The following is a 43,253-nucleotide window of genomic DNA, read 5'->3' as shown; positions in this document are numbered from 1 at the left end:
ATCAATCATTATGTAGGGAAGGCCCCCTGTGGCCTTCCGTTTATCGCGGAGAAATAACATAACGGAACGGCACAGGGGCCGCTCCCTACGATTATGTCGTATCCTTTATTCATACCGTCATAAAAATAAGAAGAGCACTCTAAAAAGCGCTCTTCCTTTAAAAAAATTATTTTAATTTTAAAACATCTTTCACGGCTTCCACAATATGGCCTGCCGTTAACCCATATTTCTTCATCAAGTCATTCGGCTTTCCAGATTCACCAAAAGTGTCCTGGGTACCGACTCGTTTCATAGGCACTGGTGTATTTTCCACCAATACTTCTGCCACAGCAGAGCCTAATCCGCCAATGATATTATGCTCTTCAGCGGTAACTATAGCTCCTGTTTCCTTTGCGGCCTTGATAATAATTTCCTGATCAATAGGCTTAATGGTATGCATATCGATGACTCTAGCTTGAATGCCTTCCAGCGCTAATATTTCTTTCGCTTCGAGGGCCTCTGCCACCATAATGCCAGTACCTATGATGGTTACATGTGTTCCATCCCCATGTTGAATTCCTTTTCCAATCTCAAACTTAAAAGTATTCTCATCATATATCACAGGAACAGCAGCTCTTCCAAATCTCATATATACTGGTCCATAATGCTCTGCTCCTGCGAAAACAGCCTGTTCTGCTGAAACTGCATCTGAAGGGTTGATGACCACCATATTTGGAATTGCTCTCATGCATGCCAGATCCTCTAAAGCTTGATGAGATGCCCCATCCTCTCCAACAGTAATTCCTGCATGGGTAGCACAAACTTTCACATTCATTTTTGGATAACAAATGGAATTTCTAATAATCTCAAAGGCTCTTCCAGTAGCAAACATTGCAAAAGTGCTTGCAAAAGGCACTTTACCTGCCGCTGCAAAACCTGCAGCCGTTCCCATTAAATTTTGTTCTGCAATCCCCATATTGAAGAATCGCTCTGGAAATACTTTTTGGAAATCCGCAGTTTTTGTAGATTTTGATAAGTCGGCATCCAAAACAACGACCTTGTCATTTATTTTTCCCAGCTTCGCCAGGGCTTTTCCATAGGCTTCCCTAGTTGCAATCTTCTCTGCCATTATCTTGCACCTCCTAGTTCTTCAAGGGCTTTTTCTGCGTCTTCTTTCTTTGGTGCATTACCATGCCAGCCCACTTGATTTTCCATAAAGGAGACCCCTTTTCCTTTAATCGTTTTCGCAATAATCATGGTTGGTTTTCCTTTTGTAGCCTCTGCCTCATCCAAGGCATTGACGATTTCTTCATAGTTATGGCCGTCAATCACAACAACATGCCAGCGGAAGCTCTCCCATTTGTCTGCAATAGGATTGATACACATAACATCATCGGTACATCCGTCAATTTGCAAACCGTTAAAATCCATAATCGCTGTAAGATTGTCTAATTTATAATGGGCTGCTGCCATAGCTGCTTCCCAAACAATTCCTTCTTGTACTTCTCCATCCCCTAACAATACATAAACACGGTTATTTTTCTGATCCAGCTTAGAGGCCAAAGCCATTCCTATGCTGGTAGAAAAACCTTGCCCTAATGAACCTGTGGACATTTCTACACCTGGTGTCCCTTTCATATCTGGGTGCCCTTGAAGCATTGCATCCACATGTCTCAGCTTTAAAAGCTCCTCTTTAGGGAAAAAACCTTTTTCCGCCAAAGTTGCATACAGCACTGGTGCGCCATGCCCTTTCGAAAGTACAAAGCGGTCTCGATCCTCCCATTTAGGATTCTGTGGATCCACCTTCATTTTATGGAAATATAAAGTTGCCAAGATATCTGCTGCCGATAAGGAACCCCCTGGATGCCCAGATCCTGCTGCATGAACAGAGCGAATAATATCCTTACGTATTTCCGTGGCAACTTGTTTTAGTTTTTCATAATCTACCTTTGCCAAACAAATCCCTCCTCATTATTTTTTCATAAATCCTTCTCCTAGGACTTCATGGACCGTTGTTACCATTACAAAAGCATTTTCATCAATCTTGCGAACAATGTCTTTTAGCTTTGTCATTTGACTTCTATTGATCACACACAGCAGCACTTCTTTTTCACTGCCCGTATACATCCCTTGGGCCTTTAATACTGTGACACCCCTATTTAAGGTCTTAAGAATCTCGCTACCGATTTCATGGGGATTATCGGAGATAATATAAAACGCCTTGGCATAGTTCAAATCTTCCACGATGAAATCAGCTATTTTTACCGTAATATAGAGGGCAATGATGGAATAGAGGGATGTTTCTATCTTTCTATTAACAATTCCTGCTGCTGCTACGATCATGAGGTCAAACCCCATCATCAGCTTTGGAATACTGATACTTGGTATGTATTTGTTTAATATGGCACCAGCTAAGTCAGTTCCGCCGGTAGTACCGCCAGCCTTAAATACGAATCCTATGCCTGCACCCACCAATACCCCGCCATATAAAGCCGAGAGCAGCATGTCTTCCACCCCAACATAACCTGGCCCTACGATATTCATAAAAAATCTTATAAATACAGACAAAATAAGGGTACCATAGGCTGTCTTTATTCCAAAATACTTACCTAAGGTAGCTAAACCTAAGATAAACAAGGGGATATTGATGGCTAAATTGGTTATATCGATAGGAATCCCAGAAATCTTCTGTATTATAATAGCCAAACCAGTCACCCCTCCAGGTGCTATGGTGTTTGGTTCTAAAAAAAACACCAGCCCGAAAGCCAATAAGGCAGACCCCACTGTGATTAACATGTACTCAAGAAATACAGAAGATACAAATCGTTCTCTCATGATTTCACCTCAATTATTATACCATAGTTACACATGATATCAATTTTCTTTTTATCTATACCCAAAGTCACTTACTTATCTATACCCATTATCAATTTAAATAAAATATCTACAAACTAGCATATCCTTATTCCTATTAAACCATGCTGCTTCAATAAATTTAACTACACAGAATCTGCCCTCAAAAAAATACCACTGAGTTTTATTTTTCACTCAGCAGTACCTTGATCATAAATTTTGGCAGGGCCATCATCCTCTTGTATCTCCAAGGTTCTTTCATCAATCGATAGAACCATTCCAACCCTAGCTTTTGATAAATCTCCGGCGCCCTTTTTGCGGTACCTGCCCAGATGTCGATGCCGCCCCCAACGCCCATGGCTACCTTTGTTTTTAACACCTGCCGATATTGATGCATCAATTTTTCTTGCTTAGGTGCCCCTAAGGCCACAAACAAGATATCCGCACCGCTGGCATTAATCTCTTCAAGAATCTCAGGTTCTTCTTCAGCTTTGAAGTAGCCGTCTCTAACCCCTACGACGTTGATATTTGAAAACTTATTAGAAATGTTTTCTCCTGCCATTGCTGCAACGCCAGGTTTTCCGCCAAAAAGAAATATCCTTTTTTGATGCTGGTTACAATAATTCAAAATTTTTAGCATCAAATCTACACCCGTCACCCGTTCTGTTAATCCTGTTCGTTGTATCTTAGAGGCATAAATTAAACCAATGCCATCGGGTATCACCAAATCAGCATCTTCGATAACCGTCAATAGTGAAGCATCCTTCTGGGCTTCCATGACAATTTCCGTATTCGGTGTAACGATGATACGACAGTCCTTTCCTTCGATAAATCCTTGAAAGACATTGCAGGCATCCTCAAGGGTTACCTGATCTATGGGCACACCCATAATTCTTACTTGTTTCCTCATCGAATCACCTCTCCAGCCAAAAGATCACGAACTAATTTTTCATTTAATGCTAACTTATCCTTTAGTTGAATCACACACTTTTTAAGAATCTCTTTTTCTCCTTGAAGATTGGCCCACTTTGCTTCTATATCAATCAATAAATCTTCTAGGGCAAGTTCTTCGACCTCACATAGGCATTTTTGTTCTAGTGATGCCATAAAGCTATCGTTTTTAGGATCATAGGATATACCAATCATTGGTACATTCATAATTGCTGCAAAAATAAGGGAGTGCAGCCTTACCCCTATCAGAAGATCAAAGTTCCCTGTAATCCCCAGCATCTCCTGCACATCGTATTTGTGCTTCACAAAAACTGCTTTTTGATTCATTTCTTCTTCTATTTCTTCCATAAAGCGAATATCTTCACCATAATGGAAGGGTACAAATACCACCTGTACATCAAGCTTCTCGATGAGTCGATCAGCAGTTTTTGCCAATACTGACTTTAGCCTGTCATTCTTCTTCCAGCCCCTAATGGCAAAACCAATGATTGGCTTACCGTTGTCTGCCTCTAAACCTTCCTTGATCAGTTGTGTCCTACCTAATTCCAAAGGCACCTTGTCCAATCCAATAACAGGATCGGCAGTAATAAAGACAGGGGGAATATTTACGCCTATATTTAACAACTCATCCTTTGATTTTTCATCTCGAACCGTAATACAATCCACTTTATTGAGCACGTATTTTACTAGCATTCGGTTATAACTCCTATTGACAGGCCCAATCCCTTGGCTGTAAATCATAACCCTTTTTTTCATCATAAGTCCCATCATAATAACACCGAGATAATAGCTGATACTCTTCCCGCTGGTTACATCCTGAAGAAGACTGCCGCCTCCGCTAATTAATAGATCACAATTCTTGATTTCCTGAAGGATCTGCATAGCATTTTTACGATTGATTGCCTTCACACCATGTTTCTTCTCTGTACTTTGAGGATTCACCGATAAAACTGTGATATCCACATTTGGAATAGCCTGCTTGAGGTTATTAACAATAGATGTCAAAATGGACTCATCTCCGATGTTATTGAATCCATAATAACCAGAAATTACAATCTTAGCCATGCAGTTTTTCACCTCTCACAAGTCTTATTAATCTCATGCTGATTTCTAGAACAACTACATAACCAATTCCTAAAACAATACCAAATCCTAAAGCATACACTGTACGGATCAAAGAAAGATACATAGGCGTTCTTAGGTGACTAAATGTATTTACAATAGATGTCTGCCCAATAATCCCTGCCAATCCCGCTAAGAATAAAAGGGTCTTGTACCGATGACGCGCTGCATAAACCGCAACAATAATTGCTGGGAAAGCAATCAAGAATTCCTTTGTCCTTGGTCGAGCCAATAGCTTAACCTCCAGTAGATTCCTTGTGATCATTTCAAATGTAGAAGGCTGAATATTTGTTTCGTGGCCTGTTCGAGCAATATAAATGTAACCAGCCGCCAATACAACGGCTGCTGCAGCCACATAAATGATCTTAATATTATCGAACAATAAACGTTTCATGTCGTCTATAGGCAATTGAGGCTGTCTCTTCGTATCTTGTTTTCTCTTATATCCAAAATACATCATATAGATCACACCAAATACAACGATAGGCAAGAGCTGCGCCGCCTTAACCCCTCTGAAAATGTCCATTTCTAACAAATACTCAATGTCCGAAAGGGCACTGGCTACAAAAAGGGCACCCATGAATGATATAGCGGAGGTTACCAATAGATCCCTTATGCCCAGTAGTATGCTATTGGCTAGACTTCGATCTTTTTTCTTATTGTCATAGTATTGTCTGCTCATGTTAAATAGATACACCATACTTAAGGATGGAAATACAATGGCTGCAGTTAAAGCCAATATCTTATCGGCCCATGACGGAAGTACATAACACATCCCGGTGACACCTATAATTCCAACGACTAACAATCCATATTTAAATTTATCATTCAATGTTATAAAGTAAGAAACGAGTAGTACCACGGCAGCTGCGATTCCCCAGCCCATCACGATCTTTTTCCATATATCTAAGTGATTCGCTGCCATGACGCTGGCTTCGCCGAAGGTCATGCCATGTTCAGCAATTCTTCCCTTTAGCTGATCAAATGTCTTTTTGTATTCTTCGACATCGGTAACATATACCCGATCATCTTTCATGAAAGGTCTAAAATAAATCATACGGATATTACGCTCAGTAATTCCCCGATAAAGGGTATTTTCGATTTCTTCTGCACCTTCATAATTATAGAATTTAAACCTTTTTTGAATATATGGGGGCACAGAAAAAATTCTAATACTATTATACTCAAGGCTCCTCGCTAATTCTTCCAATCCATCCTGCTTAATATGCTCTCTCTGAACAGTGCTCTCTATAAGGCCAAGTTTTATATCATTTTTCTTTATATAGGATTCTGTGATTTCCACAGCATCAGGATATCCAAGAACCTGCTTTCCGCCAAAAATCATATACTTTGGATTTACACCAAGTCTCTCATAATCCCCCAATACAGCTTTCACATAATGATCACCTGACCAATCTTGGTAATTATATGGTCTTGGCAGTACTTCTAAACCACTTTCCTTTACAATGTCTACTTTTTCTGTATCTAACCCAAGGGAAAGACGCATAAGCTGCGATCCAAATAATAGGGTTTCTTCTTTATAAGGCTTACTCTCTTGATCAATCAACGTTCTTTTCTGGGTATAAAGGGCATCTTTGATGTCTCCGTCAAGAACAAAAACATAACGATTATCCTCTGCAAATATCTTTATTTTTTTAGGATCATATCGCAGTTCTAGTGCATTTTTTATAAATTGAAACAACCCTTGGTCATTTGTTGTTACCACAAAATCATAATGATCTATATCTCCAGTAGACAAATAATCAGCCACATGCTTCGGATACTTATCCTGCCAGTCTAACTCTTCAAGGATATTTCCCACAACATCGAAGTGAATAGGTTTCTTTTCTGCCGATAGGGTTTCAAAGCTTTCCTCATTTAAAGCCACGGAGCTGATCCCCATATCCTTAAACTGTCCAAGCCACCATTTTACATCCTGATCTGATTGCTTTGCAAGCTTTTCAACCTCCAGATAGTCTACCGTTATATCTACGGTCTTATTTTGCCCTTCTACAGCGACCCTTTCAAAAGCAGACAAGGAAGACACGATCAAACCTAGTACAAGGATCATAAGAATAATACTATTTTTCTTCATTTTGTCACACCCTTCATTTATCTTATATCAAGGATTTTCTTCTAATCTTGTTTATTATAGGATGAATAAATGTATTGGCTATGTACACTGCTTCTTCTATCTTTAGTTTCAAGGTAACCAATGCATAGCTTAAAACCCCTACAAAACTTGGAATGCCTACTCTTAATATCTTAATACTTAAACCTGCTCCTGTAAAGTAGGTATCCAGCAGCTTACCCGTTAATATTACCATAAATGCCATGACAAGACATCCAAATGCAACCTTCATTAAACTCTGTAATAATTTCCTTCCCCCAAAGGTTCCGACTTTTCCCTTAAAAGCGATCATCAATCCAACCGCACCTAATGTTATGGCAATGGTCGTAGCAAGGGCAATTCCTGCCACATCATAGGCTTTAGCCAATACACCGTTTAAAAGGAAATTGAGTCCCATCATGAATATTGAAAAGATGACTGGAATCTTTGTATCCTGTAAGGCATAAAGCGCTTTGTTGATTACGTCCAGTATTGCATACCCCATCATGCCAAGGGCATAAAGGGACAGGGCCATACCTGTTAGCATAGCCGCTTCACTGTCAAATGCTCCCCGCTCAAAGATTAAGCGGATAAGAGGTTTACTCAATAGTCCTATGCCCACAGTCATGGGAAGCATCACAAAAATCAACATTTTTATAATTGAAGTCACGAATAGTCCATACTGCCGTTTCTCCATTTTCACAGCATTTTCAGCAAACTTTGGGAACATTACCGCACTGATACCGTAGACCATAATACTGGCGATCGCTAAATACAACATCCCAGCATAATAAAGGGCAGAAACCTTACCATGATGCAGATTGGATGCTTGCATCTCATCTAACAGCATATTGATCTGGTTTACTGATGCCACAGCCGTAACTGGAATAATAATCTTAAAGAATCTCCTTAGTAATTCATCCTTAAAATTAAATGTTAACTTATATCGAAATCCTGCCTTATGCAAAAATGGTATCTGAATGGCAAATTGAAGTATCCAGCCTATTAAAGTCACATAGGCCAGTCCTTTTACCCCATAGTCTTTAGCATAGAAAAATAAAAAACCAATTGCGATGATATTTGCAGGCACACTAATAAAAGAGGTAATACCAAATATGCCAAGAGACTGAAGTATTGATACAAAAATATAAGTAATACAGATACATATTAGGGCAGGAAGCATGATTCTCGCTAAGTTTGTTGTCAATATCAACTTTTCACCCTCAAAACCCTTGGCTAGAAAACCCATGATCTGTTCTGCATAAATAAAGCCAAACCCTATGAGTCCCAGAGCCAGCAGTGAAACCACATTTAACAGCTGATTGGAAAGGGCAAAAGCCTCCTTCTTTCCTTTTAAAGTCAACCTCTCTACAATAATGGGTATTGCAGCAATGGTAATCGCTGTCCCAATACTGATAAAATTACTGATGGTTGTATAGAACGCCATGATGTAGGCATCCGAGGCCATATCCGCACCGATGCGACTTCCAAGAAGGGCTTCTCGAAAAAAACCAATAAACTTTGCTAGAAAGGTTAGTGCAACGACAATGATAATTGTATTGGCAGTCTTTTTTCGTTCTTCCATTTTCGCCTCCAATAATTCCAGTGTTTATACTATAAAAAAAGCGCCGGAGCGCTTTTAAATTTATCTTATCTCATAACCGCCTTTGATTAGAATGAACGTTTTATCCCAGGTAATGTTAAGACCTCTGCCGTCATCTCTAGGTATTAAAATAAGATGGTTCAATGGGACATTTTCATCTGACTGCAAGTCTTTTCCTGAGGTTAAGTTCGACAATCCTCCTGATTGGCTTGCAATGGCCTTTGCTGTTCCAGACCGCAGGATCATTTCTGTTCCACCCTTTCCAATAACCCTTTGTCCTTTGTTTACTTCGATTACTTGGAAGGTAGCTGCTTCCTGGGACCCATTGGACGGTAACGAAGTACTGCCTATCTCAGAAATTTTTTGATCTATGTAGTATTTTAACTGTTCATTTCTTTTCTCCACATAACTTTGCGTAACAATAGGATCTTCAGATGTACCAGGATTTAGATAACCAGCTTTTGTTACTTGTGTTGATACGGTGAATAAAATCGCTGCGCCCAGTAGAGCTACATAAATTTTACTATTTCTAACTTTTTTCCACATAGGTTGTCCTCCTTTGTCTATTTCCTGGGAAATAAGAAAGTTTTTATCATTCCTTATATAAATATGACGAAACTCATCTATATTTTATCACAAATCCCCGTCAAAAGCTTTCTGAATCTGTGAAAGGTTTATTAATTTTTTATTACATCTATTCTTCGTAGGGAAGGCCCCCTGTGGCCTTCCGCTAATAATCATACCAGGCGGAACGGCACAGGGGCACGTCCCCTACAGTTCTTGACTTAAATATTCTATCTCCCTACATTAAAAACACCCATTTAAAAAGGTGGTTGTATATCAACCACCTAGAATTCCACCAATCCTAAACTAATCAAAAGAGCCTCATTTACCTTATTCATCTTATCTTCATCAAAATGACCAATTTTTTCCCTTAAGCGTCTTTTATCAATGGTTCTTACCTGCTCTAACAACACAACAGAGTCCTTCGTCAGCCCATATTCTGAGGCACTTATTTCGATATGTGTCGGCAATTTCGCTTTATTAATTTGGGAAGTTATAGCTGCTACGATCACCGTAGGACTATACTTGTTTCCTACATCATTCTGAACGATCAGCACTGGTCGTACGCCACCTTGCTCGGATCCAATTACAGGACTTAGATCGGCATAGAAAATGTCTCCTCTTTTTACAAGCACGCTACTCACACTCCGCCAGCTTCGCTTCGTAGCTCTCTAGCGCGCGTATATCCATATCTAATCCAAACTCTGCCAAAGCTAAGTTAAGCGCACCCATTTCTCGATAGCCCTTTTTCATTCTATCTCGAATTTCAATTTTTTGCCTCTCTCTAATATAAAGCTTCATTGCTTCCCTTATAAATTCGCTTCTATTGCGCTTTTCAATTTCAACGATATGATCAACCTCTTCTAACAGAGTATTAGGCAAACTAATGATAATTCTCTTGGACTCCGCCATTCAGGCACCTCCTAAGATACTAAAAAAAATTTTAATGCTATAATTTCAATTGTCCATGGTGCCCGAGTCTCCTGTGGCTTCATAGAAAACGACATAGTATTCCATAATAGTATATATATAAATATATACTCAATTATATACTATTCACTATAAGTGTGTCAATATAACCACTTTTTTATACTCTTTTCTAAAAGTTTTCACCTCGGACATAATCTTTTATTTTTATAACCTCATTATTTTTTATATAAACCCTTGGAATTCTTTTACCCATCATGCATACAACTTCATAGTTGATCGTTCCCAGCTTGTTGGCAACTTCATCAATGGCAATAAAATTATCACCTTCGCCACCAAAAAGAATAACCTCATCCCCGCGCTTTACGTCTTCAATCTCAGTTACATCAATCATACACTGATCCATACAGATACGCCCTACTACCGGTACCCTATGACCTTTTACCAGAACCTCTGCTTTACCCGATAGCATTCTTGTATATCCATCAGCATATCCAATCGGTAGTGTAGCAATTTTTTCTTTTCCCCGGGTTAGATATTTCAGTCCGTAGCTGACGCCTCGTCCTGCTTCTAATTCTTTCACATGGGAAATTTTGGCCTTTAAGGACATCACTTGTTTTAGCCTGATTTCCTCTGTATTCACTTCGTCAGAAGGATATAACCCATATAGCATAATACCAGCCCGCACCATATCCAGGTTCATATCGGGAAGGTCGATAATTGCAGCACTGTTGGATACATGCTTAATCGGTATGGAAATACCTCGTTCCTCCAAGCTGTCGCAAAGGTCCTTGAATCTTTTATATTGCCCATAGGTAAAGTTCTTGTCCACCTCATCGGCAACAGCAAAGTGAGTAAATATACCCTCCAATATAATTTTCGGCATATGAGCAATTTTCTTTATGATTTCCACCGTGGCAATATCTGGCTGAAGGCCTAGCCGACTCATTCCTGTATCAATCTTAATGTGAATTTTTAACTCTTTGTCAAGGTCAACTGCCGTCTTAGAGAAGGCCTCCGCCTGCTCTTGGCTATAAACAGTTTGGATGATATCATTGAGAAGCACATCTTCCGCACTTGTTTCAGGTGTATAACCCAAAACAAGAATTGGTACAGTTTTATAGACCCTTCTTAATTCAATAGCCTCCGACAAGGTTGCTACCGCTAATCGATCAGCACCATTCTGTAATAATGTTTCTGCAATTACCACGGCACCATGTCCATAACCATCAGCTTTGATTACTGCCGTTACCAAGGCATCTTTGTTTACATTCCTTTTTACTTCCTGTATGTTATGGGCTAAATGATCTAAATTAATTTCTGCCCAAACGGGTCTTGTCTTATCTTGTGTCAGCATTGTTGATGCCCCCTCTTCATTTGTCTATGATCTATCATTTTATCATAATGTGTGATTCCCAGGAGTCCCTATTTCTCCAAACTTTCTGGAACCGTAAATAGATGATCCTCTAATTTAGGGTTATATTGAAAATTAAAATAACGCACTTCAATTCTCATCCCATCATTCGCATCGAAAACTTGAAGTAATTCGGGTTCCATTTTCTCTATGTTCACCCATAATCTCTGGCGGTGAAAATAAACATGATTTCCTGGGATTTCTGTATCGACGACCAAAAACGTCTCTTCACCCTTTACTTCTCGATGAATCTCTACATCCTCTGACTCTAAATAGTTTTGAAGAAAATAACCGAGAAACATGTTTTGCTCGTCTGAATGCTGAAAGCTCTCCATAAACCATACCTGATTAATCTGTGGATGGATAATACTGGCTTTTCTCCCATCATATATTGTTATTTTCCCATTTAGACTTTCAGGCTCTATCAATTCTAGCTTAAACTTATTTGGCTTGCGAAACCACTGCTTAAAGATATATGTTTCGGGAGTAAGATTCCCTTTAACTGTGATTTCAGCCTCACAGGCATAGCTGTCAATCCTACTCATCATTTTTTGCACATCATAGAACAAATCTTCATCTGTTTTCGGACCACAACCAAATAATATCACAACCATAAATAATACAAAAACAATTTTAAGGCATTTCAACGTTAACCCCTCCACGTAAAGATTGCTATATTCATCTTTACGTTAGAAATTAAATTATATGCTTTAAAATATCTGAGCGGGTAATGATTCCTAATAGCTTTCCCTCACGATCTACAACTGGTAATCTATTCACTTTCTGATCGATGATAATATCCACGATTCGATTCAAATCCGTTTCTTCTGAAACAGTGATGACATTCTTTGTCATGACATCCTTCACTTTATAGGCTGCCATTTTTTTAACCTGATGCTCCAAATCCTTCGTACTCTCTAAAAAAACGATGCCTTGAAGTATAGATATAAAGCTTGGGATATGTAGATTTTTTTCCCGATAGATTAAATCTGTTTCTGATACGATTCCCGTCACCTTTCCAGCTTCGTCCAAAACTGGCACACCGCTAATCCTATGCTCCAAAAGTATTTTTACCACCTCATCTACAGTCATTTCTTGGTTAACCGTAATTACATTCCTGTTCATTATTTCCTTCGCTCTCATTTTCATTCCTCCTATTTTCCAACAATTTCTTTGATTGCAAGGGGTAACTCCAGCACAATATCTCCTGCCATTAGTCCATATTCACCGATGCGATTAGCCGCCCGATCTCCGGCTGTACCATGGATATAAACGGCTGCTAAGGCTGCGTCTAAAGGTTGAAGGCCCTGGGCTAGAAACCCAGTTATTATACCTGTTAATACATCTCCACTGCCAGCAGTGGCCATACCCGGGTTTCCAGTAGTATTGATGAATATCTTTCCTTCGGGAGATGCCACCACGGTTCTAGCACCTTTTAATATAAGAATTACCTTCCACTTCTTAGCAAATTCAATAGCAATTTGAATCTTATTTCTTTGAATTTCCTCAATAGGCAGATTGGTCAATCTCGCCATTTCTCCTATATGGGGTGTCAGTACAGCTGTAGTTTTCAACAGATTTAGAATATCTAATCTATGGGCTAAAGAATTTAAAGCATCTGCATCTAATACCATTGGAATGGTTGCTTCCTCACAAATATTTCGCAACACTTCTTCCAATTCCCTTGTCTGCCCGCTTCCCGGACCAATTGCAATAACATTGCTTTCCTTCATGGTCTTAATAATTTTTTCAATATCACTAATCCCCACGACACCCTTTTTTAATTCAGGCAGCGGTACAGTGATCGCTTCGATCAGTCTTGTTTCCATAATACTATTCAAACTCTGGGGTATAGCTACCTTAAGCAGTCCCGCACCGCTTCTGAGCACAGCCTCACAGGTTAACATGGCTGCTCCCGTCATTCCAGTGGAACCTGCTACAATATAGGCTTTCCCATAATTACCTTTGTGGGTATCGTTTTTTCTTCTAGGCAGTATCCTTTTGATCATCTCTTGAGTAATCAAACTGATATTCAGATTATCCTGTTCTATGATTTCCCTAGGGATACCGATATCCTTTATCACCATCGTTTGGGAATACTCCGCTCCTGGATAATTAATATTGCCCACTTTAGGCAGCTGCAAAACCACTGTTTTATTTGCCCTGACGGCATTTCCTAGAATGTTTCCTGTTCCAGCAGATACACCCGATGGAATATCAACAGACAAGATATACTTGCCACTGCGGTTAATTACATGAATGAGCTCCTTCCAAAGTCCGCCCATGTCTCTGTTCAAACCTGTCCCACAAATGGCGTCTACAATAATACTACAATGGGCCATTTCTTCTGAAAGCTTTTCTATATCCTGAAGGTCAAGCAGCATTTTTATATCCAGCTTCAGCTTTCTTAAAATATCATAGTTCGTTTTTGTATCCCCAGTAACCCTGGCAACATCTCCGATGATCCTGACTTTCACAGCAATACCACGCTGAAAAAGATGCCTTGCTGTCACAAAACCATCCCCACCATTGTTCCCAAGGCCACAAATAATCATAACTTTATTATTTTCTTGCCGTTGAATTTCCTTCAAAACCTCGTCTGCTACCGCCATACCAGCCTGTTCCATCAGGATGATTCCCGGAATCCTGTACTCTTCCAATGCCTTTTGATCTAACCTTTTCATCTGAATGCCGTCCACAACTTTCATCGTTTTCTCCCCTTACCCTATTCTTGCCCCATGGCGATCGATTGAGCCACTGCATAGTCTCTACTGTGGGATATGGTAATGAGAATCTCATCAATCCCTCTCTGGCGGGCCATCTCACTAGCTTGATTATGCAGCTGAATCACCGGCTTTCCTAAAGAATCCCTTTGAATTTCAATATCACTCCATCTAAAACCCCGGATGCCTGTTCCTATAGCCTTCACTGCTGCTTCCTTGGCTGCAAAGTTTCCTGCAATACTGGTCACACTATAGTTTACTTCTTTAAAGTAAGCCCTCTCTTTATCTGTAAAAACTCTATCTAAGAATTTATTATTTCTATTTATGGCCCTATCAATTCTTTCGATCTCAATAATATCAATACCAATTCCCCGGATCATGCAACCCCTCCTTATCTTCTTCCTATATATACCCAAATATAAACCGTCCAATTTGTCTATAGTTCTACTTTTTCTTAAAAATTCCTTCCTTTCGCGATTAAAGAAGAAAAGCACCCAGCCTTGGCTGCGTACTATAAAAACGCTCGATCTAATTTGTCTGTTTCCTCGTGGCCAAGGGTGTTATGTAAATAGGAATACAGCCCATTGACGCGATTCTCTAGTTGAATTTTTTCATCCCACTTTTCGGTCAGTTGTTTTCTAAGTTCTATGATCTCTGCCATCACTTTATTTGATCGTTCGCTACCTGCCTTAATGTCCTCATAGGCCAGTGCAATGGTCTCTTTCAATAATTGAAAATTTAGTTTCTCGATCTCTTTGGGTAGGATTTCCTGCTGGTACTGTAGTTCATCCAAAGAATCATTTATTCTTAAAATCTCATCTTTAGCAGTCTCCAACTGAATCAAAGCTTGCCCATTGTTGGTTGTGTTTGCTTCGTTAGACAATTCTAGTATTTTATCCATCAACAGCTTCTTCTTCTTTCGATAACCCTTTATATGCTGCTCCCCTTGCTTTTCTTCGTTCACCTTTTCCACGATCTCTTTTGAAATTTTCTCCATATTTTTTGTTTGATGCATCTCAAAATTTTCTTTCCACTCCTGATCAAAAGGGAGAATTGGTATCTTATTTCTTCGAATAATTTTTTCTTCTAAGTTCATTTCTTTTGCCATGAAAAATATTCCTCCCATATCTAACGCCGCTTATGACAATATTATATTACTATAATCATCGTAAAACAACGGCCCTTTCATCTATAGGATAAAAGTCCCATTTTCATAAGCAAGACCGTCCAAATTGGACGGCCTTCATTGTATACGTTATTCTATCTCGACAATTTTGAATCCTTTTTTTTCAATAGATTCCTTTATCCGTTCTAGATTATCAGCCTCAAGTCGTATAATAATCTCCTTAATATCCATTTTTGCATCAGGATCATTGATCGCCAAACTAATAATATTTCCTTCAGCATTCTTAATGGCTTTTGCCAACTTCGATATTCTTCCTTTAAAATCTGGAGTATGTATGGTCAATCTTGTGCCCCTTCCATATCCCAGCAATCTGGTAAAGGCGCTAAATATGGCCTTTTGGGTTACAATTCCTAAAAATACGTCTTTATCGTCTACCACAGGGATGAAGGGAATGTTTTTATTTGAGAACAGTAGAGAAGCATCCTCTACAATGTCTTTTGCTTGAAGTACTGGGATATCTGTTTTTACATAATCTGAAATGGCACTATTCAAAAAAGTGTTTCTTGCAACATCATCTTTTTCATAATACTTTTGATAAATATCGTAAACTGAAATACATCCTATAAACCGATGGTCTTCAACCACAGGCAGAGAAAGATAGCCTTCTGACTTAATCCTTTCCAGCGCTTCCTGCACCTTTTGATTGCTTTCTAACACCAACAGACTTTCCTTCTTCAGCATGATGTTTTTGATAATCATTCAAAATACCCCTCTCCAGATTGTTTTTTCCATTTATTTTATTCTATGCTTTTCATTTTGTGCCTAAATATCTTTTCAATCCTATATATACACCAAGATAAGCACTTTAAACCTTCTATGTCTGTCAAATAATTTCACAAATTCCACGTGTCAACTTCAAAATCTTCATAACATTTATGTAAACAGATAGGCTGATATTGAAAATTATGGTATAATTAGTAACAGTTATCATTGACTTTTTTCGACAATCCTAGGTATATTGGAGGGCACTATATGCGATTGACCCATAAATATTTGATTGGTACACTGCTTTGCATTCTTATATCTGCCCTGCTCACATTAATGGGAATTATACTCCCATTATATCGTACAGAAACAACTACTCTTGATTATACCGTCAATAACCGCATCCGTACGATGGATGTTTTCTTTGAGAGAAACATTCAAACGCTAAGTGACAAAGCTATCGAATATGCTTATTGGGATGATTTGATCATGGCCTTAGAAAATGAGAATATCCCATGGATCCGAGATAACATTACAGAATATCTTTTTCATTCTCCTTTTAACATTGACCTGGTATATCTCACTTCAGATAGCTATGACTATCATGAATTCTATGGTGATGAGTCACTCAGTAATCAGTTACCAGTTACTGATTTATTTCAGACAGCACGACGAACCAGCGAACCCGCCTCTAGTTTTGTGCTATTTGATAAACAGCTTTACATAGTTACTATATCCCCAATTACCAATAATGATGGTTCTCTCAGTTCCAAGGGGTTTTTGGTTTTGGGAAGAACAGTAGATGATGAGGTATTATATCCTTTGGTCGACTATATAGGAGATGAAGCCGTCATTCAATTAAAACCTTCCCATTTAATACAAGGACCTCATCATACAATCAAGGATCATCGACATATATCATTTAATTATCCTGTCCGTGACTTCAAAGGGAGGATCATTGCTTTTCATGGCGTAACAATGGATGTAAGTTACTTCATGAATTTAAAATATTTATTGTTTCGAAATATCTCTTTGATCGTCATATTATCCCTTATCATTTGTTCCTATATTGTCTACCATGTGATTCGAAAGCTGACCTTTCAGTTTGAACAGTCGGTAAATGCTATAGAGAATATTGCCAATGGCAAGTATGAACAAAAAATGGACGAACAGGGATCATATGAACTTCAGATTCTGGCCAAAAGTATCAATAAGCTCTCTACCAATATCCACCAGAAGACCTTCCAAATGAGAGAAAACTACCTGCGCACTATCGAAACCCTAAGTACTGCCCTTGAAGTCAAGGACCCCTATACCATGGGCCATTCTGATAGAGTCTCAAAGTACAGCATGGCAATCGCTTCTGCCCTTTCTTTAAAAGATATCGATCATATAGAAACGGCTGCCCTCATGCATGATATAGGGAAAATTGGCATTCCTGAATATATTTTAAATAAGAATGGCAGGTTGACCCCTGAAGAATTTCAGATTGTTCGAGAGCACCCTGAGAAGGGTTACCGAATTTTAGATATTATTGAGGATTTTCATGAGATCAAATACATGATTCGCTATCACCATGAATGGTATAATGGAAACGGATACCCTCAAGGTCTATCTGGAGAGTCTATTCCCATTGGTGCTCGGATCATTGCCATCGCTGATGCCTTTGATGCCATGACCAGTCATCGTCCCTATCGATTGGCTTTACCTATAGAACAAGCCATTGATGAAATCAACAAAATGGCTGGTAGTCAGTTTGATCCTGCCATCGTTGCTGTCTTCAATAGCGTAGTCTATGATATGATAAAAATGCCTGCTGCGCCAAGCAATAGTGCATCGGAAAATTAACTATAAAAAAAGATGATGGAATCCATCATCTTTTTTTATATTAAAACATCTTTTTCTTCGCCATGAAATATGCTGAAACAAAGGATAATAGCACAGAAATACCTATGATAATAGAAAAAGCATAGGGGTTTTTCGCCAAGGGCACCATGACGTTCATTCCAAAAAAACTTGCAACCATGGTGGGAATTGCCATGACAATGGTAATAGAGGTTAATATCTTCATGACGATATTTAAATTATTAGAGATCACAGAAGCAAATGCGTCCATGGTCCCGCTTAGAATATTGCTATATATATTGGCCATTTCGATGGCCTGCTTATTTTCTATGATTACATCCTCTAGGAGATCTTCATCCTCAGGATATTTCTTAATTGCCTCTAATCTTAACATTTTTTCCATTACAATCTCATTAGATCTTAAGGATGTGGAAAAATACACCAAGCTTTTCTCCAGTTCTAATAACTGGATCAATTCTTTATTTTTCATCGATATATGAAGTTCTCGTTCAATGCGATTGCTCATACGATCAATCTGTTTTAAATATTGGAGATAACAGGTTGCATTTTTATAAAGAATCTGTAAAATAAATCGAGTTTTCTTAAAGGTAAAGAAGGATTTTACATGCCCCATGATAAAATCTCTCAAAATGCTTAATTCCTTGGTACAAACAGTGATAATATTATCACCATATAGAATAATGCCTAAAGGAATGGTTGAAAACATTTGGGAGTTCTCTGTCTTTTCAACGATAGGAACGTCTACTAAAATTAGTATACAACCGTTATCAATCTCAATTCTGGCCCGTTCCTCTTCGTCTAGGGCAGCCTTAATATAGCTTGAATCAACCCTCAATCTATCACTAACTAACTCTACTTCACTTTCCGTAGGGTTTACCAGGTTAATCCATACGCCTTCTTCTATAATTTCTAGGCTTCGTAATCTATCTTCAATCGTTTTATAAATTTGCATCATAGCATACCTTCCCCCTCTTTATGTTTTTGATTTGAAAGCACAGCAAAATCAACTCTCCAACCTACGACTTTACAAATGCTTAACCAAATCTACAACATCTTGAAGAAGGAAAGGTTTTAACAATTTATCAATCCCATCGTAATATGAAGAGCTCTTTGCTATTTAGTTTTCTCCTACTACTATTCGGTAACGGACTCGAATCCACTACCCTCACCTGCCTTTAACCATTTTTCTATCTGTATAGGCGGTTCAACAAAAAAATTCGCCTATCGTTTGGCCTATATTTCATTATATGTGATTCCATGGCTTTATTCAACCTATCGCCATAGATTATTTCTATGGCAGCTTAATAAATTTGGGTTCTCTTTGATCGAATACAGTGATGTATTTAAACCCAATTTCTTTCAATAATTCATAGGTTTCTTTGATCCTAAATCCAATATGCTCTAATCGATGGGCATCGGATCCTACAGTAATGACTTCTCCACCTAATTTTTTGTATAGTTGTAAGATCTCTTCTGATGGATTGGTTCCACCTAATCCGTATCTATATCCTGAGGTATTTACCTCAATGCCTTTTCCTTTTTCAATGATGGTTTTCAAAATCCATTGAATCATATCCTTATCTACATCTTCCAATTCTACATTTGCATAGGATTTTAATGCATATCGCCTTACCAAATCCAAGTGCCCATAGACACTGTAACATTCCATCGCTTCTACAATTTTTATAACCTCTGAGAAGTATCTTTCATAGGCTTCTTCCTTGGACTTTTCATGAAACAATTTACCGTAGTAAAGATCGTGTCCATCGATGGTATGGCTGGACCCTATGACAAAATCAAAGGGATATTGACAGATCAATTGATTGATTCGATCCTTTTCCTCCAACTGCAGACCCATTTCAACACCAATTTTTATACTGATTTGATTTTTATACTTTGTCTGTATTTCCTGCATTTTTTTGATATAAACGTCTGCATCAAACATGTCGTCCATGACTAAGTCTCCAGGTCTCCATACATTGAGCTCCACATGATCTGTGAAAGCAATTTCTTGAATACCCAGTGATATCCCTCGCTTAATAATCTCTTCCACTGGCATTTTGCAATCATTTGAAAACGAAGTATGTACATGGTAATCAAACATGGTCATCATCCTTTCTTAGCAATAGATCCCCTTATTCACCATTGAAAATTCTTCCCAAGGATTCCCCCATGTTCACCTTGGTTTCAAGACCACCCTCTGTATTTTCTAACAAATCCTCATCTACCTGAATTTTCCCTGGTTCTAAAAACAAAATCACAGTGGAGCCTCCAAATCTGAAATATCCTTTTTCCTGCCCCTTATACACCTTTTCCTGAGGTTTATAGGTTTGTATGATTGATCCAACACAGGTTGCACCCACCTCAAGTATTGCGATCTTTCCAAAATGATCAGAATGAAATGTAGTGATTTCTCTTTTATTTTGCGTATATATTTCTGCCACCTTCTTTAACGCTACTGGGTTAACAGAATAATACATGCCTTCTATTCTCTTTCTCGATTCTGGTATCCCACTGTCTGGAAAATGAAAACGGTGATAATCTGCTGGACACAGTCTAATGACAATACAGGTGCCACCCTGATAGGTCCATGCCATATCCTGATCTTTGAAAAGTTCACTCAATTTATAATGAATACCTTTCACTTGTACTGCTTGATTCATATCTATCTTGTCATATGCTAAAACTCTTCCATCCGCTGGGGAAGCCAAGCATGCTTCATCTTCACAAATAGGTCGGGCTTTTTTCTTAAGCTTTCTATAAAAGAAATCATTAAAATGTGTATACTCTTCAATTTGTTCTCGCTCTGCTTCCGTCATGTCAATCTCTAGTGTTGAGACAAAGTCCCTTATTTTTTTCTTGCTGTATGGCATATCCTGCAGTTTTCCATAAATCATAGAAAACAGTTTTTTCTTCACAACAGCTTCCAGCAAACAGCCTCCCATGCTGGTATCATAGACCCATTGTAGAAATCGAGCACCTGCTACGATTTCTTTTCGTTTCTCACCAGTTTTTCGATCAATATAGTAGATATCCATATCATCCATCCTTTTAGATAGGTTTTTTCCAGATGCAGCCCTATTTGGGACTGCCTTATTATTTTATCATATTGTACCATAGGGCAAAAGAACTCTTCCTTTATTATTTCTCATTTTAAGCAACAACATAAATGATCTTGTTATTATAGATCATTTACTCAATATGAATGACTTTCCTCCATTTATTGGATATAATTATTTAGAGCTTTCCGCTTGTATAAGCAGGGATCATAAATCTTTGATTTATTGATCATCGCTTACACAGCGTGCAAGCGGGAGTCTTAGAGTTGTTAGCCATCGGATAAACACACTTTTTTGATGACTGAAGAAACGGAGGGGTTGTCATGCAGTACAGAAAGTTTGGGAAATTAGATTTTGAGGTGCCAGTATTGGGATTTGGTTGTATGCGTCTACCGATCCTGAATAATGACAGTGGGAAAATTGATGAAAAAGAAGCTATAAAAATGCTCCGCTATGGGATCGATCATGGAATCACCTATATTGATACCGCTTATCCATACCATAAAGGAAATAGTGAATTGCTGGTTGGTAAAGCATTAAAAGATGGTTATCGTGAGAAAGTAACATTAGCAACGAAGTTGCCAGTTTGGTTAACCCATAATCATGAAGACTTTGATAAATATCTCAACGAACAATTATCAAGACTGGATACGGATCATATTGATTTTTATCTGCTCCATTCATTAGACCAAGAATCATGGAACAAAGTGAAAAGTCTAGGTGTATTAGATTTCCTAGATAAAGCCTTAGCTGATGGGAGAATTAAATATGCAGGTTTTTCTTTCCACGATGAGTTCCCAGTATTTAAAGAAATTTTTGATGCCTACAATTGGAGTTTCTGTCAAATACAATTAAATTATATGGATGAAAATTATCAAGCTGGATTAAAAGGCCTAAACTATGCTGCTGAACGAAATGTTGCAGTGGTAATAATGGAACCCTTAAAGGGTGGAAAACTGGCTATGCGTCCGCCAGCAAGTATTCAAGAAATCTGGGATACAGCAGATCAGAAGAGGACTCCTGTAGACTGGGCACTTCGATGGCTTTGTAATTTTCCAGCTGTCTCCGTGATTCTCAGTGGTATGAGCAATCTAGAACAGGTTGTGGAAAACATCCGTATCGTTGAAGATGCACTACCCCTTAGCTTAACATCCAAAGAATTAGGTATGGTCAAAAGGGCCGCGGAACAGTATAGGAGCCTGACGAAGGTACAGTGTACCTCCTGTGAATATTGTCTCCCCTGCCCATCGGGCGTAGACATTCCCAAAAATTTTTCCTTATATAATGACACCTATATCTATGGAGATGTGACACAATCCTCCTTTGTATATAACAATTTTTTACCTGAAGCAAAACGAGCATCAGCTTGTGTGGCATGTAATGCCTGTGAGTCCTTGTGCCCTCAGCATATACCTATCAGCCGTCACATGGAGGATGTCCATAAACGCCTCGGTAAGCAACCATAAGAAATAGGAAAGGCAAATTTGCCTTTCCTATTTCTTATGGTCATATTTAAACTAAAAGCGTACCTGATAGGAATTCTCCGTAAGTACGTGAAAATCATATCCCTTCTTTTTTAATTCTTCTATGATTACAGGAAGGGCCTCCACCGTGGTGGTTTTCGCTTGGCTGTCATGCAATAAAATGATGGCGTCATTTCTAAGCTCAACATCCTGCAATACTGCTTGAACAATGGTATCCTTACTTGGTGTAGCTGATGAAGCATCTTTTGAGGTAACATTCCAATCGAAGTAATGATATCCCTTGTTTTCCATTTTTTGAATAATATGTCCCATGATGTTCTTGCCCCCATAGCGATGACTAACTTTATTATTCGAACCTCCTGGAAAGCGCATAATTTTCGGCCTAATGCCTACTTCTTCGTAAATCAGTTTTTCAAGCCTCATGTGATCTTCCAGATAGCTTTCTACAGAAGTATATATTTTCCCATAGTTATGACTGTATGTATGATTCCCTATGGCATGGCCTTCAGAAATAATTCTTTTATATAAATCCTTGCCTTGACTGGTATTGGTTCCATTCACAAAAAAAGTTCCATGAATATTATATGCTGCCAATATATCTAAAATTTTCATTGTATTTTTACTTGGACCATCATCAAAGGTTAAATAGGCTCTTTTTTTATTGTTGTTCTTCTTTTGTTGGCTTTCACAAAAAAATCCTTTTCCAACTCTCCATGATCATCTTTTTCCATGTGATCTGTTAGTTTTGCCACCTTGTTATCTAATTCTTCTAGCACCTCTGATATTTTTTCATTCTGCATTCTTAGTTCCTGATTCATTCCCAGCAGATGATTATTTTGCTCCACAAGCTGACTATTTGCCATCATAATTCCCGTCATTTGAATTCCCAAAGCTATGATCCATAATAGAATCATACCTAAAAACCATTGCTTTTCATTTAAGTTCTTATCATCTGTACCCATCAGCATCACTCCCCCTTTTCAATATATTCTACAATCACCTTTTTATGTTCCCATTTCTGTTACTCAAAGTACATATCCAGTGAATTTTTATGAATTTCACTTTTTTTTTCCTGCACTTTCTTTCTATAATATTTAAAAACAGTTTATATAGAAGTATTTTTTTGGCAATAATATATAGTGGTCTTAAGAATGCTGGTTTCAGTGTTTCAAAAATAATTTTCAATTTTATGTTGAAAATTATCATATAAGTTGTATAATTTAATTCGGGAAGGGTATTTCATTAAGGAAATCATTTTCCCAAATCTTTCGTCAATGGCACATCAGGAAAGTTATGCACAATCATGCATAATCATCTGGGTGATGCAAAATAAATCTTAAGGAGATGATCTGATGTCAGTTGTTCAAAATGTTTTAGAGCAAGTGAAGCAAAGAAACCATGGCGAAGTTGAATTCCATCAAGCTGTGGAAGAAGTTTTACTTTCACTTGAGCCTGTTATCGAAAAACATCCTGAGTTTGTAGAAGCAGGTATACTTGAAAGAATGGTTGAACCAGAAAGACAAATTATCTTTAGAGTTCCTTGGGTAGATGATCAAGGAAAAGTACAGGTGAACAGAGGATTTAGAGTACAGTACAACAGCGCCATCGGCCCTTACAAGGGAGGATTAAGATTCCATCCTTCCGTATATGTTGGGATTATCAAATTCTTAGGTTTCGAGCAAACTTTCAAAAACTCATTAACAGGTCTTCCAATTGGAGGCGGTAAGGGTGGTTCTGACTTTGATCCTAAGGGAAAATCTGATGCAGAAGTAATGAGATTCTGCCAAAGCTTTATGACTGAACTATATAGACATATTGGACAAGATGTAGACGTTCCTGCTGGAGATATCGGTGTAGGCGGAAGAGAAATCGGCTACATGTACGGTCAATACAAGAGAATTAAAAATGCTTATGAAGCTGGCGTTTTAACTGGAAAAGGACTTACATATGGTGGTTCATTAGCTAGAAAAGAAGCAACAGGATATGGATTGGTGTATTTTGTAAGAGAAATGCTTGCTGCCCATGGTCAGAGCTATGAAGGCAAAACAGTAGTTATCTCTGGATCTGGTAATGTTGCTATTTATGCTTGTGAAAAGGCCCAGTCCTATGGTGCAAAAGTTGTTGCTATGTCTGATTCCAATGGATATGTTTACGATCCAAATGGTATCAATTTAGATACCGTTAAGAGATTAAAAGAAGTTGAAAGAAAGAGAATCAGTGAGTATGTGAAGCAACACCCATCTGCTGAGTATCATGAAGGTTTCAGCAATATTTGGTCTATTAAATGTGATATTGCCCTTCCTTGTGCAACTCAAAATGACATTGATGTAGCGCAGGCTGAAATGTTAATCAAAAATGGTGTACTAGCTGTTGGCGAAGGTGCAAACATGCCTACGACAAATGAAGCTATCAAGCTGTTCTTAGACAAAGGCGTTCTTTTAGCTCCTGCAAAGGCTGCTAACGCTGGCGGTGTTGCTACTTCTGCATTAGAAATGTCACAAAACAGCATGAGATTATCATGGACATTTGAAGAAGTAGATGCGAAGCTGGATGCTATCATGGTAAACATCTTCAAAGCTGCAAAGGCTGCAGCTGACGAGTACGGTATCCCTGGAAACTACGTGGCAGGTGCAAACATTGCTGGTTTCTTAAAGGTTGCCAATGCAATGATGGCTCAAGGTATAGTATAAAAAAGAAGACTGAGATCGAGATTAAGATCAAGTTTAAATAAAAGAAGAAACCCTAGGGTTTCTTCTTTTATTTAAAGAAAAATTAAAGTAAAATCTATTGACCACCAATGTTTACCCTTGCAATCTCAATCTTGAACTTGATCTCGATCTTAATCTACACACAAAAACACCCCCATCTAATTGGGGGTGTTGGTGTTATAATCGCTCTATACTATGCACCTAAATGCAATTTTTCAATTATAACTTAGTAACGTTTGCAGCTTGAGGACCTCTATCGCCTTCAACGATTTCGAACTCTACTGCTTGGCCTTCTTCTAATGATTTGTAACCGTCACCTTGGATTGCTGAGAAATGTACGAATACATCCTTCTCGCCTTCAACTGTGATGAATCCAAAACCTTTTTCTGAGTTAAACCATTTTACTGTACCTTTTTTCACGAGAAAACCTCCTAAAACATAAAAAAATTTTTAATACTTCGTTAGTCTATCACACTCCATAATGCTCGTCAAGCCGTGTTCCACATTTTTTCATTGTATACATGATTCAACCAATCGGATAGCTGGAAGAAAATCCATCTCCCAAATGACCATTGCCCAATCCATTATCATGATCTCCAAATGAAAGAATATCATTTTTTTATTAGGTAAAGGTTCGTCGTAGGGTGTGGACCTATGTGTCCACCCGTGGCATTTCCTTATAATCCACGGGCAGACACTCAGGTCTGCCCCTACCATCCTCAACCTTAACCTCAGCCTCACGCTATCCTAAATACTGCTCGGCTTCCCTTATCTGTTGTCATAACTTCCAGTCTGGCATCCATTCTTTCCCGGAGTTCTGGCACATGGGATATAATTCCCACAAGTCTTCCTCCCTGCTGCAAATCGATCAAAGCTCTCATGGCGAAATCTAATGCCTCAGGGTCCAAGGTGCCAAAGCCTTCATCCACAAAAATAGTATCTAAATTAATGCCCCCTGAATACGCCTGCACCACATCAGCTAAACCTAAAGCTAGGGATAAAGAGGCTAAAAATGTTTCTCCGCCAGACAATGTAGTTACAGGCCTTTCAATGCCTGTGTAGGTGTCAAACACTTCTAGTTCCAAGCCCCCCGCGGCATTTTTTCTAGCCCGATCCATGGTTCTCCGCAGATGATATCGTCCCTTGCTCATAAGTTTCAAACGCTGGGTCGCGGCGTCGGTGATATCATCGAGGAGTGTCCCTAAAACAAATCGCTGAAGGGTTAATCCATAGGCATTGTTTCCATTGCTAATCTCCGACAGATATCCTACATCTGCAAATTCTTTCTCCATCTTACAGAGCTGTTCATTTAACATCTCGATCTCCTTAAACGCTCTCTTTTCGCTCTTTAGCTTTTCAGAAATATTTGCCTGGAGTTTCAGAATCTCATCCTTCGCCTTCTCTGCGCCTTCCATTTCAGATTGAATCTTTTCCAAATCCACCATGGTTATACCTTGGGCAGATTTTACTGCTTTATCCAGCTGTTCCTGAATGGACTGGAGTTTTCCATCGAAGCCTTTGATTTCATGCTCAAGGCTTTCTGCCTCTGCTTCACTTTTCTTGGCATTCTCATAATCTTGATATTTTTCAAAACCAGCTCCTTGAAGGCGCTCCACAAACTTCTTTTTCTCTACTATGTATTTTTCATGGATTTCATGTAGCGTCTTTTGCCCGCTTGCTATCTCTGTTTTTAAAATCTCTAAGCTCTTATCCGCCCTATCAAAGGCTTTCTGTGCCTTCTCTTTTGCCTCCATTTCACCCTTTAACTGCTGGACAACCTCTTGGTGTCTCTTGGTTAAAGCATCAAGGCTTCGAATTTCTTCCGGGATAGAATTTTCCTCCTGTTTAAAGGCCCCTAAGTTGCTTTGATACTCTTCCATACACTTCTTTAAAGTTTCCTCTATGACGCCAAGGCTTTCTTTATGTTTTTGCTGGGTTTCTTTCATGGTTTCGATATTCTTCTGTAGTGCCTCTATTTTTACACTTTGCTCCAGTGCCTGATTCCATTGATCCTTGGCATCGTCTAAAGCCTGCTTTAATTGGGCTATATCTAGCTCCCCTTTATCTCCCAGTTCTGCTCTTAGGAGTTGTATCATATTCTCAATTTTGTCTTTTTCCAATGCTATTTTGCCCAGTGCGACCTTCCATTGTTCCCTTTCCTTCTCCAGTCTCTCTACCTCGAACTGCTTATCCTTCAATTCGGATTCCGTAGGCATCCATTCTTCTTTAACTGCCAGCTTTGGATGGTGGGTTGAACCACACACAGGACAAGGATCTCCAGAAGTAATATCCTGGGCTAGCACAGCTGCCTGCCCTCTATTCCACATCTCTTGAAGACCAAAGTACTCTTTTTTATTTCTTTGGTATGTTTCTTCCGCCGCCTCAGTTTCCTTGACCAGTTTCCCGTACTCCTTTTCCATCAAGGAGAATTGTTCTTCCTGTTGGACCAAACTCATCTTTTTATTGAAATAGCTCTCTACTTCCTTATATTTACCCTCTAAGGAAGGAAGCCTATGGCTATATTCCTTATGTACGTCTAACAACCCGATTTCCTTCTCCAGTTTCTCATCTAATCCCTTTAACATTGCCTCTATGTCTATTTTTTCCTTCAGTATTTGATCATGGGTAATCTTCATTTGTTGGATGGATTGTCTACGTTGATCCAGGTTTCTAACCCGTTCTGTGAACCCCTCCAATTCCATGTTTTTTTTTCTAAGCTCCTCTCGCAGATCCTCCCGTTGATGTTGGAGCTTCAAGCATTCTTCAGCCCCCTTATAGTTCTCTGCGGCCTGAAGCATCTCTTTTTCCTTTTGTGCCAAATTCTTTTCCCAGCTTTCTTTATCCTTGCTAATGAGCCGGGTGATTTTTTCCATTTCTTCTATTGTAGCTGCTTTTCTGGCCTGAAGAAGCTCCTGGCGTTTTCTCTCCATACTAGGAATACGCCCTTGTAATTCCTGAAGTTCCTTCTGCAGCAATTCCTTTTCCTTTAGTTTCTCATTGTTTGCTTTTCCTTGAATAAACGCTTCCTGGACCTTCTTTAGTGCATCTATTTTTACACCTAATTCCTCTTCTAATTCTTTCATTCTTGCTTCATGATCAGTGATGATTTTATCTATCTCATCTATGGACTGACAGGCAGATTGGGACAAGATCAGCCTTTGATGCTCTTGGTTTTTCTTAATTTCATCACGAATATCCTTAGCGGATTTCTTCAGTAGCTCTTCAATCATTCGATACAGCTCTGTGCCGAATAACTTTTCCAAAATGTTTTGTCGTTCAACAGAGTCTGCGGTCAACAGCTTTCTAAACTGACCCTGGGGCAGCATGATCACCTGACGAAACTGACTGCTTTTAAAGCCGATAATATTTTCTATTTCCTCCGTTACAACCTTCCAGCCTGTTTTCAATAAAACCTCGTCCTCTTCTCCATTTCGTTTCCACAAGGTAGCATCTGCCGTTTGCAGGGTTGTGCCTGTACCAGATTTTTTCGGCCGCTCCTGTTCTGGTATCCGGTAGATACGATAGGTTTCTCCACGAATTTCAAACTCGAAGGTGACCTCCGTCATCTGATCTGGTTTTCCATGATGACTCCTCATGTTTTTCCCATTTCTTTCGGCCCCGCTGGTATCACCGTAGAGGGCGAAGCATATCCCATCGAGAATGGTGGTTTTACCCGATCCAGTAGGCCCATGAATTAAAAATATATGATGATTTCCCAGTTCACGAAAATCAATCTCCTGCATCTCAGCATAGGGTCCGAAAGCGCCCATGGAAAGCTTAATAGGCTTCATCCTATTCCCCCCTCATCATGCTATAGTGTTGATTGACGATTTCGCCAAATATCTTTCTTTGTGTCTCTGTGATCTCTTTCCCAGCCACCTGCTTCAAGAATGATTCAAATAAATCTATTTCTCCCATTTTCCGAAAGTTCCCTTCAAGCTTCACCTGCTCGCCCCCAGTCAACATCTGGGGCCGCTCGATATGGAGTACATTAGGGTATACCTTTCTAAGCTTACCCATAGGATCTAATAAGGCCCCTTCATCCTTTAGGGTTACCATGAGATAGTCTTCCTTACTTTCCCCATTCTGAGGACCTTCCAATATCTCTTCCAGATACCCCTCTAGGCATCTTAAGTCCCTTCTAGGTCTTAATTCAATGGGCTCAATGCCTATTTTCCCTGAAGCATCCATTTCAATCACAGCCACGTGCTTTTGATGCCCCGCCTCGGAAAAAGAATATTTCATCAGTGAGCCTGAATAGCGGATATTCCCATTGCCCACCTTCTGGGGTCGATGAAGATGTCCCAATGCCACATAGTCAAACTCCTTGAAATAGGAACTATTCACTACACTGGAACCCCCAACGGAAAGGGGACGCTCTGATTCGCTCTCTTCCCCCCCCGCCACAAAGGCATGGGCAAGCAATATGTTTCTTTGCTTACTGTCCATTTTATTCTTCAGCTGTTGAATCAGCTTCCCCATGGCATCATCATGACCATGAATTCCACCATCCTTTAGTTTATCACGTACCACAGCAGGCTCCACATAGGGCAAGCCGTGAAAGAACACTGGTCCATGGTGGTCATGAATCACAATAGGTCTTAAATCTGTATTGAATCTCCCAAACATATGGAGGCCCTTTCCCTGCATCAATCGATAGCCAAAGCCAAGACGGTCTGGACTGTCATGATTCCCAGCAATCATGATAATGGGCACCTGATAATCTATCAATATTTTAGAAATCACATCATCCAATAGATTTACAGCCTCTGTAGGGGGCACAGCCCGATCAAAAATATCACCCGCTACCATGATTACATCGGGTCTTGTATCTCGAACCAAATCCGTAAACTGATCCAACACATGGGCTTGATCGTCGGTCATATGAATGCCGTGAAACAACCTGCCCAAGTGCCAATCGGAAGTATGGATCATTCTCATAGTTTCACCTCTTTGTCTATATGGAACAAATATAAATATGCTTCCTTTACTTTTTTATGTAAAATTGCCTCTAGAGCATCGCGATACAGTTCGATTTGTACGCGATATTGATCCACAATATTGTCCACATTATCCATCCCTGTGTAATCTGTCTTATAATCTACCAGTACAATACCATCTTCTTCTTCAAAATAGCAGTCGATAACCCCCTGAATCAATAGATTTTCTTCTAGTCCCTCCAATGCTGGCACTACATCCTTGGCTTTTCCCATATAGTTAAAGGGAATCTCTCGAAACACCTTCGGGGATTGACGGATTCTTTGCCCGATGGAGGTTTGGAAGAAATTGAATATCTTAGCCCTATCCACGGCAGCACCCTCTTCGACCTTTAAAAGCTCTTTCTCTACCATCTCCTCGATTTGGCACGCTATCGCATCCATGGTTTGGATTCGACCTAGATCTATATGTTGCATAACAAAGTGGACAATAGTCCCCCTTTCCGCTCCAGTAAACTGCTTTTTCCCCTCCATAAACTTGGGCATTTTTGCCAAGGAAGGGATCGTATGGCCAAGATGCTCCAGCTTTTTCGATGACAATCGCTTGATCTCCGAAACCGTTAGCTTTGAGGGAATTTTTGTTGCTATATCATAAGGATATGTCCAATTCAGCCTTCTATGGATGTCATCTTTAAATTTAGAAGCTGTTTCCATGTGGAAATTCCTCAAAAGCTCCTGAAAATCTTTTTTCAAAATACTCTTTTCCTGTTCCTCTTTATGGATATCTTGAGGCCGCAACAAGGTAATCTTCCAAGCAGAAGGATCTTCTATGATTCTCCCCTGCTCCCAATGGCCATCGATCAAAGCTCGTAAGGCTTCTCCATCTTGATGACGCATAAGGACAGGACAAACCCAATCCAAATACCGTTTTGCCTTGGAAAGGTGAAATGGATTCATAGGTTTCATCCAGCTTTTCACAGCATTTTTTACATTGGTAATAGAACCTATCAAAATCAGTTTATCTTTAGGTCTGGTATAGGCCACATAAAGAATTCGCATTTCCTCCGACAGGGTTTCCAGTCGAATTCTATTTTTCATGGCAATTTTGGCAATGGTATCGGTATAGTGTCTTAGGTCTGGATCTACATATTTAGGCCCCACGCCCAGTTCCTTATGGAACAATACAGGAGCATTCATATCCATGAGATTAAACTGCTTCCCCATTCCAGCCACAAACACCACAGGAAATTCCAATCCCTTACTTTTATGGATGCTCATGATCCGCACCACATTGTCATTTTCACTCAAAATCTTTGCAGTCCCCAGGTCACCGCTGCTGCTTTGAAGCTTATCAATAAACTTAATAAAATTAAATAATCCCTTAATAGACGTTTTCTGGAACTGACGGGCCCGGTCAAAAAGAATTCTCAAATTAGCCTGGCGTTGAATCCCTCCAGGCATAGATCCCACATAGTAGTAATAGCCTGTATCGATCAGGAGCTTCCAAATCAATTCATCAATATTTAGGTATCGAGACTCATCCTTCCATGTCCGCAGCCGATTGATGAACCCAATAAGTTTTTCCTGAAGTTCATCGGAGGTCTGTTCCATATATGCTTGTACCGCCTCGTAATAGGTTGGCAGTTTACTTTGCATACGAATTTGTATCAATTCCTCGGTGGTAAAGCCTCCAATGGGCGAACGCATGACACTAAGGAGGGGAATATCCTGTCTTTTGTTGTCTATGAGTTTGAGCAGGTTCATGAAAATATTGATCTCAATGGTTTCAAAGTATCCAGCGTTCACATCGGCATAAGCCGGAATCCCCTCTGCCATAAAGGTCTCTAAAAACCCTTGGGCCCAGCTCTTAGTAGTTCTTAGCAGAACGACGATATCTCGATATTCTACTTGTCTATAATCTTGGAGTTTATGATCAAAGATTTGGGTATTCAACAGCTCTTTGATCCTTTTGGCTGCTACCCTGGCTTCCATCAGAGGGTCCGCTAAAGTCTCCAGTTCTTCCATCAGCTCTTCTTCATCGGACTTACTTCCTTTGTCCAATAGGAACAATTCGATGGCAGGATTATCTATGGGTTGAACATCGGCCCCCTTGTATAGATAGGCACTGTCATCATAATCGATTTCTCCAAATTCCTTGGTCATGATATGGCTGAATATGTAGTTCACGCCGTCGATAATTTCTACCCTGCTTCGAAAGTTCTTGCTGAGGTCGATTCTTCGGCAGACAGACCCTTCTTCACGGTCGAAGGTCTCATATTTTTGAATAAATAAAGAAGGATCCGCCAATCGAAAACGGTAAATACTCTGCTTCACATCTCCCACCATAAAAAGATTGTCCTCTTTTTTAATATGGCTTAAGATCGTTTCTTGCACAATATTGCTGTCCTGATATTCGTCTACAAATATGTACTCAAATTTTTCCCGATATTCTTTTGCTACCTGCTCATGGACTAAGGCATCAAGAGCAAAATGTTCCAAATCATTGAAATCAACAATTCCCTTTTCCTGTTTCTTTTCTTTATACATCTGATGAAAATCGTGGATCATCTGGAACAAATAGGCCATAAAAGGGTAAAGATCATTCAAATCCTGTATATAGGCATCTGGATTTTTGCTAAGGACACTTTCTCGAAGGCCCTTTAGAATATCCTTTCCTTTCTCCCTTGCAGCCTTTACCTCTTCCTTGAGTTCCTCATCCACATCCTTGGCGATTTTCCCCAAGCGTTTGTGATTCACCGTCTGAAGCACCTCGTAAAAGGAAGATAAACTCGTTCCAATGCCAGTCAAAAGTTCCACCACAATCCTTAAATCATCTAAAATGGCCTCCCCATAGCCTTCGGGTCCGCCAGGTTTGATACATCCCAGTTTACCCTCTTCAAAGGCTTCCTTGGCGCCCATAAGCTCAATTACAATCTGATCTCTTATGGCATGATACCAAGGACTTTTTTCGAATTGGGATAGATCCATGGAAAAATCCTCAACCTTCTCCTTTAGCCACTCTAGGGGATAGGGTTGACTTTGAATAAACTCATAGAGTCCCATCACCAGACCTTGGAGGGGTAGATCATGCTTTGTGGCCCCAAATCGCTCCACTAGGCCGATAAATTTATCATCAGACTTCTCGTATTCTTCTTCGAAAAGTTCTTCTAATATCTCCATCTTCATGATACTGGTTTCTGTACTATCTCCAATTCTGAAATTAGGGTCCACCTCCAGGAGATGAAAATATTTTCTCACCACGTCAATGCAGAATGAATGAAGGGTACTGATGGAAGCACGATTGAGAAGATTCATTTGTCTTCGCAGATGCTCCTCATTTTCGTTTCCCTTCTCCATTTCCTGAAGCAGTGCAGCCCCAATTCTCTCCCGCATCTCTCCTGCCGCGGCATTGGTAAATGTGACGATGAGCAGCCGGTCTATATCTACCCTGTCTTTGATAATCAACTGTATAATCCGCTCCACCAATACCGCCGTTTTTCCAGAGCCCGCCGCCGCTGCTACCAGTAGATTACTCCCTCTGGCATCGATGGCTTGTTGTTGTCCCTCAGTCCACCTTACCATCTCCGTCTTCCTCCCCTCTCTGTGGCGTTATTCGTTTCATAACTTCCTCATCACTGAGCTTTTCAATATTCCGATACTGGTTATCCTCGAACAAATTGTCAAATTGACAAATACCTTTATAGGAACAGTATTCACAGGCTACTTGTTTATTGTTTTTAGAAGGTGCAATCCGAACATTGCCCTTCATCATCTCATAACTAATCTCCTTGACAAGCCCCCTTACATGTTCGATTAATGCCGTAAAGGTCTCTCCATCCAAGGCCGAGGAATTTTTATAAAACTCCCCGTTTTTGTTTATGGCCACAGGAATAATATCGGAATACCCATCTATTTCCTTGTCCAGTTCTCGGACAATTCGTACATCCCGCAGGGTCAGCCCCTTAAGCTTCAATCTTCTTCGTATCTCCTTCTCAATAGTTTCCGTCACCTTTTCATCGGTCTTCACCATTGGATCATCAATCTTGAAATAGAAAATACCTGCTGGCCTTGCATGCTTCTTTGCTATATTCCCGTGATGGGATAAGACTGCGTCTAGATAGATCATCAATTGGAGCTCAAGACCATGATAGACATTGGATAAACTAAAATCCTTGTTCCCCGACTTATAATCCATAATCTTAATGTAACAGGCTTCATCTTCCTCCAGAATATCCACCCGGTCAATCCTTCCCTCTAAGTATAACTTTTCACCATCGGCCAGTTCAATCTCAATGGCTGGATAATGCCCATTTTGTCCAAATCCCACTTCATAGCCCATGGGCTCAAAGCTGCTGCGTTTTAGATGCTCTGTCATGGTCCATACAGCCCTGCGACTGATCCTTTTTAATCGATTTACCAAATAACGGTAACGATGGGTACTAAACATGACGCCATGATTATAATTAGGGACAACGCCGTCGATCACCCGTTCTATCATTTCATCACACTGACTCTTTTCTAGATCCCGCCAATTTTGCCCGCTTTCTTTTAATCCCTTGGTAAAGTCCTCCATGGCATGATGGAACAACTCCCCAATGTCAGGGGCCTCCACTTTGAAATAGTCTCTTTCTTTTGGCTTTAATCCGTATCTCACAAAATGGGCAAAGGGACAATTTACAAACTGTTCCAACCTTGATACACTGGAGCGTATAGGGGTTTGGTACAGGGCCTTGGCACGATAATCACCCAAATAATCCACCTGATTTTGATGGAAAAAACCTTCCGTGATGGCATCTCTCTTTGAAGCCCATTCTTCCTGTTCATAATACCATCCATAGACATCCCACCACATGGCTTCCATGGGCTTTCCGTCCAGCTTCAAACGCATGTTTTCCACCAAATATTTAAAAGTACTATTTTTCGTAGCAATCATATGGAGCTGATGGTGGACGTCATTCATCACATCACTCTTTACTTGAATTCCTTTAAATATCTTCTTCACCCGATCTATGAGTATAGAAGGGCGCATGGCTTTTCCCTCTTGGTCAGCCAGTGCATAGCTTAACCACAGATATTCACTGGGGCGGCTGAGGGCCGAATAAATGTTGAACTTTTCCTCATAGGCTTTTCGTTCACGATCTGTTCCCAGGTTTAGTCCCATTTCCCGCATCGCCAGCTTTTCTCCCTCAGCAAGAATACCTTCCTCGTCTTTGCCTGAAGGCAATACCCCGTCGTTTATGCCCAAGACAAATAAAGCCTTGATATCATGACTCTTAGATCTTTGAATATTTCCTATCAATACTTGGTCGATGGTGGTTGGGATGATTCCAACTTCTAAGGACGTCAAACCCGCATCCAAAATCCTTATGTACTCCTTTAAACCGATTTTTTGTTCTCCTAAAATTTCTACCAATTGGTCAAAGGTGTCCATGATAATATTCCAGATTTGGGCATTCTCATTGACATGCTCATATCTACCTTTTGCTCGGAGCTCCTCAATCCAGTCTTGAAGTTTTCCATAGATATCTACTTCTTCTAAATAGCTATATAAAGCCCTAGTAATATCTGACACGGTGTTTTTGCCTTTCATCCGCTTCTCGAGTTTTACTAGTGGGCCGATCAATCGTGAACGCCATCCATTCATTCTTTCAATATCCAAGACTTCTCCCCGATCAAAATCCTCCTTCCACCGATTCCCTTGTATTCCATATCGAAGGACATAGTTTTCCAGTTCCTCATATTCTTCACTGGTCAAGCCGCCGAAACCGGTCTTCAACAACCGAAAAATATCCTCATACCGATATCCCCGTTGGATTGTCATCAATGCCGACAGTAAAAATAAAATCAACGGATTATTAGAAATAGGCCTTTTCTGGTCTAGGAAATATGGAATCTCGTATTCCTCGAAAACCCGCTTGATCAAAGTTCCATAGCTTTCCAAATCGCCGCATACCACGGCAATATCATTCCAACGATACCCTTTGTCCCGTATCAGAGAAAGAATCTGGGCTGCCATGGCCTCAATCTCTGTATGAAGATTGATACCTGCAAAAACTTCTAAGTTATTTATCTCATTTGCATAAGCTTTATAAGGATAGGCATATACTTCCCTCTCCATGTGCAGAAGTTCTGAGGACTTTTTCAGTTCACAATAAGGGATGGAATCTAAATCAATTATTTCACCTGGCAATCCGAGGCCTAGGGCAATTTCATGGAGTCGTCCATAGGCTGCCTCAGAAATTCGAAAAAGGTCTCCATTTCTTTCTTGTCCTATGAAGTTCATGGTAAACGCCACAGTTACGCGCTTTGCCGCCAACATAAGCTTCTCCAATATACGATAAATCTGAGGCGTAAAGGTATTGAAGCCGTCAATCCAAATTTCTGCTCCCTGAAGGAATCGCGCCTGTTCAATTTTTTCAGCCATCATATTCATATAGTCTTCCTTATCGATATAATCTCCCTGTAAAGACTGGTCAAACTGTTCATATATGTAGGCAATATCCTGGAGTTTGCTTCGAAGAATGCTATCATCTCCTAAAGATTCACCTTGACGTAGCAAATCTCCAGGCAGCACATCATGCTGTTTTAATTCACATAGCAACTGGCAGAATTTCTCGATAAAGCCCTCTTGTTGAGAAATTTTACGATAAATGGTCAGGTGCTTTTCCCCGGCATCTATTACTTTTCGTAAGACCATACTTTTGCCCTGGTCATTGATATGTACCCTCGTACGCCCACCCACTTCATTCAATACATTGTGGGCAAGTCTTGTGAAGCTCAATACTTCCACCTTCAATATACCCGGAAGCTTCAGCTTCTCCATCAAATCCCGCTCCGCCTGGAGTGTAAACTGTTCTGGTACAATCAATATCAGCTTATGTTCCGGGTCTACTTTCAAGCGTTCTTTGATTTCCTCAAATATATAATGGGTTTTGCCCTTTCCCGATCTTCCAAAAATATAACGTATGCTCAAACCGGCTACCCCCTTTTGCTATTTCACCTCAATTATATCATTTGGATAGAAGCATTTCATGCTCTAAAATGTAGAAAAAAAGCATCTAACGATGCCATCTGAGGGGAACCTAGGTCCCCTTCGATCGCTGCTAGGCAGCCTGAGCACCCCTCTGACTACGGCATGGGAATACTTCCCCTGCACCCCTGATTTTTTATTTAATAGGAAAGTAGCACTTTCCTATTAAATAAAAACCCTCCACCATTAAGGTGAAGGATGATCTTCAAAATATATACTGAAGCTGTGATTACAATTTTTTCAAAGTGGTCATCATACTTTTTACTTTGGCTTCTTCTTCAAATGTAAATTCTTTCTTTTGTTGAATGATGAAGGTCACTACTTTGTCTTCCAGCTTGAGTTTATAGTAAAACATAAACTGCTCTGTAGAATGATCCTCTAAAAGGGCTCCATAAAGGGTACCTACGCCTTTTATATCGATGGTCTCTGTTCGTTCCAGAATCAGATAAGAATCTAAAGCGATTTCTTCCTTCAAGGCTTCTTCATTTACCTCAATGGTTGGATCTAGAATCTCCCCGATATTTATCATTCTTCCCTGATCATCCTGGAAAATGGTAAGGCTCATGTTTAGTTGGTCATTTTTTTCCTCATTGGTCTTTTCAAAAGTGTTCGGTATCTGGATGCTCCAATCTCCGTCTAATCCTTTATAGGTAAAAACCTCTGCCTTTTCTCCACAGCCTGACAATAGTACAAACAACATCATCAACACTGCCGCTACACTAATTTTTCTCATGCCTATGCCCCCCAAAAATGTTATAGGTTCATTATATCACAGCCTTTTATGGACTCGTATATAATTTTCATACTGTTTTGAAATATTTGTGAAACAAGAGGACAGGCACGTATACGATTGTAGGGGCGATTCACGAATCGCCCGTTTTTTTGACCTAAACCTGTTTCTTACCGATTCTTATAATGGGCCTTTAAGTCTTTGTTAATCTTCTTCCATTTCTCCTTTTCTGCTGCCTGGGCCTGCTTATCTTGTTTCCGCTCCATATACGCAATCTCTCGCTGAAGCTTCTTATAATTCCCAAACCGTTCTTCACTTAAGCCGCCATCAGCGATGGCCTCTTTCACAGCACAGCGTGGTTCATTCTCATGGCTGCAATCCTTAAAAAAGCATAACTTGCCTAGTTCTTCTATATCTTCGAAGGTCTCTCCCATCCCTTCACTCCCCTGCCAAAGCTGCAGTTCTCTCATGCCTGGCGTATCAATGATAAGTCCCCCTTCTGGCAGAAGAATCAATTCTCGATGGGTAGTCGTATGCTTTCCTCTATCATCCCCCTCTCGAACCTCTTGCGTTTTAAGGACTTCCGTTCCCACCAAGGTGTTAATAAAAGTAGATTTGCCTACCCCCGATGACCCCAAGAGAGCTATGGTTTTTCCTGCTCCTAGATATGAACTTAATTCGCTAATCCCTTCCTTTGTTAAGGCACTGATTACATGAATCGGCACACCGATGGCTACGGTCTCCACAGCCTTGACCTTTTCCTCCACATCATGACACAAATCTGCCTTACTCAAAATAATTACAGGATTTGCGCCACTTTCCCAAGCCAGTATCAAATATCGCTCAATCCTTCGAATGTTAAAATCTCCATTCAATGCATTAAACAAGAACAAGGTATCCACATTGGCGGCCACAATTTGTTCCTCTGTGGTTTTTCCTGCAACCTTTCTGGAAAATTTACTTTTTCTTGGCAATACACCATGGATTGTTGCCCTTTTTTCTTCTGGTCTGGCTGTAATTACCACCCAGTCTCCCACCGCTGGAAAATCTTCACGGCCCATGGCATCATGACGCATCTTTCCTGTCAGCTCCCCTAGGAGTTCTCCATATGCTGTATAGATTGTATACATATGGGTATGTTCGACGGCTACCCTTCCAACTGCATAATTTTCACCATACTGCTTCTCGAAACAGGATTGAAAAAAGTCATTCCATCCTAATATGTTTAGTTCTTTATTCAAAATATCATCCTCCATTTTAAAAAATAACAATAAAAATCCCATGGAAATCTACCATCCATGGGATATAACACACTGACAAAAAATCAAAAAACACGATAAACCTACCGTGTGCCAATGCTTGAGTCATACAAGACTCCTTTATAGACATGTTGATGGTTCCTTAGATTTTTAGAAAATAGGCACAACAAAATTGCCTAGCGGCAATTTGTTTTCGCTAGGAAACCCTAGGTTTCCTTCGACGGCTGCAAGACAGCCTGAGCACCTTCCTTAGTACGGCGAGGGGAATCCCCTCTGCACACCCCATATATAAGAAATTAAAACCCACAATTTCCTATATAACAATAAAGCCTATCCATAGACTTAAGATTTTCATTCACCTATTTTCTAAACCCTATTCAGTTATTTTACAATCACCTCTATGCTTAATGTCTTCATATATCATCACTCCTTTGTGAATTACTTATTTTCAAAAGATTATGCATCTTTATTTTAATCGAGTACCATTCTGCTGTCAAGGACTATAAAAATATATAAGGTGGATGTATAAAAACATCCACCTCATCCTTCATTTATAATTTTGCAGCAATAATTTCCCTTACCCTATCTGTCAGTTCATTGGATTCCTTCACCGCCACATTTTCTGTAGAAACTGCTGGCGATATGATAACCTCAACCTTTGCCGCCTTGATCTTCCAATCACCTTTAGGCATCATGTTGTAGGAGCCTTTGATACTTATAGGGATGATGGGCACATTGGCTTTCAATGCCAACTTTAAACTGCCTGCTTTGAACTCCCCTATGGTCCCGTCTTCACTTCTTGTACCCTCAGGAAAAATCACCTGGGAATATCCTTCCTTTAACAACTCCGTTCCTCGGTTTATAGCCTTTAATGATTGTCGCGCATCTTGTCTATCAATAAAAACACACTGCATGTATTCCATCCAAGTACGAAGAATTGGAATCTTCTTTAGTTCCTTTTTTGCGATAAATGCCTTGGGTTTATCTATAAAACCCAAGAGTATAGGAATATCGAAATTACCTTGATGATTGCTGACAAAAAGTACTGATCCTTCCTTAGGTATATTTTCCTCTCCTATCACTTGTATCTGAGCCCCAGTGAAGTTTACCAAACTTTTTGCCCATCCCTGGGCTGTTTGATGAATTATTTTATCTCGTTCTTGAATACGCCCCTGCTGATCTAAAGATTTTACCTTCATTAGGGCTGGCACAGTTCCCAGTAGATAAAGTCCAAAATAGATAAACCAGATGATTGTCTTAACCATCACTCACCCCTCCTCAACATTTCACACCTTCCTTTATTTTATATCAATTTGCTTAATTTTTACAAGTTACTTCTATAACCCATTATGAGTTTTTATATTTTAAAAAAATAAAGAAACATTCTCTATTTAGGTATTTACTTAAAGCATTTTGCCCATAATAATTTATCTATTCCGTGTACACCTATTCCCATGTTCTATAAAATTAGTATTGAAATGAATAATGCATATATAATAAAATAGTCTCAATATTTAAAATTTTTATCATTTATCTGCTATGGCTATAGATAATTTCAATATACTATAGCTTTTAAGAAAGGGGCTGTACAACATGACCAAATCTTTATCTGCAAAAAACATGGATATCTCCACTTCTGTAACCTTAGCTATCACAGCCAAGGCAAAAAAAATGAAGGCTGAAGGCATTGATGTGGTTAGCTTTGGAGCTGGAGAGCCAGATTTTAAAACACCAAAGCATATCAGTGATGCAGCCATTGTGGCTATCGAAAAAGGGTTGACCGGCTATACAGATTCCTCTGGACTTCCGGAACTGAAAAAAGCAATATGTGACAAATTATTAAAGGACAATCATCTATCCTATACACCTGAACAAATCGTTGTTTCCAATGGTGCCAAGCACTCACTGTTCAATGCTTTACAAGCTATCTGTAACCCAGGGGATGAGGTCATTGTTCCAAACCCATATTGGGTAAGTTATCCTGAGTTGGTGAAATTAGCAGACGCTACACCCGTATTGGTTGAAACACCAGAATCCAATGACTTCAAATACGATATCAGCACCCTTGAAGCAGCCATTACACCGAAGACAAAGGCCATTATCGTAAATAGCCCAAATAATCCTACAGGTACCGTGTATACAAAGTCAGATTTGTCCGAGATCGCGAAACTAGCCATTAAACATGATTTTTATGTAATATCCGATGAGATTTATGAAGAATTGATATATGAAGGAGAACACATCAGTATTGCCTCCCTTGGAGATGAGATCAAGGACCTTACCATTGTGGTTAATGGCATGTCAAAAGCTTATGCCATGACAGGCTGGCGTATTGGCTATACTGCTTCTGGCAAAGAAATTGCACAAATCATGAAGAATATTCAGAGTCATGCCACTTCGAATCCAAATACCATTGCCCAGTATGCCAGTATTGAAGCCCTAAAGGGAGATAAAATTGCCATTGAAGAAATGAAGGCTGCCTTTATTGCTAGAAGAGACTATATGGTGGATAAGATTAATGCTATTCCCAATTTATCCTGCAGAAAGCCAGAAGGTGCTTTTTATGTGATGGTAAACATTTCAAAACTATTTGGAAAGGTCTTTAACGGCAAAGAAATTACAAACTCCGTAGATTTTGCAGAATATTTACTGGATGCTTTCAAAGTAGCTGTTATCCCAGGTGCTGGTTTTGGATCAGACGATTACGTAAGATTGTCTTATGCTACTTCCCTTGATAATATTAAGGAAGGACTCAGAAGAATTGAAGAAGCGGTTAAACTAGCATAAAGTATTTTGTATTTATACTTCTGACGATATCCCAATGTAGGGGTGGACCGCTTGTATAAGCAGGGATCATAAATCTTTGATTTATTGATCATCGCTTACACAGCGTGCAAGCGGGAGTCTTAGAGTTGTTAGCCATCGGATAAACAATAAAAGGTTTCATTTCTCTCCATATCTATAACCTGATGGAAAGAAATTAAACCTTTTTTCTATATCGTAATTATTTTCGTATCAGTTTGGATTCAATGGGGCTTGATAGAATCACAGAGGTTTGAGTGCTTCCTTTTTTCTTGATCTCATCAATCAAACTTTTCAAATCACCCATATTTTCAGTGAGCACTTTTATGATTACACTGACTCCACCCGTCACATGGTGGCATTCGATAATTTTCTCATTTTTCTCTGCGTAATCTATGAAAGATTGATAATTTTCTGGTGCTAATCCCACACTAATAAAAGCCATGATATTCTTATTTAGCTTTCCAGGGGCCACGATCGCCTTATATCCTATAATTACACCATTCTCTTCTAGTTTTCTTACCCTTTCTGCGACAGCTGGGGAAGTCATATTTACTGCTTTGCCTAAATCTTTCATGGAGATTCTTCCATCTTTTTGCAATATTTCGATAATTTTGTAGTCAGTAAAATCCATATGAATGCCCCCTTAAAAAAATAAAGAAATATTTGCTATTTGCATTGAATATTAAGATATTTTCATTGTAACAATTTATATCTATCATGTACATATATTTCTACATTCTATAAAATTAGAATTGGATACAGATATTCATTTTTAGGAAAACGTTTTATCAATATGAGAATTATACCATATATAAAGGGGGATTTTTATGACAAAGATAAAAATTACTGAAACAGTTCTAAGGGACGCCCATCAATCTTTGATTGCTACGAGAATGAAAACACAAGAGATGACACCGATTTTGGAGACCCTTGACAAAGTGGGCTATCATTCCCTTGAAATGTGGGGCGGAGCTACTTTTGATTCATCCTTAAGGTTTTTAAGCGAAGATCCATGGGAAAGATTACGATTGATCCGAAAAACCGTAAAAAATACAAAGCTTCAAATGCTGTTAAGGGGCCAAAATCTCCTTGGATACAAGCACTATGCCGATGATGTGGTTTCTGAGTTTGTAAAAAAAGCCATCGCCAACGGCATTGACATCATTCGAATCTTTGATGCCCTAAATGATGTAAGAAATCTAGAAGTTGCTTTAAAGACTACGAAAAAAGAGGGTGGC

Annotated in this window: 34 protein-coding genes and 2 pseudogenes; 5 read left to right on the top strand and 31 right to left on the bottom strand. The window is 39.5% G+C overall.

All coding sequences use genetic code 11. The features are described 5' to 3' along the window. Positions 1-166 precede the first annotated feature (166 nt). The 17 genes from K0R93_RS18095 to K0R93_RS18015 all read right to left on the bottom strand — a co-directional run bounded on the left by K0R93_RS18095 (position 167) and on the right by K0R93_RS18015 (position 16,131). Positions 167-1,108, bottom strand: coding sequence for a transketolase family protein (locus tag K0R93_RS18095; protein WP_300304479.1), 942 nt, complete (start codon positions 1,106-1,108; stop codon positions 167-169). Continuing rightward, positions 1,108-1,935 carry a transketolase gene (locus K0R93_RS18090; protein WP_300304476.1) on the bottom strand — a complete coding sequence of 276 codons (828 nt, stop codon included), beginning with the start codon at positions 1,933-1,935 and terminating at the stop codon, positions 1,108-1,110. Before K0R93_RS18090 ends, K0R93_RS18095 begins: the two co-directional genes overlap by 1 nt. A 15-nt stretch (positions 1,936-1,950) precedes the next feature. Continuing rightward, a complete protein-coding gene (locus tag K0R93_RS18085; protein ID WP_300304473.1) occupies positions 1,951-2,814 on the bottom strand; it encodes a YitT family protein in 864 nt (287 codons plus the stop codon). A gap of 202 nt (positions 2,815-3,016) precedes the next feature. Next, a complete protein-coding gene (locus K0R93_RS18080) occupies positions 3,017-3,742 on the bottom strand; it encodes a WecB/TagA/CpsF family glycosyltransferase (RefSeq protein WP_300304470.1) in 726 nt (241 codons plus the stop codon). After that, complete coding sequence (gene csaB / locus K0R93_RS18075; protein WP_300304467.1) at positions 3,739-4,848, bottom strand: polysaccharide pyruvyl transferase CsaB; 1,110 nt, start codon at positions 4,846-4,848, stop codon at positions 3,739-3,741. The genes K0R93_RS18080 and csaB overlap by 4 nt, the downstream gene beginning before the upstream one ends. Further along, positions 4,841-7,000, bottom strand: a complete 2,160-nt coding sequence (locus tag K0R93_RS18070) for a DUF5693 family protein (protein WP_300304465.1) — start codon at positions 6,998-7,000, stop codon at positions 4,841-4,843. The genes csaB and K0R93_RS18070 overlap by 8 nt, the downstream gene beginning before the upstream one ends. A 22-nt stretch (positions 7,001-7,022) precedes the next feature. After that, complete coding sequence (gene murJ, locus K0R93_RS18065) at positions 7,023-8,600, bottom strand: murein biosynthesis integral membrane protein MurJ (protein ID WP_300304462.1); 1,578 nt, start codon at positions 8,598-8,600, stop codon at positions 7,023-7,025. Positions 8,601-8,660: 60 nt separating this feature from the next. After that, positions 8,661-9,164: a hypothetical protein gene (locus tag K0R93_RS18060; protein WP_300304459.1), complete on the bottom strand. Its 504-nt coding sequence runs from the start codon at positions 9,162-9,164 to the stop codon at positions 8,661-8,663. Positions 9,165-9,466: 302 nt separating this feature from the next. After that, positions 9,467-9,817, bottom strand: coding sequence for a type II toxin-antitoxin system PemK/MazF family toxin (locus tag K0R93_RS18055; protein ID WP_300304455.1), 351 nt, complete (start codon positions 9,815-9,817; stop codon positions 9,467-9,469). Position 9,818: 1 nt separating this feature from the next. Beyond that, a complete protein-coding gene (locus tag K0R93_RS18050) occupies positions 9,819-10,094 on the bottom strand; it encodes a CopG family ribbon-helix-helix protein (protein WP_300304452.1) in 276 nt (91 codons plus the stop codon). 187 nt (positions 10,095-10,281) lie between these two features. After that, a complete protein-coding gene (gene alr / locus K0R93_RS18045) occupies positions 10,282-11,466 on the bottom strand; it encodes an alanine racemase (protein ID WP_300304449.1) in 1,185 nt (394 codons plus the stop codon). A 68-nt stretch (positions 11,467-11,534) separates the two neighbouring features. Continuing rightward, positions 11,535-12,170, bottom strand: a complete 636-nt coding sequence (locus K0R93_RS18040) for a LolA family protein (protein WP_300304446.1) — start codon at positions 12,168-12,170, stop codon at positions 11,535-11,537. A 49-nt stretch (positions 12,171-12,219) separates the two neighbouring features. Further along, positions 12,220-12,666 (bottom strand): CBS domain-containing protein, encoded by a 447-nt coding sequence (locus K0R93_RS18035; RefSeq protein WP_300304443.1) that lies wholly within the window; start codon positions 12,664-12,666, stop codon positions 12,220-12,222. Between the two features lie 11 nt (positions 12,667-12,677). Then, positions 12,678-14,231, bottom strand: a complete 1,554-nt coding sequence (locus K0R93_RS18030; RefSeq protein WP_300304440.1) for an NAD(P)H-hydrate dehydratase — start codon at positions 14,229-14,231, stop codon at positions 12,678-12,680. A gap of 17 nt (positions 14,232-14,248) precedes the next feature. Then, the gene (acpS, locus tag K0R93_RS18025; protein WP_300304437.1) at positions 14,249-14,626 is read right to left on the bottom strand and encodes a holo-ACP synthase; all 378 of its coding nucleotides are present in this window, start codon (positions 14,624-14,626) and stop codon (positions 14,249-14,251) included. A gap of 131 nt (positions 14,627-14,757) precedes the next feature. Continuing rightward, a complete protein-coding gene (locus K0R93_RS18020) occupies positions 14,758-15,354 on the bottom strand; it encodes a hypothetical protein (RefSeq protein WP_300304434.1) in 597 nt (198 codons plus the stop codon). A 147-nt stretch (positions 15,355-15,501) separates the two neighbouring features. Beyond that, the gene (locus K0R93_RS18015) at positions 15,502-16,131 is read right to left on the bottom strand and encodes a CBS domain-containing protein (protein WP_300304431.1); all 630 of its coding nucleotides are present in this window, start codon (positions 16,129-16,131) and stop codon (positions 15,502-15,504) included. Between the two features lie 273 nt (positions 16,132-16,404). Here K0R93_RS18015 and K0R93_RS18010 point away from each other — a divergent pair, with 273 nt between their 5' ends. Continuing rightward, positions 16,405-17,985, top strand: a complete 1,581-nt coding sequence (locus K0R93_RS18010) for an HD domain-containing phosphohydrolase (RefSeq protein ID WP_300304428.1) — start codon at positions 16,405-16,407, stop codon at positions 17,983-17,985. 40 nt (positions 17,986-18,025) lie between these two features. Here the strand turns inward: K0R93_RS18010 and K0R93_RS18005 are convergent, their stop codons facing one another. The 3 genes from K0R93_RS18005 to K0R93_RS17995 form a co-directional block, all read right to left on the bottom strand. Next, complete coding sequence (locus K0R93_RS18005) at positions 18,026-18,958, bottom strand: magnesium transporter CorA family protein (RefSeq protein ID WP_300304425.1); 933 nt, start codon at positions 18,956-18,958, stop codon at positions 18,026-18,028. Positions 18,959-19,294: 336 nt separating this feature from the next. After that, a complete protein-coding gene (locus K0R93_RS18000) occupies positions 19,295-20,107 on the bottom strand; it encodes a histidinol-phosphatase HisJ family protein (RefSeq protein WP_300304422.1) in 813 nt (270 codons plus the stop codon). Positions 20,108-20,138: 31 nt separating this feature from the next. Then, positions 20,139-21,041, bottom strand: coding sequence for a phosphatidylserine decarboxylase (locus K0R93_RS17995; RefSeq protein ID WP_300304419.1), 903 nt, complete (start codon positions 21,039-21,041; stop codon positions 20,139-20,141). 344 nt (positions 21,042-21,385) lie between these two features. Here K0R93_RS17995 and K0R93_RS17990 point away from each other — a divergent pair, with 344 nt between their 5' ends. Continuing rightward, positions 21,386-22,528: an aldo/keto reductase gene (locus K0R93_RS17990; RefSeq protein ID WP_300304416.1), complete on the top strand. Its 1,143-nt coding sequence runs from the start codon at positions 21,386-21,388 to the stop codon at positions 22,526-22,528. 51 nt (positions 22,529-22,579) lie between these two features. Here K0R93_RS17990 and K0R93_RS17985 read toward each other — a convergent pair. Both K0R93_RS17985 and K0R93_RS17980 read right to left on the bottom strand, forming a co-directional pair. Then, positions 22,580-23,161, bottom strand: a pseudogene (locus tag K0R93_RS17985) (polysaccharide deacetylase family protein); the annotation flags it as partial. Between the two features lie 26 nt (positions 23,162-23,187). Beyond that, entirely contained in the window at positions 23,188-23,508 is a 321-nt protein-coding gene (locus K0R93_RS17980) for a hypothetical protein (protein ID WP_300304410.1), read from the bottom strand. Positions 23,509-23,898: 390 nt separating this feature from the next. Here K0R93_RS17980 and gdhA point away from each other — a divergent pair, with 390 nt between their 5' ends. Further along, positions 23,899-25,236, top strand: a complete 1,338-nt coding sequence (gene gdhA / locus K0R93_RS17975; RefSeq protein ID WP_300304407.1) for an NADP-specific glutamate dehydrogenase — start codon at positions 23,899-23,901, stop codon at positions 25,234-25,236. Between the two features lie 237 nt (positions 25,237-25,473). Here the strand turns inward: gdhA and K0R93_RS17970 are convergent, their stop codons facing one another. The 8 genes from K0R93_RS17970 to K0R93_RS17935 form a co-directional block, all read right to left on the bottom strand. After that, positions 25,474-25,674 carry a cold-shock protein gene (locus K0R93_RS17970; RefSeq protein WP_184312167.1) on the bottom strand — a complete coding sequence of 67 codons (201 nt, stop codon included), beginning with the start codon at positions 25,672-25,674 and terminating at the stop codon, positions 25,474-25,476. A 317-nt stretch (positions 25,675-25,991) separates the two neighbouring features. After that, positions 25,992-29,045 (bottom strand): AAA family ATPase, encoded by a 3,054-nt coding sequence (locus K0R93_RS17965; protein WP_300304402.1) that lies wholly within the window; start codon positions 29,043-29,045, stop codon positions 25,992-25,994. A 1-nt stretch (position 29,046) separates the two neighbouring features. Next, entirely contained in the window at positions 29,047-30,195 is a 1,149-nt protein-coding gene (locus K0R93_RS17960; RefSeq protein ID WP_300304399.1) for an exonuclease SbcCD subunit D, read from the bottom strand. Next, a complete protein-coding gene (addA, locus tag K0R93_RS17955) occupies positions 30,192-33,773 on the bottom strand; it encodes a helicase-exonuclease AddAB subunit AddA (RefSeq protein WP_300304396.1) in 3,582 nt (1,193 codons plus the stop codon). The genes K0R93_RS17960 and addA overlap by 4 nt, the downstream gene beginning before the upstream one ends. Beyond that, positions 33,757-37,164, bottom strand: coding sequence for a helicase-exonuclease AddAB subunit AddB (addB, locus tag K0R93_RS17950; protein ID WP_300304393.1), 3,408 nt, complete (start codon positions 37,162-37,164; stop codon positions 33,757-33,759). The genes addA and addB overlap by 17 nt, the downstream gene beginning before the upstream one ends. 286 nt (positions 37,165-37,450) lie before the next feature. Next, positions 37,451-37,954 carry a hypothetical protein gene (locus K0R93_RS17945; protein WP_300304390.1) on the bottom strand — a complete coding sequence of 168 codons (504 nt, stop codon included), beginning with the start codon at positions 37,952-37,954 and terminating at the stop codon, positions 37,451-37,453. 167 nt (positions 37,955-38,121) lie between these two features. Then, positions 38,122-39,192 (bottom strand): ribosome small subunit-dependent GTPase A, encoded by a 1,071-nt coding sequence (gene rsgA / locus K0R93_RS17940; protein WP_300304387.1) that lies wholly within the window; start codon positions 39,190-39,192, stop codon positions 38,122-38,124. A gap of 569 nt (positions 39,193-39,761) precedes the next feature. After that, positions 39,762-40,475 (bottom strand): lysophospholipid acyltransferase family protein, encoded by a 714-nt coding sequence (locus K0R93_RS17935; RefSeq protein ID WP_300304382.1) that lies wholly within the window; start codon positions 40,473-40,475, stop codon positions 39,762-39,764. 328 nt (positions 40,476-40,803) lie between these two features. Here K0R93_RS17935 and K0R93_RS17930 point away from each other — a divergent pair, with 328 nt between their 5' ends. Further along, complete coding sequence (locus K0R93_RS17930) at positions 40,804-41,997, top strand: pyridoxal phosphate-dependent aminotransferase (protein WP_300304378.1); 1,194 nt, start codon at positions 40,804-40,806, stop codon at positions 41,995-41,997. Between the two features lie 217 nt (positions 41,998-42,214). Here K0R93_RS17930 and K0R93_RS17925 read toward each other — a convergent pair whose 3' ends face one another. Next, complete coding sequence (locus K0R93_RS17925) at positions 42,215-42,646, bottom strand: Lrp/AsnC family transcriptional regulator (protein ID WP_300304375.1); 432 nt, start codon at positions 42,644-42,646, stop codon at positions 42,215-42,217. Between the two features lie 196 nt (positions 42,647-42,842). Here K0R93_RS17925 and K0R93_RS17920 point away from each other — a divergent pair. Then, positions 42,843-43,253 (top strand): annotated as a pseudogene (locus K0R93_RS17920) (oxaloacetate decarboxylase subunit alpha); the annotation flags it as partial.

Origin of the sequence: Anaerosolibacter sp., assembly GCF_029240175.1 — a bacterium.
GTDB lineage: Bacteria > Bacillota > Clostridia > Peptostreptococcales > Thermotaleaceae > Anaerosolibacter.
This window is presented reverse-complemented; position numbering and strand designations above follow the sequence as displayed.

What these genes read in the sequence shown, in the direction of transcription:
- K0R93_RS17980 (WP_300304410.1), bottom strand. Translation starts at nt 23,508, where the DNA reads ATGGGTACAGATGATAAGAACTTAAATGAAAAGCAATGGTTTTTAGGT.
- acpS (WP_300304437.1), bottom strand. Translation starts at nt 14,626, where the DNA reads ATGATCCGGGGAATTGGTATTGATATTATTGAGATCGAAAGAATTGAT.
- K0R93_RS18005 (WP_300304425.1), bottom strand. Translation starts at nt 18,958, where the DNA reads ATGATGCAAATTTATAAAACGATTGAAGATAGATTACGAAGCCTAGAA.
- K0R93_RS17960 (WP_300304399.1), bottom strand. Translation starts at nt 30,195, where the DNA reads ATGAGAATGATCCATACTTCCGATTGGCACTTGGGCAGGTTGTTTCAC.
- K0R93_RS18000 (WP_300304422.1), bottom strand. Translation starts at nt 20,107, where the DNA reads ATGTTTGATTACCATGTACATACTTCGTTTTCAAATGATTGCAAAATG.
- K0R93_RS18050 (WP_300304452.1), bottom strand. Translation starts at nt 10,094, where the DNA reads ATGGCGGAGTCCAAGAGAATTATCATTAGTTTGCCTAATACTCTGTTA.
- K0R93_RS18095 (WP_300304479.1), bottom strand. Translation starts at nt 1,108, where the DNA reads ATGGCAGAGAAGATTGCAACTAGGGAAGCCTATGGAAAAGCCCTGGCG.
- K0R93_RS18030 (WP_300304440.1), bottom strand. Translation starts at nt 14,231, where the DNA reads ATGAAAGTTGTGGACGGCATTCAGATGAAAAGGTTAGATCAAAAGGCA.
- K0R93_RS17990 (WP_300304416.1), top strand. Translation starts at nt 21,386, where the DNA reads ATGCAGTACAGAAAGTTTGGGAAATTAGATTTTGAGGTGCCAGTATTG.
- K0R93_RS18035 (WP_300304443.1), bottom strand. Translation starts at nt 12,666, where the DNA reads ATGAGAGCGAAGGAAATAATGAACAGGAATGTAATTACGGTTAACCAA.
- K0R93_RS18085 (WP_300304473.1), bottom strand. Translation starts at nt 2,814, where the DNA reads ATGAGAGAACGATTTGTATCTTCTGTATTTCTTGAGTACATGTTAATC.
- K0R93_RS18060 (WP_300304459.1), bottom strand. Translation starts at nt 9,164, where the DNA reads ATGTGGAAAAAAGTTAGAAATAGTAAAATTTATGTAGCTCTACTGGGC.
- murJ (WP_300304462.1), bottom strand. Translation starts at nt 8,600, where the DNA reads ATGGAAGAACGAAAAAAGACTGCCAATACAATTATCATTGTCGTTGCA.
- K0R93_RS18015 (WP_300304431.1), bottom strand. Translation starts at nt 16,131, where the DNA reads ATGATTATCAAAAACATCATGCTGAAGAAGGAAAGTCTGTTGGTGTTA.
- K0R93_RS17965 (WP_300304402.1), bottom strand. Translation starts at nt 29,045, where the DNA reads ATGAAGCCTATTAAGCTTTCCATGGGCGCTTTCGGACCCTATGCTGAG.
- K0R93_RS17995 (WP_300304419.1), bottom strand. Translation starts at nt 21,041, where the DNA reads ATGGATATCTACTATATTGATCGAAAAACTGGTGAGAAACGAAAAGAA.
- addA (WP_300304396.1), bottom strand. Translation starts at nt 33,773, where the DNA reads ATGGTAAGGTGGACTGAGGGACAACAACAAGCCATCGATGCCAGAGGG.
- alr (WP_300304449.1), bottom strand. Translation starts at nt 11,466, where the DNA reads ATGCTGACACAAGATAAGACAAGACCCGTTTGGGCAGAAATTAATTTA.
- K0R93_RS17935 (WP_300304382.1), bottom strand. Translation starts at nt 40,475, where the DNA reads ATGGTTAAGACAATCATCTGGTTTATCTATTTTGGACTTTATCTACTG.
- K0R93_RS17930 (WP_300304378.1), top strand. Translation starts at nt 40,804, where the DNA reads ATGACCAAATCTTTATCTGCAAAAAACATGGATATCTCCACTTCTGTA.
- K0R93_RS18070 (WP_300304465.1), bottom strand. Translation starts at nt 7,000, where the DNA reads ATGAAGAAAAATAGTATTATTCTTATGATCCTTGTACTAGGTTTGATC.
- K0R93_RS18020 (WP_300304434.1), bottom strand. Translation starts at nt 15,354, where the DNA reads ATGGCAAAAGAAATGAACTTAGAAGAAAAAATTATTCGAAGAAATAAG.
- csaB (WP_300304467.1), bottom strand. Translation starts at nt 4,848, where the DNA reads ATGGCTAAGATTGTAATTTCTGGTTATTATGGATTCAATAACATCGGA.
- K0R93_RS17945 (WP_300304390.1), bottom strand. Translation starts at nt 37,954, where the DNA reads ATGAGAAAAATTAGTGTAGCGGCAGTGTTGATGATGTTGTTTGTACTA.
- K0R93_RS18080 (WP_300304470.1), bottom strand. Translation starts at nt 3,742, where the DNA reads ATGAGGAAACAAGTAAGAATTATGGGTGTGCCCATAGATCAGGTAACC.
- K0R93_RS18010 (WP_300304428.1), top strand. Translation starts at nt 16,405, where the DNA reads ATGCGATTGACCCATAAATATTTGATTGGTACACTGCTTTGCATTCTT.
- K0R93_RS17925 (WP_300304375.1), bottom strand. Translation starts at nt 42,646, where the DNA reads ATGGATTTTACTGACTACAAAATTATCGAAATATTGCAAAAAGATGGA.
- gdhA (WP_300304407.1), top strand. Translation starts at nt 23,899, where the DNA reads ATGTCAGTTGTTCAAAATGTTTTAGAGCAAGTGAAGCAAAGAAACCAT.